Source organism: Cryptosporangium japonicum (assembly GCF_039524755.1).
In the GTDB taxonomy this organism is placed as follows: Bacteria; Actinomycetota; Actinomycetes; order Mycobacteriales; family Cryptosporangiaceae; genus Cryptosporangium; species Cryptosporangium japonicum.
This window is the reverse complement of the sequence record NZ_BAAAGX010000028.1, coordinates 1-50,942: the sequence shown is the minus strand read 5'-3', so window position 1 is coordinate 50,942 and position 50,942 is coordinate 1. Positions and strand designations below refer to the sequence as shown.

Genomic DNA, 50,942 nt, shown 5'->3' with positions numbered 1-50,942 from the left:
TCGGCGCGGGTCAGGCCCACGCCGGTGTGGTGCGAGCAGAACCGCGCGATCCGCTCCGGCCAGCCCAGGGAACGCAGCAGCTGGTGCCCCTCGACGCCGTGCCGGAGGTAGGGCGCGCCGCCGAGGCGGTACACGCCGACGTCGTGGACGAGCGCGCCGACACGCACCAGCCCGGCGTCGACCGACGGGGGCCGGAGCTCCTCGGCGATCGCGGCGACGATCCGGCAGTGGGTGTGGACCAGCGCGAACTCGGCCTCCGTCGGCGCGTGGTCGCGGTGCAGCGCCTCGATCTCGTCGTCGGTCGGGAGCTCGTTCATTCCGGCCGGTCGGCCCCGCCCGGCCGCGGCTCGACGTAGTCCCGGCCGCGGACGAGGCGCACCGGGGTGTACACCAGTACCTCCTCGTCGCGCTGGTTGCGCACGCTGACCTCGGTGCGCACGACACCGCGGCCCGGTTTGCTCGACGGGCGCGCCTCGAGCGTGGTGACCACCGCGTACAGCGTGTCACCGACGAACGTGGGCCCCTTGACCGTGAGCTCCATGCCGAGGAACGCCAGCCCGGTGCCGGTGATCGAGCCCGAGATCATCACCAGGCCCTCGGCGATGCTGTAGACGAGCCCGCCGGGCACGAGCCGGCCGGTGTAGCCGGCGCTCCGCGCGTGCTCGGCGTCGTAGAACAGCGGCTCGACGAAGCCCGACCAGGTCACGAACTGCACCAGGTCGGCCTCGGTGACCGTGCGCCGGTTCGTCCGGAACACCAGGTCGACCTGTTCCTCCCAGGTGAGGCCGGGGTGGAGGAGGCGCGGTTCGGTCATCGGCACGGCCTGCTTCCTGCCGGGGCGTGGACCGTCAACCTACTGGGTCCCGCCCTCCACCGCCGCGATCGCGGCCAGGACCGCGGGTACGTCGACGACCGCCGGGGTCTTGTGCCGGTGCGGGCTGGCCACGCACCGCTCCGCGAGTTCGCGCCGCTCGTCGTCGGACGCGTCGGGCAGTCCCAGCCCGGCCAGCGTCACCGGTAACCCCACCTCCGCCAGGAACCCGGTGAGCTCCGGCCGCTCACCGCCCTCCAGCGCGAGCTGCACGAGCAGCCCGTACCCGACGTGCTCCCCGTGCAGCGCGTCCCGGGTGCCGCGCACGGCCTGCAGCCCCCGCACGAACGAGTGCGCGATCGACAGCCCGCCGTTCTCGAACGCCAGCCCGGACAGCAGGATCGTCGCCTCGACCATGTCCTCGAACGCGGCGTCGGGTTCGCCGCGCCGGGCGGCGGCCAGCCCCGCGACCGCGGAGATCCGCAGGTTCTCGTAACAGGCGTCGGCGATCGCGGCCGCCACCCGCAGCCCCCGCGTGCCGTGCTGGTTCGTTCCCCCGACGGCCAGGCACGAGCGCGCCTCGAACTTCTTCGCGACCGCGTCGCCGATGCCGGCCGCCAGCAGCCGCACCGGGGCGCGGGCGATCACCGCGGTGTCGACGAGCACGAGCTCGGGGTTGCGTCCGGTCTGGATGACCTCGACCATCCGGTGCTCGTCGTCGTAGACCGCCACCGCCATCGCGGCTGGGCTGTCGTTCGACGCCACGGTCGGCACCGTCACCAGCGGGTCACCGCGCCGCCAGGCCACCGCCCGCGCGAGGTCCACGGCCTTCCCGCCGCCGACGCCGACGATCACGGCCGGACCGGCGGTGACCCGGGCGAGCGTCGCCTCGATCGCCGCGTGCGTCACCTCCAGGTCGACCTCCAGGTACTGGTCGCCGGGGAGCCGGGGGGCCAGGAACGCCGAGACCCCGGCGTCCACGATCAGCACGGCCCGCGGACCGAGGTCGGCCACCAGCGGACCCAGCCGGTCGAGCGCGCCGGGCCCCTGCACGTAGCGGTGCGGCGCACCGAAGATCCGCAGCGTGGATTCACCCATGGGGCTGGACTCTAATCTGCTCACAGGATCTGTTGCTATCACTCAGCGAATCGTGTTCCATTCAGTGAGCGTGAACCCGACTGGGGAGGTTACGTGGAGTTAGACCAGGCGGTGCTCGATCGCGTCCGCGAGCGGGCCCACTTCATCCGCACCGAGACGGTGCGTCTGATCTCGATCGCCAAGACCGGGCACTACTCGTCCACGTTCTCCTGCGCGGAGATCCTCGCGGCGCTCTACTACGACACGCTGCGCCTGGTGCCGGGTGAACCCCGCCACCCCGACCGCGACCGGTTCCTGATGGGCAAGGGGCACGCGGCCGTCGGCGTCTACCCGGTGCTGGCCGACCTCGGGTACCTCGACCGCGAGGTGCTCGACGGGTACACGCGCCTGGGCAACCCGCTCGGTGACCACCCCGACATGACGAAGGTGCCCGGCATCGACTTCAGCTCGGGCTCGCTCGGGCACAACCTGTCGGTCGGGCTGGGCATGGCGCTCGGGGCCCGGCAGACCGGCCGGAACTTCCTCACCTGGGTGCTGCTCGGCGACGGTGAGCAGCACGAGGGCCAGATCTGGGAGGCCGCGGGCGTCGCCGGCCACTACGGGGTCTCCGGGCTGGTCGCGGTCGTCGACCGCAACGGCTACAGCCTCGACGGCAAGGTCGACGACGTCGTCACGGTCGAACCGCTGGCCGACCGCTGGCGCGCGTTCGGCTGGGACGTGCACGAGATCGACGGCCACGACGTCGCCGCGGTCGTGTCGACGTTCCGGCGGCTGCGCGACGACACCGGGCGCACCCGGCCCGCCGTGGTCATCGCGCACACGGTCAAGGGCAAGGGCGTCGGGTTCATGGAGCGCGACTTCGGGTGGCACCTGGGGTGGCTCGCGCCCGAGGACGAGGCGGCGGTCTACGCCGAACTGGAGGAGACCCGATGAGTATCGCCGAGCGGCTGGTGCCCCGCGGCCCCGACGGCACGCCGATGACCAGCGGAAGCTGGCACATCCCCAGCATGCTGACCAGCTCCAACGGTCTGCTGCGCCTGGGCCGCGACCTCGGTGCGCTCGCCGCTGACCAGCCGGTCGTCGTGCTCACCCCCGACCTCGCGTTCTCCAACGGGCTGTGGGCGTTCCGCGAGCAGCACCCCGACCGGTTCCTGCAGATGGGCATCAGCGAGCAGAACATGGTGTCGGTCGCGGCCGGCCTGGCCACCACCGGCGTCCGGCCGTACGTCGCCGCGTTCTCGTCGTTCCTGGCCCTGCTGTGCTGCGAGCAGATCCGCACCGACCTGGCCTACACCGAGCTGCCGGTGCGCCTGATCGGGCACCACGCCGGCATCACGTTCGGCTTCTACGGCACGTCGCACCACGCCACCGAGGACATCGCGATCATGCGCTCGATCGCGAACATGACCGTCGTCGCCCCGGCCGACCCGGTGCAGATGGGCCTGGCGCTGCGGGCCTACGCCGACCATCCGCTGCCGGTCTACTTCCGGATGGGGCGTGGGCGCGAGCCGCAGGTGTACGCCGAGGACGCGGCGTTCGAGCCGGGGAAGGCGATCGTGCACTCCACCGGCTCGGACCTGACGTTGATCAGCGGCGGCACGACGCTGCACGCGACGCTGGCCGCGGCCGAGCTGCTGCGCGCGGCGGGCACCGACGTGGGCGTCGTCGACCTGCACACGGTCAAGCCGATCGACCGCGACGCGATCCTCGCCGCCGCCGGCGGCTCGCGGCTGGTGATGACCGTGGAGGAGCACAACGTGCTCGGCGGGCTCGGTGGCGCGGTGGCCGAGGTGCTCACCGAGGAGGGTGTCGGCGTGCCGCTGCACCGGCACGGCATCCGTGACGAATACTCACTCATCGGCCCGCCGACGCACCTGTACCAGCACTACCGGCTGGACGCGCCGGGGATCGCGTTGGAGGCCCAGGAGTGGATCGCCCGTCGGAGCGCCCGGTGACGCGCCCCGTCGCCGTCGTCACCGGTGGTGCCCGCGGGCTGGGGGAGGCGATCGCGGTCCGGCTCGCCGCCGACGGCTACGACGTGGTGATCGCCGACGTGCTGGCCGACCTGGCCGAGGAGACCGCCGGCCGAATCGAGCGCGCCCGCGGCGTCGCGATCGACGTGCGCGACGACGCGAGCGTGGCCGCCGCCGTCGAGCGGGTGGTCGACGAACTCGGCCGGATCGACGTGCTGGTGAACAACGCCGGCGTGGTGGTCCGCTCGGCGTCGGAGGACATCGACACCGAGGCCTGGATCCGCGAGCTCGACGTCAACATGGGCGGCACGATGCGCTGCTCCCGGGCGGCCTACCCGCACCTGCGGGAGAGCCCGAACCCGTCGATCGTGAACCTGGCCTCGGTCGGCTCGTCGCTGGGGTTGAACCTGCGGCTGGGCTACACCGCGACCAAGACCGGCATCGTCGGCATGACCAGGGAGCTGGCCGCGGAGTGGGGGCGGCGGGGCATCCGGGTCAACGCGGTCGCGCCGGGCTACATGGACACCACGATGACCCGCACCGGGCTCGCCGCCGGGGTGCTCGACGAGCAGCTGCTGCTCCAGCACACGCCGCTCGGCCGCCTGGGCCGGGCGACGGAAGTGGCGGCCGCGGTGTCGTTCCTGGTCTCACCGGACGCGTCGTTCGTCACCGGCGTCGTGCTGCCGGTCGACGGCGGGTTCGTCATCGACGGGACCTTCCACCGATTGGACGACTGAGCCTATCCAGTGGACGGTAGTCCACTGATTGACAGCGAAGGGTGCACCGCCCGACAATCCGGCATGCCCAAGAACACCGCGCCTGCGGAAGGCGTCAGCGTCCTCGGCAAGGTCTCCGCGTTGCTGGAGGTGCTCGCCGCCCGTGAGCGGGCCACCGCCGCGGAGCTGGCCGACCTCCTCGACGAGCCGCGCAGCAGCGTGCACCGCATGCTGCGGCAGCTCCACGAGCTCGGCTGGGTCGAACCGGCCGGCGCCCGCGGGCAGTGGAGCATCGGCCTGCACCTGTTCCGGCTCGGCTCCAGCGCCGTGCAGCGCATGGACGTGCGCCGGGCCGCCTGGCCGCACATGGAGGAGCTCGCCGAGGCCACCGGCGAGACCGTCTTCCTGATCGTGCCGCGCGGCCTGCGCGCGGTGTGCATCGAACGCATCGAGGGGCGCCAGGTGCAGAGCATCGCGCTGGTGCTCGGCGGGTCGATGCCGCTGCACGCCGGCGCCGGCCCGATGTCGGTGCTGGCCTGGTCGGACGAGGAGCTGCACCGGGAGTGGCTGGTGCACGCGGCGGAGAACGGCCTGGAGCCGTTCAACCTGCCCGCGCCGCCCGGGGTGAAGGACGTCGAGGACGAGCTGCGCCGCATCCGGGAGCGCGGCTACTCGATCTCCGACCGCAACATCACGCCGGGCATCGCGGCCATCGGTGCGCCGGTCTTCGACTACCGCCGCCGCCTGATCGGCGCGCTCTCGGTCAGCGGCATCGCCGAGTCGGTGCTCAACCCGGAGCTGACGCTGCCCGAGCGCGTGATGGAGGCGGCCCGGCGCACGTCGTTCGACCTCGGCTACCGGGAGACCGGCTGGCCAGTGCCCAAGCACGGTCGATCCAATGGAATCTCCGCCGTTTGATTGACTCCTAAGTCTCATCCTGCTGTCATATGTCCATCCACTCGGAATAAGACAGTGGGTACACCAGGAGGTCCCGTTGGCAACGACGCTTACTAGACGCCTACTGGCCGGCGCGAGCGCCGTCTTACTCGCCACGTCGCTGGCCGCGTGCAACCGCGCGAACGGCAGCGGCGGTGGGGACGACGAGTTCACCGTCGGTGTGGTCGCACTGGACGCCACGCAGATCACGGCCAACCGTGAGCGCAAGGCCGCCCAGGACGCGATGAAGAAGCTCGGGTGGAAGACCGTCGAGGTCAACAGCAACGGCAACCCGGCCGAGGCCATCACCGCGATCCAGAACCTGGTTCAGCGCAAGGTGGACGCGATCGTCGTCCAGACCTACACGCCCGACCAGCTCACCGCCGGTCTGGCGGCCGCGAAGGCCGCCGACATCCCGGTCTTCTCCAGCTCCGGCGGCGAGGCCGGCGGCACGATGGCCGGCGCGGTCGAACTGGTCAACGCGGCCGCGGTCAACGACCCGCTGATCGAGAAGCTCAAGAGCATGCCGAAGGTCGAGCTGCTCGAGCTGCGGTACACGCCCGGCGCACCCTGCCGCGCCCGCGCCGACGACCTCGACGCGAAGCTGAAGGATCTGCCGCAGGTGAACGTCACCCGCCAGGAGGTCAAGATCCCGGGCGGCCAGCAGTCCGCCCAGCAGGCGACGTCCGGCTGGCTGCAGAAGTACAAGGACACCCCCGGCACCAACCTGGTGATCTGGCCCTGCTTCTCCGAGGCCGCGCTCGGTGCCGTCGCCGCCGAGCAGCAGCTCAAGCGCGGGCCCTACGAGCTCTACACCTGGGACGTCTCCAAGCCAGCCGTCGAGGCGCTGAAGGCCGGGACGATGAGCGCCGTCCTCTGGATCCAGGTCGAGGAAGCGGGCCAGCAGCTGGCGGACCTGATCCAGGAGTACCGCGACGGCAAGGACGGCTGGAAGACCAAGACCGTCCCCGCGCCCTCGGTCCTGCTGACGCCGGACAACATCGACAAGTACCTGTCCGAGACGCCCGACCTCGGCGCCTGAGGGGAGCCGAACCCGTGACGACGACGTCCGGCACTGCCACGTTCACCGCGACCGGCGTGGTGATGGACTACGGGGCCACCCGCGCGCTGGCCGGGGTGGACCTGCGCCTCGAACGCGGCCAGGTGCACGGGCTGCTCGGCGCCAACGGGGCGGGCAAGTCGACGCTGATCAAGATCGTCGCCGGCCTCACCACCCCGACCGGCGGCCGGATCGAGCTGGACGGCGAACCGTACGCGCCGCGCAGCCCCCGGGACGCGATGCGGGCCGGGATCCGCGTCGCCCACCAGGAGCTGGCCGTCGTCCCGGCGCTGTCGGTCCGGCAGAACCTCGCGCTCGGCGAGCGGTTCCGGCCGGGCGCGTCGGAGAAGGCCTACCGGGAGCTGTTCGACGAGTGGGAGATCGACGTCCCGCTCTCGGCGGAGATGCGGTCGCTGGCCCCGGCGCTGCAGACCGCGGTGTCGCTGGCCCGGTCGCTGGCCGGCGACGCCCGGCTGGTGCTCCTGGACGAGCCGACCGCCTCGCTCGGGCCGCACGAGGTGGCCGGGCTGTTCCGGATCGTGCGGCGCCGGGCGGCGGAGGGGGCCGCCGTGGTGTTCGTCAGCCACCGGCTGGGTGAGGTCAGCGAGCTCTGCACCGACGCCACGGTCCTGCGCAACGGTGTCGTGGTGAGCTCGGGCCCCACCGAGGGCCTGGACGAGCACCAGTTGGCCCAGCTCATCGCGCCCAGCGTCCCGAACGACGCGAAACCCGCTGACGACGCCGCCCGGCCACCGGCGGGAACGGGCGGCCCGGTGGCCGGGGGCCGGACCGCCGCCCGGCTCGAGGTGCGCGGGCTGCGGCTGCAGACCGCGGTGGCCGGCGTCGAGCTGCGGATCGCGCCGGGAGAGGTCGTCGGGCTGGCCGGGTTGGTCGGCGCCGGGCGCACCGAGGTCGTCGAGGCGCTGATGGGGCTGCGCCGGATCGTCGGCGGCACGGTCACGCTCGACGGTGCGCCGTACCGTCCGCGCAACGCCGCCGACGCGGTGCGCCGCGGCGTCGCGCTGGTGCCGGAGGAGCGCGCCGCGCACGCTCTGTTCCCGGCCCGCGACATCGTCTTCAACGCCTCGTCCTCGCGGTTCCGGCGCCTGGGCCGCGGCCCGGGCGGCTGGCTCTCCGCGCCGCGCGCGTACGAGCGCGTGGCCGCCGAGGTCACCGGCGACCTGAAGCTCAAAGCCGCCTCGCTCAAGGACCCGATCACGTCCCTGAGCGGCGGCAACCAGCAGAAGGTCGTGCTGGCCCGCGTCCTCACCGACGGCCTGCGCCTGCTCCTGCTCGACGAGCCCACCCGCGGCGTGGACGTCGGCGCCCGCCGGGACTTCCAGGCTCTCGTGCGTCGCGTCGCCGACCGCGGTGTCGGCGTCCTCTACATCTCCTCCGAGCTGGCCGAGCTCGCGTTCTGCGACCGGATCCAGGTCATCGTCGAAGGCCGCACGACGGTGTCGGCCCCGGTGGGCCCGGATTTCGACGAGGACGAGCTCACCCGCCTCTGCTTCCTCCGACACGTTCCGGGAGACAGGTCATGACCACCAACACCCTTCCGGAGACCGTGGACTCCAGCACGCACGCGGTCTCCACGCGGCGCGGAGTCCGGCTGGTCGGCTTCTTCGGCAAGTACGGCACGCTCGTCGTGCTCGGCGCGATGATCGTCGTCTACACCGCGTTGCTGGGAACCGACTTCTTCGCGGTGGACAACCTGCGCAACGTGCTGGTCCAGTCGGCGATCGGCGTGGTGATCGCGCTCGGCCTCACCGTGGTGCTGATGGTCGGCGAGTTCGACCTCAGCGTCGGGTACGTGGCCAGCCTCGCCGGCGTGCTGACGGCCGCGCTCTACTCCGGCAGCGGCGCCAACAAGGTGCTGATGGTGCTGGTGGTGCTGGGCGTCGGTGCCCTGGTCGGGCTGATCAACGGTCTCGTCGTCACCAAACTGGGTGTCAATGCGCTGGTCGGCACGCTCGGCGTCGGTAGCCTCGTGGTCGGCGTCAACTACATCGTCACCGAGGGCACCCCGCAGAGCCTGGACGAGTCCGGGCAGGGGCTGCTGCAGCTCTACCTCGGTTCGCTCGGGCCGGTCCCGTGGGCCGTGGTGCTGCTGGCCGCGGTCGCGGCGGTGCTCTGGTTGCTGCTGAACCGGACGACGTTCGGGCTGGAGGTGCAGGCCGTGGGCGGCAACCGGACCGCGGCCGAGCTGAGCGGGATCCGGGTGCACCGGGTGGTGATCATGGCGTTCGTCATCGGCGGCACGCTGGCGGCCCTGGGCGGGCTGCTGATCACCGCGAACGTCGGCAGCGGCCAGAGCGGCGGCGGCGACGGCTTCCTGCTGACGTCGTTCGCGGCCGCGTTCCTGGGCTCGGCGGCCCTGCGCAACGGCGAGTTCCACGTCGTCGGCACGCTGATCGGTGTCCTCACGGTCGCGATCGGCACCAACGGCATGGCGATCTACGGGGTCACCGCGTCCGCGTCGTACATCTTCCAGGGCGCGCTGCTGATCGGCGCCGTGGGCATGAGCACCGCGGCCCGGCGGATGATCGCCGGGCGGAGGGTGGGGCACTGATGCTCGTCGTCGGCATCGACAAGGGCACCTCGGTCACCAAGACCGCGGTGTTCGACGAGAACGGCACGCAGGTCGTGAGCGCGAGCCGCCGGGTGCGTCAGTTCCACGACGGGCCCGGGTGGCACGAGGAGGACCCCGAGGACACCTGGGCCCGCACCGCCGAGACGGTGGCCGAGTGCATGGCGGCGCTGGGGCCACGCGCCGCGGACGTCGTCGGCGTCGGGGTCACCGGCCACATGGGCGGCGCCTGGTTCGTCGACGCGGCCGGCCGGTCGGTGCGCCGCGCGATCGCCTGGCCGGACACCCGGGCCAACGACGTCGTCGCCCGGCTGGAGAACGGCCCCGACCTCGACGAGTTCCTCCGCATCACCGAGAACGGCGCGCTGCCGGGCATGACCGTGCCCCTGCTCGCGCACCTCGGGCCCGACCTCGTCGACGAGGTCCACGTCGTGCTCAACGCCAAGGACTTCGTCGGGCTGCGGCTGACCGGGCGGATGGCGTCGGAGCCGTCCGACGCGGCGTTCGTGCCCTCCGACATCGACCGGGGCACGTACTCCGCGCGGGTGCTGGAGATCCTCGGTGCGCGCGCGTGGAGCGGCAAGTTCCCGGAGCTGATCCCGAGCGGCGCCGTGCTCGGCGAGGTCACCCCGGACGCGGCCGGGCTCACCGGTCTGCCGGTCGGCACCCCCGTCGTCGCCGGGCTCGGTGACGCGCCCGCCGCGATGGTCGGCTGCGGCGCGGTGACGCCGGGCTCCGCGGTCTCGATCCTGGGCACCAGCTGGCTGAGCGCCAACGTCGTCCCCGACCCGCACGGTGGGGCGCGCGGTATCGGCTGGATGTACCCGATGCCCAACGGGGCGTTCGCGCACTTCGTCGCCCAGCAGGCCGGGTCGAGCACGTTCGACTGGTGGCTGCGCCACCTCGCGCCCGACGTCTCCGGCACCCGCGACTTCGCCGCGCTGGAGGCCGAGGTGCTGGCCGTGCCGGAGGCGGCGACCGCCCTCACGTTCCTGCCGTACTTCTCCGCGGCCGGCACCCAGGCCCCGTTCAAGGCACCGAATCTGCGCGGCACGCTGCTCGGCCTCGAGGACGCGACGAGCCGGGCCGACGTCTTCCGCGCGGTCTACGAGGGCCTCGCCTACTCGATGGCCGACTGCTACTCCGCGTTCGGGCGCACCGCCGAGACGATCCGCCTCACCGGCGGGGGCGCGGCCAGCGCGATCTGGCCCGGCGTGCTCAGCAACATCATGGGCGTCCCGGTCGAGCTGCTCGCCGCCGACGAGGGCGCCGCGCTGGGCGTCGCCGTGCTGGCCGGCGTCGCGGCCGGGGTCTGGCCCACGCTGGAGGCGGCCGAGAAGTCGGTCGTCCGGGTGGTGCGGCGGATCGAACCCGACGCCGAGCTCCACCGGGCCCACCAGCACCAGTTCGCCCGCTTCACGACCGCGCAGCGGATGACGCGCGCGTTCTACGACGACCCCCGGGGGACCGCATGACGTTCATCCGCACCGTGCTCGGCGACGTCGACCCGGCCACGCTGGGGCCGACCCTGATCCACGAGCACCTGCTGACGTCCCCGCCGCCGTACGCCACGCAGGACGACGACGACCTGGAGTTCGGCACGCACGACGGGGCCGCCGCCGAGCTGCGCGCCTACGCGGACGGCGGTGGCGGCGCGATCTGCGAGCTCACCACCGTCGACTACGGCCGCGACGTCGCCGCCTCGGTGCACGCGTCGCAGCAGTCGGGTGTGCACGTCGTCCAGGCGACCGGCCTGCAGAAAGGCATCTACTACCCGGCCGGCACCAACCGCCGGGAGATCGACGACCTGGCCGATCAGTTCGTCGCCGACCTCGAGAAGGGCATCGACGGCACCGCGGCCAGGGCCGGGCTGATCAAGGTCGGCACGTGCTCGCTCGAGCGCATCTGGGACGTCGAGGCGAGGGTGATCCGGGCCGCGGCGCGGGCCGCGATCCGCACCGGGGCGCCCGTGCTCACCCACACCCAGGCCGGCCACCTCGGCCACCAGCAGCTCGACCTGCTGCTCGGCGAGGGGCTGCCCCCGGACCAGGTCTGCCTCGGCCACCTCGACCGCAACATCGGCTGGGACTACCTCCGGGAGCTTTCCGCGCGCGGCGCCTGGATCGGCCTCGACCAGTGGACCAAGGACAAGTACGGGTCCGACGCGGCGCGCGCGGCGATGGTGCACCGGCTGGTCGACGCCGGCCACACCCGGATCACGGTCTCCGGCGACCTCGGCCGGGGCCGCTACCAGCCCGCCTACGGGGGTTCGCCGGGGTTCGCCGGGTGTTCCGCGGCGATCCGGGCCGCGCTCGCCGACGACCGGGTGAGCGACCTGGTGCTGCGGGAGAACCCGGCCCGGCTGCTGGCGTTCCGCGAGGCCGCCCGGTGATCGGCGCGGTGCTGTTCGATCTCGACGGAACCCTGCTCGACTCGCGCGGCGCCGTCCTGGCCGCGTACCGCCTGGCCGCGGCCGAGTACCCGGGTGGGGTGGAGCGGCTGGACCGCGTTCCGGTCGGCGAGCTGCTCGCGATGCGGGTGGCCGAGTGCTGCGAACGCATCGCCGGCCCGGAGCGCGCCGCCGAGTGCGCCGAGACGTACGACCGGTACTACCGCACCCGCACCCGGGACGAGGTACGTCTCTATCCGGGGGTCGTCGCCGTGCTCGCTGACCTTCGTGCGCAGGGCATCCGGCTCGGCGTCGTCACCAACAAAGGCGCGAGCCGGACGCCGGCCGACATCGCTCCACTCGACGGACGCGGCCACGGCGGGGCGCTGTTCGATGTGGTGATCACCGCGGCCGACTCGGTCGAGCGCAAGCCGTCGCCGCGGCCGATCGAGATCGCGCTCGAGCGCACCGGCTGGAAACCGGCCGAGGCGGTGTACGTCGGCGACGGTCCGCACGACGCCGAGGCCGCGTTCGGCGCCGGGTGCGCGTTCGTCGGCGCCGGCTGGGGTTACTACGGAACCGCCGCGCTGCGCGCCGCGGGCGCTACCGTGATCTGCGACGAGGTCAGTGCGTTGCCGGCCGCGATCGGTGGAGCGTGAACGATGCCGGTGACCAGCTGGGAAGCGTTGAGCCCGACGCGGTTTCTGGACCGGTCGGCGGCGGTGTTCGCGGGCCGCACCGCGGTGGTCGACGGGAACGTCGAGCTGACCTACGCGCAGCTGCGGCAGCGGGTCGACGCGCTGACCGGGGTGCTCGCCGCGCGCGGGATCGGGCCCGGTGACCGGGTCGCGGCGCTCTGCGCGAACTCGTCCGTGATGATCGAGCTGCACCACGCGGTGCCGTTACGGTCCGCGGTGCTGGTCGCGTTGAACACCCGGCTCGCGGCCGACGAGCTGGCGTACATCCTCGCGCATTCGGGGGCGTCGCTGCTGGTCGCGACGCGTGAGTTCGCCGCGGTGGCCGACTCGCTGGGCGCGCGGCTGGGCGTCGCGGTGATCCACGAGGACGACCTGTCGTACACGGCCGACCCGGCCCGCCTGGAGACCGACGACGAGCGGTCGCTGCTCGCGATCAACTACACCAGCGGCACGACCGGGCGTCCCAAGGGCGTGATGTACCACCACCGCGGCGCCTACCTGCAGTCGCTCGCGATGGCGTTCCACACCGGACTCGGACCCCGGTCGACGTACCTGTGGACGCTGCCGATGTTCCACTGCAACGGCTGGTGCTTCCCGTGGGCGGTGACCGCGGCCGGGGCCACCCACCTGGCGCTGCGCAAACCCGACCCGGCCGCGATCTGGTCGGCGCTCTCCCGGGCCACCCACTTCAGCGCGGCGCCGACCGTGCTCACGATGATCGCGGAGCACGCGTCGGCCGCGCCGCTGGCCCGCCCGGTGGCGGCGACCACCGGAGGTGCCCCGCCCTCACCGGCGCTGCTGGCCCGGGCGCGCCGGCTCAACATCGACGTGACCCACCTCTACGGGCTGACCGAGACGTTCGGCCCGGTGGTGATCAACGTCTGGCAGCCGGAGTGGGACGCGCTGGACGAGGACGCGCGCGCCCGGCGGGTCGCCCGGCAGGGCGTGCCGAACGTGATCGCGTCGCCGGTGCGCGTGGTCGACGCGTCGGGGCAGGACCTGCCCGCGGACGGCCGGACGATCGGGGAGCTGGTCGTCCGGGGCAACGACGTGATGCTCGGCTACTACCGCGACGAGGAGGCGACCGAACGGGCCTCCTACGACGGCTGGTTCCGTACCGGTGACCTCGCGGTGATGCACCCCGACGGGTACGTCGAGATCCGCGACCGGCTCAAGGACGTCATCATCTCCGGCGGAGAGAACATCGCGTCGGTCGAGGTCGAGCGGGTGCTGGACGAGCACCCGGCGGTGGTGGAGAGCGCGGTCGTCGGTGCGCCGCACGAGAAGTGGGGCGAGGTGCCGGTCGCGTTCGTCACCACCCGGTCCCCGGTCACCGAGGACGAGCTGCGACGTTTCGCACGGGAGCGGCTCGCGGGGTTCAAGGTGCCCAAGCGGATAGTGTTCAGCGACCTACCGCGCACGTCGACCGGCAAGATCCGGAAGAACGTCCTGCGCGTCACCGCCCAGGAGGATTCGTGAGCTCGGTGCTCGACCGCTTCTCGCTCGCCGGCAAGGTAGCTGTCGTCACCGGGGCGAGTTCCGGGCTCGGGGCGGGGTTCGCGGTGGCGCTGGCCTCGGCCGGCGCCGACGTCGTGCTGGCCGCTCGCCGCGCCGACCGGCTCGACGCGGTGGCCGACGCCGTGCGCGCGCTCGGACGGCAGGTCGTCACCGTGACGGCCGACGTCACCGACCCGGACGCGTGCACCGAGGTGGCCCGGGTGGCGGTGGAGCAGCTCGGCCACCTCGACGTGCTGGTGAACAACGCCGGGCTCGGCACCGCGGTGCCCGCGCTCCGGGAGACGCCCGACCAGTTCCGCTCGGTCGTCGACGTGAACCTGCACGGCGCCTACTGGATGGCGCAGGCCGCCGCGCGGGTGATGCCCCGCGGCTCGAGCATCGTCAACATCGCCAGCGTGCTCGCGCTGATCGCGTCGTACACCCCGCAGGCCGCCTACGCCGCGAGCAAGGCAGGGCTGATCGGCCTCACCCGGGACCTCTCCCAGCAGTGGGCGGGGCGCAAGGGCATCCGGGTCAACGCGATCGCGCCGGGGTACTTCGCCAGCGAGATGACCGCCGAGGTGCCCGCGGACAAGCTCGAGGCGTTCATCAACGCGCACAGCCCGCTGGGCCGGATGGGCGAGCAGCACGAACTCGACGCCGCGGTGGTGTTCCTGGCCAGCGACGCGTCCTCGTACGTCACCGGCACGACGCTCGCGGTGGACGGCGGCATGTCAGGGCACTGACGCGCCCGGCAGGCGGGGCTCGACCGGCGTCGCGACGACGAACGAGCTGATCGTCCGGCCGTGCACCAGGAACCGGTCGAGGACGTCTTCGAGCGCCTCGATGGCCGGTACGTGCACCTTCATCAGGAAGCAGTCGTCGCCGGAGATGCGGTGGCACTCGCTGACCTCGGGGGTGCGTGCGGCCAGGTCGGCGACCTTGGGCAGCTGCCCAGGGCCGGGGCGCACGCGCACCCAGGCGGTGACCGGCAACCCGAGCGCGGCCGGGTCGATGTCGACGCGGTAGCCCCGGATGACGCCCGCCTCCTCGAGCCGGCCGAGCCGTTCCCGGACCGCCGGGGCCGACATGTTCACCTGGCGGGCGAGCTCGGCGGCGCTCGCCCGCGGATCGTCGTTCAGCGCGCGGAGCAGCGCGCGGTTGACGTCGTCCAGTAGCGACTTTCCGTCGGGAAGGCCGTTCGGCAATCGGGGTGCGCGAGAGGACATGATCCCAGCCCTTGTGCCGTCGATCGTGCATGGTGTCCGGAGGCGGTCGTTCCGACGATAGTCGCATGTCGAATCGGGTTCCTCCCCATGCGTATTTCGTCGTCAGCGCGGTGTTCCACTACCTCGGTCCGGCGTTCGCCGTGCTGCTGTTCGCCCGCGTCGACGCGCTCGGCGTCGCCTGGCTGCGGATCGCGTCGGCCGCGGTGGTCTTCGCGGTGTGGCGCCGGCCGTGGCGGGTGTGGGCGCGGCTCGAGCGGCCGGTCCGGTGGGTGTTGGCCGGGTGGGCGGCGGTGCTCGCGGTGATGAACAGCGCGTTCTACCTCGCGCTGGAGCGGTTGCCGCTGGGCACGGTGGCCGCGATCGAGTTCCTGCCGGTGATCGTGCTGGCCGCGTGGGCGTCCCGCACCCGGCGCAACGCGGTGGCGCTGGTGTGCGCCGTCGCCGGGGTGTACCTGCTGGTCGACGTCCGGCTGGGAGGCGAGCCGCTGGGCTTCGTGTTCGCGGCCGCGAACGCCGGGCTGTTCGCGGCGTACATCGTGCTCGGGCACCGGGTGGCGCGGGATCCCGCGGTGTCGGGGCTCGACGGGCTGGCGCTGTCGATGATGATCGCCGCGGTGGTGGCGGTGCCGTTCGGGATCGCCGACGCGGCGCCGGCGTTCACCGACGCGGTCGCGCTGGCGGCCGCGGTGGGGGTCGGGGTGACGTCGTCGGTGATCCCGTACGTGAGCGACCAGCTCGCGATGGCGCGGCTGCCGCGGGCGACGTACGCGCTGATGGTGTCGCTGCTGCCGGCCACCGCGACGGTGATCGGGGTCGTGGTGCTCACGCAGGTTCCGTCGGCGGCCGAGGTGGCCGGCGTGATCCTGGTGATCGTCGGGGTGGCCGTGCACCGGGAACGCGAGGCGTCATCCGAGCCCGCGCCGCCGCCCGGGGAGCGGGTCACACCGGAGCACGGGTGATCTTGGCCAGGCGCTCGGGCGTGGGCCAGCGCACGTCGTAGGCCCAGCCGAGGAGCTCGAAGATGCGGATCACCCGCGCCGAGACGTCGATCTGCCCGGGGTAGACGCCGTGCCGGGCGTTCGTCGGGTCGGCGTGGTGCAGGTTGTGCCAGCTCTCACCCATGCTCAGCAACGCCAGCGGCCAGAAGTTCGCCGACTTGTCACGCACCGTGAACGGGCGCTCGCCGATCAGGTGGCAGACCGAGTTCACCGACCAGGTGACGTGGTGCAGCAGCGTGATCCGCACCAGGCCGGCCCAGAAGAACGCGGACAGCGCGCCGGTCCACGACCACGTGATCAGGCCGCCCAGCAGCGCGGGCGCGACCAGCGTGACGACCGTCAGCGGGCCGAACAGCCGGTGCACGATCCGGATGTCCGCGTCGGCGAGCAGGTCGGGTGCGAACCGCTCCTGGTTGGTGAGCGACCGGTCGAGCACCCAGCCGAGGTGGGCGTGCCAGAACCCGCGCACCAGCGCCAGCGGCGACGTGCCGTACCGCCAGGGGGAGTGCGGGTCGCCCTCCCGGTCGGAGAACGCGTGGTGCCGCCGGTGGTCGGCGACCCAGTGCCGCACCGGCCCCTGCACGGCCAGGCTGCCGAGGACGCCGAGCGCGATCCGCAGCGGCCGTTTCGCCTTGAACGCGCCGTGGGTGAAGTACCGGTGGTACCCGACCGTGGTGCCCAGGCACGTGGCCACGTAGAACACGACGGTGAGGGCCACGTCGACCCAGCTCAGCCCCCAGCCCCAGGCCACCGGCACGGCGGCGACCAGGGCGACGAACGGCACGAGCACGAACAGGTAGACCGTGACGTGGGCCGGTATCGGACGGCGTCCACCGACGATGCTCTTGGGCACCCGTGAAACGTAAGCGCGCCGCGGCGAACAGCCGTGCTCCGCCGCGTGAAGCCGCGTGTCACACCGTGAGAACGATCTTGGCGCGGGTGTGTTCGGTCTCCATCCGGCGGACCGCGTCGGCGGCGGCGGCGAGCGGGTACGTGCGCTCCACCAGGGGGCGCAGGACGCCGGCGTCGGCCAGGTCACGGAGCACCGCGAGGCGGGCGGCGGTGGGCTCGGCCGCCAGCACGACGACCCGCTCGCCGACGAACCGCGCGAGCGCCTTCGCGCGGAGCACCAGCCCCATCGGCCCGAACAGGCTGCCGCCCTCCGACGTGCCGCCGCCGGAGAGCACCAGCGTGCCGCCGGGGGCCAGCAGCCGCCGGAGCTCGCCGAACGACCGGTTGCCGACCAGGTCGAACACCACGTCGTAGCGCCCGGTGAGCGGTTCGCGCGTGTAGTCGACGACCGTGTGCGCGCCCATCGACCGCACGGTCTCGACGTTGCGGGTGCTGCACACCGCGGTGACCCGGGCGCCGTCGGCGGCGGCCAGCTGCACCGCGAACAGCCCGACGCCGCCGGACGCGCCGTTGATCAGCACCGACTGCCCCGCCGCGACACCGGCCACCTCGCGCAGCCCCATCACGGCGGTGTTCGCGGCCAGCGGTAACGCGGCGGCCTCGGCCATCGTCAGCGTGGACGGTGCGCGTTCGACGCGCTCCCGCGGGGCGACGACGTACTCGGCGAACGCGCCGGGCGCCTCCCCGAACACCGCGTCGCCCGGCGCCAGGTCGGTGACGCCCGGCCCGACCGCGTCGACGGTTCCGGCGAAGTCGGTACCGCGGATGCGCAGCTTCGGGCCACGCAGGCCGAGTTCGGGCGCGCCCAGCCGGGCCAGGTACGGATCGCCGCGCAGCAGGTGCCAGTCGCGGGCGTTCACCGACGCCGCCCTGGTCCGGACGAGCACGTCGCGGTCGGCGAGGGACGGCGGTTCGACGTCGGTGAACCGCAGCACCTCGGGGCCGCCGTAGGTGGTGTGGAGCACGGCTTTCACGGCGTTCTCCCTTACGTTGTAAGGCTGTCTTACAACGTAAGGCTCCCGTACGCGGTAAGGCGCGTCAAGGGGGAGAGTGGTCAGGCCGTGCGGAGGCGCTCGAGGCCGTCCAGCACCAGATCGAGCCCGAACTCGAACTCGAACTGGTCGTCGCACCAGCCCAGCGTCGAGCCGGGGTCGTCGTGGGCGACCTCGGCGAGCATGCCGACCAGGTTCGGCACCGCCGCGGCCAGCTCCGGCGGAACGTCGGCGTTGCCGCCGGCGTCCCCCGGGTCGAACAGTTCCTGGGCGAAGCCCAGCGCGCGGCTGCCCAGTGCGTGCAGCGCGTGGTGCGCCAGGTCGTAGGAGAACCCGCCGTCGTGCATCAGGCCCACGAGGCGGTCGTGGTAGCGCACCACCTCGAAGCTGACCGCGGTGCGCCCGGCGAAGACCGCTGGTGCCCAGGGGTGGCGCAGGAAGATCGAGCGCGCGGTGAGGATGCGTTCCCGCGCGGCGGCTTTCCAGGTGGGCGCGGTGATGTGCTCGACCGCCGCGTTGATCTCGCCCGCAATCACGTCGACCACGCCGTCGAGCACGTCGTCCTTGTTCTTGACGTGGTGGTAGAGCGACATCGCCTCGGCGTCGAGCGCGCGGGCCAGGCGGCGCATCGTGAGCGCCTCGACCCCGTCGGCGTCGGCGATCGCGATCGCCGCGCGGAGCACGCGGTCCCGGCTCAGCGGGGTCCGCGGCGCGCTCACCTCGGTGATCGTACAGCGTAAGTGGGGTGTGACGAGTACCCATGTTTTCCCGTCGTTGCTAGCGTTTTCCTCCATGACCCACGCGGCGATGCCCTCCGCGCTGCTCGCCGTGATCGACGCGGTGGCCGGCGCCGACGGGGACGACGAGCGCGTCCGCGAGGCCTTGGAGCGCCTCGGGTTGGAGCCCGGTGCCGCGGCCGCCGTGCGCGACCGGCTGCTCGGCGCCCGCCGCGAGCTCGGCCGGCTCCGGCGGCGCGAGCACGAGCTCACCGCGTTGTTCGCCAGCGCCCGCGAGCTGGCCGAGGTGCACGACACCGGCACGCTCCTGGACCGGCTCGTCGACCGCGCGCACACGATGATGGGCTGCGACGTCACGTACCTCTCCGAGTTCGACTCGCGCACCCGCACGCTGCGGGTACGCACCACGAAGGGCTCGGTCAGCCCGCTGTTCCAGCAGCTGGAGGTGCCACCGGGCGCGGGGCTGGCCGGTGCGGTGGTGGAGAGCCGGGCGGCGCACTGGGCCGCCGACTACACCCGCTACGCCGCCGACCGGCACGACGCCGGCGTCGACGACGCGGTCGCGGCCGAGGGGCTGGTGTCGATCCTCGGCGTGCCGATGCTCTCCGGCGACGACGTGCTCGGGGTCCTGTTCGTGGCCAACCGGCAGGAGATGGCGTTCAACCAGGAGGCGATCGCGCTGCTCTCCGCGCTCGCCGACCACGCCTCGGTGGTGCTGCAGACCGCACAGCGCATGCGTGAGCTCCAACGCTCCGACGACGAGGCGCGCAGCGCGCTGGAGCGGCTCACCGCCCACCTCGGCGAACGCGACCGCGCCAACACCGTCCACCAGGACCTGCTCCGTGCCGTGCTGGCCGGCGGCGGGTTCGGGCCGGTGGCGCGGACGCTCGGCGCGGCGCTCGGGCGGCGGGTGGTGGTGATCGACGAGCGGGACCGGCCGATCGCGGACTCCGATCCGTCCGGCGACGTCCGGCTGGGGCCGGTGACCCGGGGCGCGCTCGAGGCCGCACGCACCTCGGGGCGCTGCGTGCTCGTCGACGACGACGGGCTGTCCGCGGTGGCCTCGATGACCGCCGGGCCGCGCTACTTCGGCGCGGCGCTGCTCGGCGTCGGCACGTTCGAGCTGACCCCGGTGGACCGGCGCACGGTGGAGCGGGCCATGCAGGTGGGCGCGCTGCTCGCGCTGCAGCGCGAGGCGGTGGCCGAGGCGGAGAGCCGGATCCGGGCCGAGCTGGTCGCCGACCTGGTCGACGGCGACCCCGAGCGGCGCGCCGACGGCGAGCGGCGGGCGCGGCGGCTCGGCGTCGGCGTGGCCGACCTCGACACCGTGTTGCTGTTCACGGTGACCGGCGCCGGCCGCGGTGCGCTCGTGCGTGCGGCCCAGCAGCTGCTGCCGGGCGCGCTGGTGGGGGAGCGGCGGGGAGCGGTGATCGCGCTGGTGCCGTCGGCCACCGACGCCGACGGCGTGCGGGCACGGCTGGCCGTCGCGCTGGGGGAGCCGGTGGGGTGCGTGCGCCCGCCCGGCGTCGACTCGGTGGCGGGGCTGGCGGCCGCGGTCGCCACCGCCACCCGCACCGCCCGGCTGCTGTCCGCGCTGGGCGTCACCGGCACGACCGAGCACACCGACGACTACCTGCCCTACGCCGCGGTGCTGGACACCGACCCCCGGTCACTGCGGACGTTCCTGGACGACACGATCGGCGCCGTGCGCGCCTACGACGCCGAGCGCGGCACCGAGCTGCTGACGACGCTGCGTGCGTTCGTACGCAGCAACGCGAGCCCGACCAGGACCGCACGCGCGCTGAACTTCCACCCGAACACGATCCTGCAGCGGCTCGACCGCCTCGACCGGGTGCTCGGACCCACCTGGCGCGACGACGAGCGGCTGTTCCGGATCTCGCTCGCGGTTCGGCTGGACGAGCTCGCGGCACGGGTCGATCCGCACATCAATCCGGGCGATCAGTGGGCCGAGCACCCATAGGTGATCGGTCCGGCCGCTCCTAGCCTGGGCCGGAGCCCAGCGAGGAGGACACATCGTGGTGACCAGCCGACTGACCGGACTGCACAACTCGGACGTCAGTGGGCGGCGCGCTCGCGTCGCCGAGAGCACCGGCCTCCCGCCCGACCAGCTGGCCGTGCTCGACCCCGGCGCGGGGCTCTCGCTCGAGCAGGCCGACCACATGATCGAGAACGTCCTCGGTGTGCTGGGGGTGCCGCTCGGCGTCGGCACGAACTTCGTCGTCGACGGCGTCGACCGGCTGGTGCCGATGGCCACCGAGGAGCCGTCGGTGGTGGCCGCGGCGAGCAACGCCGCGCGGATGGCCCGGGAACACGGCGGGTTCACCACGTCGAACTCCGGGTCGGTGATGATCGCCCAGATCCAGCTCGTCGACGTGCCCGACCCGGGCGCGGCCGCGTTCCGGCTGCGTGAGGCCGCCGCGGAGATCCTGGCGCTGGCCGACGAGCAGGACCCGGTGCTGGTGTCGTTCGGCGGCGGGGCCCGGGACCTGCGTGTCCGCGAGCTGCCGACCCGCACCGGCGTCCAGGTGATCGTCCACCTGCACGTCGACGTGCGCGACGCGATGGGCGCCAACGCGGTGAACACGATGGCCGAGGCGCTCGCGCCGCGGCTGGCCGAGATCGCCGGGGGGCGCGCGATCCTGCGCATCCTGAGCAACAAGGCCGACCAGCGCCTGGTGCGGGCCCGGGCGACGTTCGACCGGGACCTGCTCGGCGGGGCCGAGGTGGTGCGCGACATCGTGCACGCGTCGGCGTTCGCGGAGGCCGATCCGTACCGGGCGGCGACCCACAACAAGGGCATCCTGAACGGCATCACGGCCGTGGTGCTCGCGACCGGCAACGACACCCGCGCGGTCGAGGCCGGGTGCCACTCGCACGCGGCGCGCGACGGGGCCTACCGGGCGCTGTCCCGGTTCGAGCAGACGCCGTCGGGCCACCTGGCCGGGACGCTCGAGGTGCCGCTCGCGGTCGGGCTGGTCGGCGGCGCGACGCGGGCCCACCCGGTGGCCAGGGCCGCGGTGCGGATCCTCGGCATCGACACCGCGATCGAGCTCGGCGCGGTGATCGCTTCGGTGGGGCTCGCGCAGAACCTCGCGGCCTGTCGTGCGCTGGCCGCCGAGGGCATCCAGCGTGGACACATGACGCTGCACGCACGCACGATCGCCGCGAGCGCCGGCGCCGCGCCGCACGAGGTGGCGCACGTCGCGAGCCGCATCGTCGCCGAGCGCCGGATCCGCGCGGAGTACGCGGCCGAGGTCCTGGCCGAACTCCGCGCCTCGACGACCCCGGCCGTGCCATGAGTTCCGGCGGCCCGGGAAAGCCCGGCGCGCTCTGGAAACCCGTGCCGCGGCCGGTGCGCGATCCCGACCTGCCGACCGCGGTGCGGGTGTACGAGGTGGGCCCGCGTGACGGGTTGCAGGCCGAGACCGACGTGGTGCCGGCCGCGACCAAAGCGGAGCTGTGCCGCCGGCTGCTGGCCGCCGGGGCCGGACGCGCCGGTCTCGAGGTCACCAGCTTCGTGCCGCCGAGCTGGATACCGCAGCTCGCCGACGCCGCCGAGGTCTCGGCCGCCGTCCTGCCCGCCGCCGGGCGCACGGTGGCACTCGTCCCGAACGCACGTGGTCTCTCCGACGCGCTGGACGCCGGCTACGACGACGTCGCGGTCGTCGTCAGCGCCACCGACTCGTTCGCCGCCGCGAACCTCAACTCGACCGCGCGCGGCTCGCTGGTGACCGCGGCGACGGTCACCGCCGAGGCCCGCAGCGCGGGCCGCAGCGTCCGCGGCTACCTCTCGATGTCGTTCGGCGACCCGTGGGAGGGCGACGTGGACGCGTCGAGGGTCGCGACCATGGCCGCCGAGCTCCACGCCGCCGGCTGCGCCACGGTCGCGCTCGGCGACACCGTCGGCCTCGGCACGCCCGGCCAGGTCGCGGACGTCGTCCGGCGCACGGTCGACGCCGGGGTGCCGGTGACCGCGCTGGCGCTGCACCTGCACGACACCTACGGCCAGGGCCTCGCGAACGTCCTCGCGGCGCTCCGCGTCGGCGTCACCGAGTTCGACGCCGCGGTCGGCGGCCTCGGCCGCTGCCCCTACGCCGCCGGCGCGACCGGCAACCTCGCCACCGAGGACCTGGTCTGGATGCTGCACGGCCTGGGCATCGACACCGGCCTCGACCTGACCGCGCTGGTGCGCACGTCGGTCTGGCTGGCCGCCGAGCGCGGGCGATCCGGTCCGTCCCGCGTCCTCGCGGCGCTGAGTTCCCAGGAGGCCCAGTCATGACCGGTGCGCTGGACGGCGTGGTCGTCCTCGACCTCTCCCGGGTGCTGGCCGGGCCCTACGCGGCCCAGATCATGGCCGACCTGGGCGCCACCGTGATCAAGATCGAGAACCCGCGGGATCCCGACGTCGCGCGCGGCTTCCCGCCGTACCTGCGTGCCGGCGACGCCGAGGTCAGCGGCTACTACGCCCAGTACAACCGGGGCAAGCTCGGGCTGGCGCTCGACCTGGCGTCCGAACCGGGCCGGGAGGTGCTGACCGACCTGATCCGCCGGGCCGACGTGCTGGTGGAGAACTTCCGCCCGGGCACCATGGACAAGCTCGGCCTCGCCTACGAGACCCTCGCCGCGGTCAACCCGCGGCTGGTCTACACCGCGATCTCCGGCTACGGCCGCACCGGCGCACGCAGCCGCCGCCCGGCGTTCGACAACACCGCGCAGGCCGCCGGTGGGCTGTGGTCGATGAACGGCTACCCGGACCAGCCGCCGGTGCGCGTCGGCGTCACGATCGGCGACCTGTCCGCGACGATGTTCGGCGTCATCGGCACGCTCGCCGCCCTCCGGCACGCCGAGCGCACCGGACAGGGCCAGCTCGTCGACGTCGCCCAGGTCGACAGCATCCTCGCGATGACCGAGACCGCGGTCGTCGACTACACCGTGGACGGCAAGGTCGCGCGCCCGGCCGGGAACAAGCACTCCTGGGTGCGGCCCTACGAGCTGTTCCCCTGCGCCGACGGCCAGGTGTTCTTCGGCGGCTACACCGACAAGCTGTGGCGGGTCTCCTGCGAGCTGTTCGGCAGCCCGGAGGTGGCCGACGACCCCGAGATCGACACCATGCGCAAGCGGTTCGACGAGGAGGTCTACGAGCGTCGCGTGAAGCCGCTCATCCTCGGCTGGTTCGCCGGCCGCACCCGCGCCGAGTTGGAGGAGCTCGCCGGTGACGTCGTTCCGCTCACCGCCGTGAAGAACATCGGCGAGGTGGTCGACGACCCGGAGACCGCGGCCCGCGGGATGGTCGTCGACGTGGCCTACGGCGCGCTCGGGACGCTGCGCATGTTCGGCCAGCCGGTGAAGCTCAGCGTCACCCCGGCCACCCCGGCGCGGCGCGCCAACGAGCTCAACGAACACGCCGACGCCGTGCTCACCGCCGTGGCCGGGTACTCCGACGAGCGGATCGCGGCACTGCGCGAGGCGGGTGTGGTGTGATCGTCCGCACCGCGGTGCTCGACCTCGCGCCCGCCGCCCGGTTCGCGGGCACGTTCGCGCCGGGCGTCCCGGTGGAGCCGGGTGCCGTGCTCCCACCGGCCTGGGAAGGGCTGTACTTTCCCTTCGACGCGTCGCTCGCCGCGCTGCGTGCCGACGGCAGCCCGGCCGACGACGGGCTGACCCCGCCGGACGCGCCGCCGCGCCGGATGTACGCGGGTGAGGACACCGAGTTCCACCACCCGCTGCGCTGGGGCGACACGGTGGAGCAGCGCTCGTCGCTGACCTCGGTCACGCGCAAGGAGGGGCGCTCGGGCTCGCTGCTGTTCGCCGACATCACCCGCGAGTACCTGGTGGACGGAGCGGTGGCCGTGCGCAGCGTCTGGCACGACGTGTTCCTGTCCGGGGGAGCCCCGCCCGTTCCGGCCACCGGGGAGACGCCGGACGGCGACTGGGCCGCCGCGCTGAGCGTCGACATCCGGCAGTTGTTCCGGTTCTCCGCGATCACGTTCAACACCCACCGCGTGCACTACGACCGCGACTGGGCGCTCGAGGTGGAGCGGCTGCCCGGCCTGCTGGTGCACGGGCCGCTGGTGCGGATCCTGCTGCTCGACGCGCTCCGCGCGGCCCGCCCGGGGCTGGCGGTCACGCACTGGTCGATCCGGTCGCACGCCCCGGTCCTGGTCGACGCCGCCCTGTGCGTCGTCGGCCGCGGCCGGGACGTGGAGCTGTACGAGGGCGGCCATCTACTGGCCCGGGGGCATTACCGATCCAGTTGACAAAAGTGAACTGAAACACCGCGCAGCCCGGTCCTCTGAGGACCGGGCAGTGGCGGTTGGTGCTGGAACCGCGGGGTACCACAGATCACACGTCGACTCTTCCGACTCGCACACGCGGGGTTTTTTCTATGGAAGTGTCAGCGCTACCACCCAGTAGTTACCACCAGCCAGTGTCAGCGTCGCTCGTACCGCCGGGAGGAAGCAGCCGTGCCGACTGCTGCCTTTCCGGACGCGGAGACGGCCGAGGCACCCCCGAACGGTGGCCGCACGCGCCGCCCGCTGCGCCGCCCGATCGTTACGGCACTGCTCGCCTACCTGCTGACGCTCGTCGCGGCCGGTTTCGTGATCGACGCCGGTGACGCGCAGCGACCCGCGGTACCGTCGCCGTCCGGGTCGGCCCCCGCGGCGGCGTCCCCTCCGCGCGAGCCGGCCCCGCCGATGAGCGACGTGATCCCCGACCGGCCGGCCGTCCAGCGCGTCGACCGGCTCGACGCGCTGCACCAGCAGGACCGGGTCGTCAGCCGCGACAACGGGCAGAGCACCCGGTACGGCGACCGGTCGGTCTGGGTGTTCGCCGACACCACGCTGAAGGGGCCGCCGGCGTTCCTCTCCAACACCGTGGCGTCCACCGCGGACCTGACCGGGCGCGACGGGATCACGGTCACCGCGACCGACCTGGCCGGCACCGCGGGTGAGCTCCACGACGAGTTCCTGCCCTGGGCCGACGCCGAGCGCGCGTTCGAGCGGGCGCACGCGAAGAACTGCGTGGGGCGGTACTGCGGTGTGACGTTCGCGCTCTGGCCGGGCCCGGTGATCGCCGACCCGGCCCGGCACCGCGTGCTCGTGCTCTACCACAAGCTCTGCCGCGGCGGGGCGCCGAAAGCGCCGTGCTCGCAGAAGTTCGGCCAGGACCTCGGCAGCGGCGTGGCCGCCGTCGACATGCGCACGTACCGGGCCACCCGGCTGACCGTCGGCGACGCCGCGCCGCTGGGCAGCATCGAGGGCCGTGACCCGACGCTGTTCTTCGGCCCGGACGCCCGGTACGCCTGGGCCGCGGTGGTGGCCGGCGACGACGTCTACGTCTACGGCGACTGCCACACCGACGACGTCCGGTGCCGGGTGGCGAAGGTACCGCTGGCGAAGATCGGCGACCGCTCCGCGTGGCGGTTCTACGGCGGTGGCGGCTGGTGGTCGGCCGATCCGGCCGACGCGGTGGCCACGATCCGGGCCGGTGGGGCCGGCAACACCGTGCTGTGGAACCCGGCCCTGCGGGCCTGGGTCAACATCTACATGGAGTTCGGCTCGGTCGAGGTGCGCGCCCAGGTGGGCGGTTCGCCGTACGGGCCGTGGTCGGAACCGTTCACGCTGTCCGACACCGACCCCGGCGAGCACGGCACGAACTACGCGGCCTACGCCCACCCGGAGTACGCCGAACGCGACGGGCTGGTGCAGTACGTGACGTACTACTCGCAGTCCAACGGCGCGCTGAACCTGCTGCGGGTCACTTTCCGGGGGTGAGCGCCGGGGGCGAGGACAGCAGCAGGCTGACCGCGCCGCCCTCGCCGGCGACCAGGCGGTGGGTGTGGCCGGGACGGGCGGCGAGCTGCTCACCGGTCGTCAGCTCGGTCTCGTCGAGGCCGTCGGCCGTCGCGACCGTCTCGTTGAGACTGCCGCCGAGCACCGTGACGGTGCGGAAGCCGATCGAGTGGGCGTGCAGGTCGGTGGCCTCGCCGGGGGTCCAGCGCACCAGCCAGGCGTCGTAGAGGAAGTTGCCGCGCAGCGCCACCGGCTGTCCGCCGGACTCCGCCAGCATCGCCTCCGCGCCACCGGCGGCGGCGATCTCGGCGGTGATGATCCCGGCCCGCTCGCGCAGCGCGGAGGGCGTCAGCGAGGAGGGGGCGAGGAGGTAGGGCTCCAGGTGGTCGAGCCCGGAGGTCTGGGGGCGGGTGGTGCTCGTCGTCGCGGCCATACCGGAATTGAAGCGTCCGGGGCGCGGGCGCTCTGTGCCCGCGCCACCGTCCGCAGTGTCAGTTCGCCAACGTAGCGACGCGGGCCGCGATCTCGTCGGGCGACGGGCGGGCGGCCAGCTCGTCCTGGATGCGCACGCTCACCCGGCGCAGCTCGTCGTCGGTGATGAGCCGTTGCAGGTGCTCGGCGGTGGGGCCGCTGCGCGGGGCGCAGAGCCCGGCGCCGATCTCCGCGACGAGCTCGGCGTTGTGCCGCCGGTCGCCCGGCCCCGGCACCACCAGCTGCGGGACCCCGGCCGCGAGCGCCGCCTGCACGGTGCCGGCGCCGCCGTGGTGGACCAGGCCGGTGCAGGTCGGCAGCACCGCGTCGAGCGACACCCACCCGATCGTCCGGACGTTGTCCGGGAGCTCCGGGGGCAGGCCCGGCTCCGGGCGGACCAGCACGAACTCCGCCTCGATCGAGCCGGCCACCGCGACCAGCGCCTTCATCAGGTTCCCGTTGCCCGGCCCGGCGACCGTGCTGCGGCTGACCAGGATCCGCGGCAGCGTCGGCGTCTCGGTGAGCCAGGACGGCAGTGGCGCCGGTGCCGGCGGGACGTAGCGCATCGGCCAGCCGGGGCGCGGCCCGACCACGCTCGGCGGCAGGACCTGGATCACGGCCGCCGGGTCGGGTAACCGGTCGATCGCGAGCCGGCGCAGCACCGGGCCGGCCGCGGCGGCGGCGAGCTCCGCCCCGTCGAACAGGTTCGTCTCGTGCCGGATCGCCGGGACGCCGTGCCCGGCCGCCGCGATCGGCCCGGCCACGGCCAGCGGCTCGGCGACGACGACGTCCGGATCGAACTGCTCGGTGACCGCCCGCACCGCGTCGGCGAGCTTCGCGTTGATCGCCCCGAACAACGCGGCGACCCCCTTCGTGCCGCCGCTGCCGGCGAGTTCGGCGCGTGCGGTCAGCGGGTGTCTGAGCGCGACGCCGCGGGCGATCGCGGCGAAGTCGAAATCGGGGGCGATGTCCTCCACCGGCAGGTCCATCTTTCTCACCGCGGACGCGGCGTCGGCGGCGGTGGCGAAGAGGATCTCGTGGTCGGCGCCGGCGAGTGCACGGGCCAACGGAAGGAGCGGGAGGACGTGACCGGACAGTGGTGCAGAGACCACCAGAACGCGCATGCGCCGACGTTAGGGGGACACAGCGTCCACGGTCACTAATTCTGTCGTACCGAATTGATAGACCCGGGAGCATGGGGACCATGGAGAGAGCGATCGAGACCGTCGGTCTGGTCAAGACGTTCGGGGAGACGCGGGCGGTCGACGGTGTCGACCTGAGCGTGCCCGCCGGCACGGTCTACGGCGTACTGGGCCCGAACGGCGCGGGCAAGACCACCGCCGTGCGCATCCTGGCCACGCTGTTGCGCCCCGACGGCGGCGAGGCGCGCATCTTCGGTCACGACGTCGTGCGCGAGGCCGACGTCGTCCGCGCCAAAGTGAGCCTCACCGGCCAGTACGCGTCGGTCGACGAGGACCTCACCGGGGTGGAGAACCTGGTCCTGCTCGGCCGGCTGGTCGGGCACCGGAAACGCGCGGCCCGCTCACGGGCCGACGAACTGCTCACCGCGTTCGGGCTCACCGAGGCCGCCGACCGCCAGGTGAAGAAGTACAGCGGCGGCATGCGGCGCCGGCTCGACATCGCGGCCAGCATCCTCAACACCCCGGAACTGCTCTTCCTCGACGAGCCCACCACCGGCCTCGATCCACGCAGCCGCAACCAGGTGTGGGACATCGTGCGCGCGGTCGTCGCCTACGGCACCACCGTGCTGCTCACCACCCAGTACCTCGACGAGGCCGATCGGCTGGCCGGGCGCATCGCGGTGATCGACCACGGCAAGGTCATCGCCGAGGGCACGCCGGGTGCGCTGAAGTCCTCGATCGGCGCCGGCACCGTGCACGTCCGCCTGCGCGAGGCGCACCAGCGCGGTGAGGCCGCGGAGATCCTCGGAGCGGCGCTGGCCGCCACCGTGCTGCCCGACGCCGACCCGCTGGCGCTCACCGTCCGCATCGGCGGCGGGTCCGAGCGCGGTGCCGCCGAGCACGCGTCCCGTGCGCTGGCCGAGCTCGCCGCCGCCGGCATCGTCGTCGACGACTTCTCACTCGGCCAGCCCAGCCTCGACGAGGTGTTCCTGGCCCTCACCGCGAAGGGAGCGGGGTCATGACCGCGACGACGACCGACGAGTCCACCGCGTACGTCCCGACGGCCGAGACGCTGCGTGCCGTCCTCTCACCGGCCGGGCGCCCGACGCCACCGGGGCCCCTCGCGGCGTCGGTCGTGTTCGGCTGGCGGGCGATGCTGCGCATCAAGCACGTCCCCGAGCAGCTGTTCGACGTGACGGCGTTCCCGCTCATCATGACGCTGATGTTCACGTACCTGTTCGGCGGCGCGCTGGCCGATTCACCGCGCGCCTACCTGCAGTTCTTCCTGCCCGGCATCCTGGTCTCCAGCGTCGTGATGATCACGATGTACACCGGGGTGGGCCTCAACACCGACATCGAGAAGGGTGTGTTCGACCGGTTCCGCACGTTGCCGGTCTGGCGGCCCGCGGCCCTGGTCGGGATGATCTTCGGTGATCTGCTGCGCTACGTCATCGCGTCGCTGGTCATCCTGGCCGTGGGGCTGGCCCTCGGGTTCCGCCCGAGCGGCGGTGTCCTCGGTGTCGTGGCCGCCATCGCGTTGCTGGTCGTGTTCTCGTTCGCGTTCTCCTGGATCTGGACCTACTTCGGGCTCGTGCTGCGTAGCGAGAAGTCGGTGATGGGCGTGAGCATGATGGTGCTGATGCCCCTGACGTTCCTGAGCAACGTCTACGTCGACCCGTCGACGATGCCGGGGTGGCTGCAGGCGTTCGTCAACGTCAACCCGATCTCCCACCTGGTCACCGCGATCCGCGGCCTGATGGCCGGTGAGCTCGACGGCCCGGCGATCGTGTGGACGTTCGTCGCCGGCGCGCTGTTCGTCGTGGTCTTCGGTTCACTCACGATGCATCGCTACAACCGGCGGTGAGCCCGATGCGCACTCTGGTGGTGACCGAGAACATCACCCTGGACGGCGTGATCGACGCGACCGGCGGCTGGTTCGACCCGGTCGGCGCGGGCCCCGACGTCGACGCCTCCGACCTGATCGAAGCGGTGGCCGAGCACATGCGCGCTGCCGACGCGTTCCTCGTCGGGAGGGTCACGTTCGAGCAGATGCGGGGCTACTGGCCGGCGCGGTCCGAGGACACCACCGGGGTCAGCGCGTACCTCGATCAGGTGCGCAAGTACGTCGTCTCGCGGAGCCTCACCGAGGCCGGCTGGGAACCGACGACGATCCTGCGCGGGCCGTTGCGCGACGACATCGCCGCGCTCAAAGCCGAGCCGGGTCGCGACATCGTCGTGACCGGAAGCATCGACCTCGTCCGCCAGCTCGTCGCGGAGGACCTGGTCGACGAGTACCGGCTGTTCGTCCACCCCAGCGTCGTGGGCCGGGGTGCCCGGCTGTTCCCCGACGGTGTCGAACGCCCGCGCATGCGGCTGCTCGAGTCACGCGCGTTCCGGTCCGGAGTGGTGCTCCTCCGCTACTCCGCGGCCCGTCGACCGGGCTGACCGGACTTCGCTCCGGCCGGACGAGGTCGCCCGGGCGGCGGTCGCCGCCACGATCGCGGCGAGCTCGCCGGGGGCGTCGACCGGGACGATGTGTCCGCTGTCCGGGAGCAGGTGCTCCTCGAAGTCGTCCGCGATCAGCCGGAGCTGGCGCGCCGGTGCGTCTCCGACCGTCGAGGCGCCGACGGCGGTCACCGGCATGGTCAGCCGGCCGTGCTCGGCCCAGGAACGGTTCCAGCGCGCGTTCGCGGGCATCGCGCGGTAGTGCTCGAAGGCCGCGCGCAGATTGTCCCGTCCGGTGTAGCGGCGGACGATGTGCCGGGTGAGGTCCTCGGGCACCCCGGCGCGGGACCCGTTGCCGAGGAAGAACCGGAGGTAGCGGTCCTCGTCGCCGCTCAGCACGTCCTCGGCGAGGCCGCCCGGCGCCTGGTGGAACCCGAACCACCACGGTCCGCCGGAGCCCAGGAACGCCTCCGCGCCGGCGAGCCCGCCCAGAACCGCCTCGACGATGGTGAGGCTGAGCACCCGGTCCGGGTGGGCGGCGGCGAGCGCGAACGCGGGCGCGGCGCCGAAGTCGAGGCCGACGACGTGCGCCGCCGGCTGGGAGAACGCGTCGAGGAGGCGGACCTGGTCCCGCGCGAGGCCCACGGCGTCGTAGCCGCCCGCCGTCCGCTCGGTGTCGCCCGTTCCCCGCAGGTCGGGCGTCAGCACCTCGTGGCCCGCCGCGACCAGCGCGGGCTCCACCTCCCGCCAGATCTCCTTGGTGTGCGGGAAGCCGTGGAGCAACAGGACGGGCCGGCCGGCACCGGCTCGGCGCACGCTCACCCGGAGGTCGTCGAGGTGAACCGTCTCGATCATCGGGACTCCTAGTTACCATTGGTTACCTGGCAACGATAGGAGAGCGTCGGTGACCGAGAAAGACGGCACTTCGGGCACCCCTGGGCACCCCGGCGTAACCACGGCACGGCACGGTGACCTCTTCGATGCCGACTGCCCGACGCGGCTCCTGCTCGACCGGGTGGGTTCGAAATGGACCGTCATGATCGTGTTGCTGCTCGCCGACGGGGAGGAGCTGCGGTTCGGTGCGCTGCGCCGTCGCATGCCGGGTGTGTCGCAGAAGATGCTCACCCACACCCTTCGCCAGCTCGAGGACGACGGCCTCGCTCGTCGCCGCGTAGAACCCACCAGCCCGCCCGCCGTGCACTACTCGTTGACGGTGCTCGGCGACACGCTCGTCGGTCCGTTGCGCGAGCTGAAACGATGGGCCGAGGCGAACATGGGCGCGATCGACGCGCTGCGGACGTCGCGTTCAGGGTCCGTTCCGGAGTAGTGCTTCTCCGTCATTCCGCGAATCATCAATCCCACCGACCACACGAGTAACACCGGCCTTTAGTTTGCGATTAAGGCCGACGCAAATTCGCTGTCGCGGGGCGAAGTCGCAGTTTCCGATCTGCCTACTCTTCCGACGTGCCCGTGACCTCCACCGCCCGCCTGCTGGCCATCGTCCTGATCGGACTCGCGCTGCTGCTCAGCGTGGTTCCCGGACCGGCGTCGGCGGCACCGGGGCCGGCCGCGGAGGACGACGAGGGCGGCACCGAGAAGCTCCGCCGCGATCTCGACAAAGCCACGGCCGGGTACAACAATGCGCGGGCGAAAGCGCAGGCGTCACAGAAGCGTCGGGCCGCGCTGATCAATCAGATCGCCGGCGCCGAAAAGCGCATCACGGTGCTGGAGGAACAGGTCCAGGAACTGAGCGCGGCGGCCTACCGGCGCGGCCTGCCCGACCCGGCCACCGCGATGGCGAACTCCCGCTCCCTGCCCGACCTGATCGGCAACGTCGGCCTGGTCGACAGCCTGACCCGCCAGCGCACCAAGACGCTCGACGACCTGGTGGACACCCGGGCCGACCTGGTCGCGGCCCGGCGCGGGGTGGACGCGGAACTCGCGAAGCAGCGCACGGAAGAGAAGACGATGCGCCGGCGCCGGGACGACGCCGAGCGCGCCCTGGCCGCGGCGAAGGTCGGCGGCCAGAAGTCCGGCGGCTTCACCAGCGACGGGGAGAACCGGGATGTGCCGGCGGCCACCGGCAACGGCTCCCCGGCCGCACCGGAGAAGAAGACCACCCGGAAGAAGACGCGGAAAGCGACCGCGGCCCCGCGCCGGGGAGACGGGTCGTACGGCTCCGAGGGCTGCTCGCAGGACGACCCCACGTCCGGCGGCTGCCTGACCCCGCGCACCCTGCACGCGCTCCAGCAGACGAAAGCGGCCGGCTTCACCCGCTACGTGCACTGCTTCCGGCAGGCGTCGTTCGGCGAGCACCCCAAGGGCCGCGCGTGCGACTTCGCCGCCGCGCCGGGCGGGTTCGGCGGGGCCGCGACCGGCGGTGACCGGGCCTACGGCAACCGCCTGGCCGCGTGGTTCGTCGACAACGCCGACCGGCTCGGCGTCCTCTACGTGATCTGGTACCGGCAGATCTGGCTGCCTGGTTCCGGGTGGCGGGCCTACCAGAGAGGGGGAGACCCGTCCTCGGCGCACACCAATCACGTCCACCTCTCAGTCCAGTAGCGCCAGCGCCCGGGACGCCAGCTCGCCGACCGCCGAGCCGGCACGGGCGTACCCGTCACCGACCGTCCCACCGGCCAGGTAGCGCGCGTGCACGCCCTCCAGGATCACGGCCAGCTTGAACGCGGCGAACGCGCGGTAGAGCGGCAGCAGCTCCAGGCTCCGGCCGGTGCGGGTGGCGTAGGCGGCGGCGAACTCGTCGGCGGTGGGGAAACCCGGGTGCCCGGTGACGCCGCCCGCCGACGACACCGTGCCGTCGTCGCCCCAGTAGAGCAGCGTGAGCGCGAGGTCGGCCAGCGGGTCGCCGAGCGTGGAAAGTTCCCAGTCGACGACGGCGGCCACCCGGGTGCCGCGCACGATCATGTTGTCCAGCCGGTAGTCACCGTGGACCAGCGTCGTCTCGCCGTCGGCCGGCAGCTCCGCGTTCAGGCGGGTCACCACCTCGTCGAGCACCGGCAGGTCCCGGGTTCGGGAGGCCGCCCACTGCCGGCCCCATCGGCGCACCTGGCGCTGCAGGTAGCCGCTCGGTGGCCCGAAGTCGGCCAGCCCGGTCGCGGCCAGATCCACCTCGTGGATGCGGGCCAGCGCCTCCACGACCGCCGTCCCGACCGCGGCCCGCTCGTCGACGCTGAGCGACGCCGTCTGCTCCGCCGACCGGTACACCGCGCCGGCGACGTCCTCGACCAGGTAGAACTCGGCTCCCAGGACGTCGGGCTCGGCGTGGTGGGCGACCGTGCGCGCGACCGGAACCGCGCTGCCCTGCAGTGCGGAGAGCGCCCGGTACTCGCGGGCCATGTCGTGGGCGCTCGGGAGCACCGGGCCGCGGGGTGGTCGCCGCAGGATCAGCGACCCGGTGTCGAGCGTGATGCGGTACGTGAGGTTGGAGAGCCCCCCGGCGATCAGCTCGGCGTCCTGCACCGAACCGTGCTCGGGGATGTTCCGAGACGCCCACGCGGTGAACCGGGCCAGGTCGAGCCCCGGCAGAGCTGAGTCAGAAGCCACGCTGCTTCCCTCCGATCGCTGCTCTCCAGTGTCGCAGCGACCCGGTCGGTCCACAGTGGTCTAGAGTGATCAATCCGGCGGATACCGGGTAGGCGAAGAATTGATTTCCTTCATGTGACCTGGGTCTCGCATAGTGGTTTTCCCGACCCGTAACGACGCGGAGAATGCCATGCCAGCTGTAGCGAACGTCCTGGTCGTCGGCGGTGGCGCGGCCGGTGCCGCGGTCGCGGTCCTGCTCGCCGAGCGTGGCGTGACGGTGGAGATCGCCGAGGCCAAGCCGGAGATCGGCGCGCTCGGCTCCGGCATCACGCTGCAGGGCAACGCGCTGCGGGTGCTCCGCCGGCTCGGGGTGTGGGAGCAGATCAGCGCCAAGGGCTACGCGTTCGACGACCTCGGCATCCGGGCACCGGACCCGCACGGCACGGTCCTCGCGGAGTTCCCCGACGCCCGCACCGGCGGCCCCGACCTGCCCGCCACGCTCGGCATGTACCGGCCCGACTTCGCGGCGATCCTGCTCGGCCGCGCCGCCGAGGTGGGCGTCAAAGTGCGCTTCGGCACCGCGTTCGCCGCGCTGACCCAGGACGACACCGGGGTCGACGTGCGGTTCGCCGACGGCTCGAGCGGCCGCTACGACCTGGTGGTCGGCGCCGACGGCATCCGCTCGGCCGTCCGCCGCGCGGTCGGCGTCGAGCTGGAGACCCGCGCCACCGGCATGGGCATCTGGCGGGTGTTCGCGCCCCGCCCGGCCAGCGTCACCCGCACCGACCTGATCTACGGCGGCCCGAGCTACATCGCCGGGTACTGCCCCACCGGCGAGGACACGCTCTACGCGTACATCGTCGAGAAGGCGCAGGACCGCGGCGGCCTGTCGCCGGAGGAGAAGCTCGCGACGATGGTGGAGCTGTCCCGGGCCTACCACGGGCCCTGGGACGACATCCGCCCCGGCCTGACCGACCCGAGCCGGGTCAACTACACCCGGTTCGAGGAGCACGTGCTCGACGCGCCGTGGAACCGCGGCCGGGTCGTGCTCATCGGCGACGCCGCCCACACCTGCCCGCCCACCCTGGCCCAGGGCGCGGCGATGGCGCTGGAGGACGCGGCGGTGCTCGCCGAGCTGCTGATCAGCGCCGAACAGCTCGACCAGAGCGTCTTCGACGTGTTCGCGGTACGCCGGTACGAGCGGGCGAAGACCGTCGTCGAGTCGTCGGTGCAGCTGGGCCAGTGGCTCATCGACGGCGTCCGCGGTGACGTCCCCGGGCTGATGGGCCGGGTCTCGGCGCTGGTCAGCCAGCCGGCCTAGGCACCGACGCGAACAGCGTCGGGCGGAACCAGGACGGCACCGCCCGGCGGAACTGCGAGGGGCCGTCGAGGACGACGTCGCCGGCGCGGACGGCGTCGGCCCAGGACAGGTCGCCCCGCCACACCAGCACCATCCGGCGCAGATCGGCGGTCACCCGCACCGCCACGTCGTGGCCGGGGTCGACGTCGCAGACGTCGACGTCGGGCGGCGCGATGACCAGCCACCAGTTCCGCTTCCCCGCCGGCGCCCCGGGGAAGCGGAACTCCACGACGGTCCGTCCCGGCGGCACCCGGTCCTGGTGGCCGCCACCGGCATCGGCCCCGGCCGGCGGGTCCTCGACGTCGCCGCCGGAACCGGCAACGTGGCGATCCCGGCCGCGCTCACCGGTGCCGCGGTCGTCGCCGCCGACCTCACCCCGGCGCTGCTGGCGGCCGGGCAGAAGCTCGCCGCCGACCGGGGCGCCTCCCTCACCTGGCGCGAGGCCGACGCCGAGGACCTGCCGTTCGAGGCCGACGAGTTCGACGTCGTGGTGTCGTGCGTCGGCGCGATGTTCGCACCGCACCACCGGGCGACCGCCGACGAGATCGTCCGGGTGTGCCGTCCCGGCGGCACGATCGGGCTGATCAGCTGGACACCCGGCGGGTTCGTCGGGCAGCTGTTCGCCACGATGAAGCCGTTCGTGGCCCCGCCGCCGCCCGGCGTGCAGCCCCCGCCGCTCTGGGGCTCGGAGGACCACGTCGCGGACCTCTTCGGCGACCGCGTCGGCGGCGTGGTGGCCGAGAAACGCACCGTCCGGATCTCCGCGTTCGCCTCGGGAGCCCAGTTCCGCGACTACTTCAAGGCCAACTACGGGCCGACGATCGTGGCCTACCGGGGCCTCGACCGCGCCGCGGAACTCGACGCCGAGCTCGCCGCCCTGGGCGACCGTGCGCTCGTCGACGGCGTCATGGAGTGGGAGTACCTGCTCTGGACCGCCACGGTCGTCTGACGTCAGGCCCGCACCGAGACGCGCGTGCCCGGTTCGGGACGGTCGAGCATCTCGGCCGCGTTCCCGCCCCGCAGCAGCACCTCGTACCAGCGCACCTCGGTGCCGTCCTTCCGGGTCCAGCCCGAGCTGCCCGGCGCGAACGCCAGCGTGCGCGCCGGGACGTCGAACGTCCCGTCGCTGATCATCGCCTCGGCTCCGACGCCACCCACCCGCAGCGTCACGACCGACCCGATCGGCGCCGGCGGCTCCGTCCAGCTGGTCTTGAGGTTGCCGTACCCGTCGACGTAGAGCAGCGCGCGCTCCGGCGGGGCGGGGATCGCGGCCGGGTCGACGAGGCCGGCCTGCTCGGCGTCGCCCCGGAGGATCCGCGGCAGAAGTGGCGGGAACGCGTCGCGGGACCGGAACTGGGAGCCGGTCGGCGGGATCACGATCTCGGCCAGCTCGTCGGCCTCGTCGCGCAGGAACGAGAAGACGTGCCCGGCGTCGACACCGACGACCCGCGTGCCGTCGGCCAGGCGGGCGGCCAGGAGACGCTCGCCCTCGTTCTCCGGGCGGGGCGCGTCCGAGTCGGCCCGCGGGGCGACGTTGCAGTAGATCAAGCGCTCGGCCGGGCCGGGGGTCAACGCCAGCTGGGCGACGCAGAAACCGGCGCCGAGCGTGTCGAACGGCGGAACCGGCGTGTAGACCACGTCCGCGTCCGGCAGGTGACGTGCGAGCTGCTGCCGGACCTCGGCGAAGGCCAGGTCCCCGGGTCCGTAGTCGGCGATGAGGTGCACGAGCATGCGCCGGACATACCCGGGACGGACGCGGCGGCAACCTGCTTTGGGCGGTTTGCCGCATTAGTTTGGTGGTAGAGGAACGCCCATGACCGCTCCGACGAAGATCGCCGAGGCCTCCGCACTCGACACCGCGCGGGCCCTGGTGAGCCCGCTCGCCGCCACGATCGCGATCGGGGTCATCCAGCGGCGGCCCTGGGCGGTGGCGCTGGCCGCACGGTTGGACGCCGACCGGCGCGGGATCCGGCAGCTGCAACGGCTGCGTACGCGCTACGGAACCGGACTGTTGCGGCTCAAGGTGCCCTTCCGGCGGATGACGCTGGTGTTGTCACCGGACGACGTGCGAACGGTGCTGTCGGACGTCGTGGCGTTCACCCCGGCGAACGCCGAGAAAGCGGCCGCGTTGTCGCGGTTCGAACCCGGCGGAGTGCTGATCTCGCCGCCCGACGAGCGTCCGCCCCGGCGGGCGTTCAACGAGGACGTCCTCGACACGCCCCGCCCGGTCCACCACCACGCCGACGCGATGCGGTCGGCGATCGTGTCCGAGGGGCGCGACCTGGTGGCCACCGGGTCGCTGGACTGGGACCGGTTCGCCACCGGCTGGTGGCGGATGGTGCGCCGGATCGTGCTCGGCGACTCGGCCCGGGACGACTTCGAGACGACCGACCTGCTGGCGCGGCTGCGCCGGGACGGGAACTGGGGACCGTTCCACCCCGCCCGGCCCGCGGGAACCGCGGAGTTCCGACGCCGGATCCGGGCGTACGTGGACCGGGCCGAGCCGGGCAGCCTGGCCGCGCTCGCCGCCGCCGACCCGGACCAGCTCCCGCAGTGGCTGTTCGCGTTCGACGCCGCGGGCATCGCGACGTACCGGGTGCTGGCGTTGCTCGCGACCCATCCGGCGCAGGCGCGGCGGGCCCGGGCCGACTCCGGCGAGCTGCCGTTCCTGCGTGCCTGCGTGCACGAGTCGGTGCGGCTGTGGCCGACGACGCCGGCGATCCTGCGCGACTACGTCGCCCCGCCGGTCGGCGCCGAACCGCGCGTCGACCACGGTCTGAGCGACGGTGAGCTCGTCCTGATCTATGCGCCGTTCTTCCATCGGGACGGTCAGCGGCTGCCGTACGCCCACCGGTTCACCCCCGACATCTGGCTCGACGGACGGGCCCGGGAGAGCTGGTCGCTGGTGCCGTTCAGCGCCGGGCCCGCCGAGTGCCCCGGGCGCAACCTGGTGCTGTTCACCGCGAGCACGATGCTGGCGACGCTCGGGGCGTCGCACCGCTTCGAGCTGCGGACGCGGCTCGGGCTCGACTCGCGCGGACGCCTGCCCGGGAGCGTCAACCACGTGGCGATGAGGTTCCGGGTAGTGGCCCACTCGGATCAGGGGTAATTGGCTCTTCGAGGTGGGCCGGTCGGGCGCCAGGCTGAACCGGTGAACCTGCTGCCCGCTCCCGGTCCCGCCCGTCGGCTCGCGCTCGCCCAACTGGCGAACTCCGTCGGCGACGGGGCGTTCTTCGTGACGTTCGCGTTGTTCTTCACCCGGATCGTCGGGTTACCGGCCGCGCAGTTCGGGGTCGGGGTGTCGATCGGCTGGGTCGCCGGGCTGCTCGCGGGTGTGCCGCTCGGGCATCTCGCCGACCGGCGCGGCCCGCGCGGCACCGCGGTTCTGCTGGCGGCGGCGACCTCGCTGTCGGTGGTGGCGCTGCTCGGCGTGCGGTCGGTGCCGCTCTTCGTCGTCGCGATGTGCGCGTACGCGAGCAGCCAGGCCGGGCTGCACGCGGCCCGGCAGGCGTTGCTCGCGCACCTGGTCGCGCCGGAGCTGCGTACCGAGACCCGCGCCTACCTGCAGTCGACGACGAACGCCGGGCTGGCGTTGGGGGCGGCGCTGGGCGGGTTGGCGCTGTGGCGCGACACCGCGCCGGCGTACGTGTCGGTCCTGGCGGTCGACGCGGCCGCGTTCGCGCTGGCCGCGTTCATCCTCCGCAGTCTCCCGGCCACGAGGCTCTCCGTGCCCGCCCGCCCGGCCGCGTCGACGGGGTCGGCGTGGGCGGTGCTGCGTGACCGGCCGTACGCGGTGATCACGCTGCTCCAGGCGGTGCTGCTGCTGAACATGCCGCTGCTGAGCTGGGTGCTGCCGCTCTGGATCGCCGAGCGCACCGAGGCGCCGCGCGGCATGGTGGCCGCGGTGCTGGTGCTCAACACGCTGAGCGTCGCGCTGCTGCAGGTACGGGTGGCCCGGGTGGTGCGCGACGTGCGCACCGGCGCCCGAGCGGTCCGCCGCGGCGGCGCGCTGCTGTTCGTCGCCTGCCTGGTGTTCGCGCTGTCCGGCGGGGGAGCGTCACCCGCGCTGGCCACGCTGTGCCTGGTGACCGCGGCGGTGGTCCAGGTGGCCGGCGAGATGCTGCACTCGGCCGGTTCGTGGCAGCTGAGCTTCGACCTCGCCCCACCCGACCGCCACGGCCAGTACCAGGGCTTCTTCTCCAGCGGCGTGGCGCTCGCCCGGATGATCGGCCCGGCGCTGCTCACCACGCTCGTCGTCACCTGGGGGACACCCGGATGGTTCGTCCTCGGCGGGATCTTCGCGCTGGCCGCCGCGCTGATGGTGCCCGCGGCGCGGTGGGCGCAACGCAGTACGGTCGGCGCAGGATGGAGATCCACGTCAGCGGCCGAACCGGTCTAGCGGCCCAGATCTACCGGCAGGTGCGCGCGGCCGTGCTCGAGGGCCGCCTGCGCCCCGGCGAGCAGCTTCCGGCCACCCGCGAGCTGGCCGCGCAGCTCGGCATCTCGCGTACCACGGTCGGCGTCGCCTACGACCGGCTGACCGCCGAGGGATTCCTGGTCGGCCGGGTCGGCGCCGGAACCTACGTCAGCGACGCCCCGCTGCCCGCCCCTCCCTCGGCGCGCGGCGCCCGCCCCGGCCGCACGGTCCGCCCCCGCCCCGGCTGGCCCACCCAGGATTCGGCGGCCCCGGATTCGGCGGCCCCGGATTCGGCGGCCCAGGATTCGGCGGCCCAGGATTCGGCGGCCCCGGATTCGGCGGCCCCGGATTCGGCGGACCGAGCCTCGGCGGACGATCTACCGGTGGGTGGCTTTCCGGCCGGTAGCGGCGGTGCGGGGTGGGATTTCCGGGTCGGGCTGCCCGACCCGGGGCTGTTCCCGCTGGCCACCTGGCGGCGGCTGATGAGCGGCGCCCTCCGCGCGGCCGTCTTCCGCGACGACGCGTACGGCGACCCGGCCGGCGTCCCCGCCCTGCGCGCCGCGATCGCGCACCACGTCGGGGTGGCCAGGGCCGTGCGCGCGGACACCGGCGACGTCCTCGTCACCGCCGGCGCCCAGCAGGCCTTCGACCTGATCGGACGGGTCCTGCTCGCCCCGGGGGACCGCGTCGCCGTCGAAGCACCCGGCTACCCCGCCGTCCGCGCCCTCTACGCGGCCCGGGGCGCCCGGATCGTCGACGTCCCCGTCGACGCCGAGGGCCTGGTCGTGGACGCGCTGCCCCGTGACGTCCGCCTGGTGTACGTGACGCCGGCCCACCAGTACCCGCTCGGTGTCCCGCTCTCACTGCCCCGCCGCGCCGCCCTCCTGCGCTGGGCCGACCGGCACGACGCCGTCGTCGTCGAGGACGACTACGACAGCGAGTTCCGGTACGCCGACCGTCCCCTCGAACCGCTCCAGAGTCTCGACCCCGACGGCCGGGTCGTCTACGTCGGCTCGTTCGCGAAGACGCTGTCCCCGGCCCTGCGCCTCGGGTTCCTGGTCGCACCGCGCTCGCTGCGCCCCGCGCTGGTCGCCGCCCGGCGTCTCACCGACCGGCACGGCGACCCGGTCACCCAGCACGCGCTGGCCCGCTTCCTCGACGAGGGCCGGCTGGCGCGGCACGTCCGCCGGGCCACCCGGGTCTACGCCGAACGGCACCACGCCCTCACCGCCCGGCTCGACCGCGACTTCGCCGACGTGCTCACCCGCATCCCGTCGGCCGCCGGGCTGCACCTGTGCGCGCGCGCCGCGCCCGGCGTCGACGTGGAGGCACTCGCGCGCGGGGCCGCGCGCCGCGGTGTGCACGTCGAGACGGTGCGCGAGCACGGCGGGATGGTCTTCGGTTTCGGCCTCGTCGGGGCCGAGAAAATACCGTCCGGCCTCGACGCGTTGCGCGACGCGGTAGACCGGAGCCATCGGTGATCCGCTGACCGGCTGCGCGACGCGCCCGACATCGGCCCGGCGCGCGCGTGGGTGGCGGTCGGCCGGCGGCGTACCGCGGCTGCACCCCGGGCGTGGTGACGACGCCGATCGTCGTCGTGCCGTTCTCGGTGGGCGTGGCGGGCCCTGGGGCGTGCCGGGGAGCCGCGGCCGCGCGGCCCGCGGTACACCGGCCGACCTCCAGGACGCGCTGTACACGCGGCGCACGCTGGTGCGCATGCTCGGTATGCGGCGCACGGTGTTCGTCGTACCCAGCCCGCTGCTGCCGGACGTCGAGGCGTCGACGAGGGAGCGCGTGGTCGCCACCCAGCGCCGCGCGCTGCTCGAGGACCTGGTCGCAGCCGGTGTCCCCGGCGCCGAGGCCTGGCTCGCCGACGTCGAGGCCGGGTTCCGCACCCCTACCGAACGGGAGCTGTGCGGCTGAGCAGCCGGGCCACGTCGAGCGCGCGGCCGGGCGGCCCGGGGGCGTCCCGGCCTTCGGTGTCCCACACCTCCGACAGCATCGCCACCGCGAAGCCCCACGCGGTGACCCGTTCCACCGGCTGGCCGAGGCCGTCGGCGAGCTGCTCGATCCGGGCCGGCACCAGCGCGAGCAACGACGGGTCGCGCCGGTCGGGGTCGGGGTTCCAGAGCATCGCCGCGGCCTCGTACGCGGGGTCGCCGACCAGGCCGTGCGGGTCGATCGCGAGCCAGGGTTCGCGCTCGGCGCGGAGCACGTTGTCGTGGTGGAGGTCGCCGTGCACCACGGCCGTGCGCGTGCGGTCGGAGCAGAGCTCACCGAACAGCCGGTCGGCCCGCTCCACCAGCTCGCGCGGCAGCGGCCCGCGGCCGGAGAACGTCCGGAGGTACCCGGCGAACGCCTCGCGCTGCGTCGTCACGTCGGGCAGCGGGGCCGCCGCGGTGCGATGGAGGCGGTTCGCGACCGTCACCAGCGCGGCGGTGGCGTCGGCGTCCCGAGCCGCGAGCGGGCGGCTCCGGTCGTCGCCGGTGAGGAGGTCGCGGGCGAGCGTGCCGGGTTCGGCCCGTTCGAGCAGCAGGACACCGCGGTCGGCGTCCTCGGCGAGGAGGCGGACGGCGCCGTGCCCGTCGAAGGCACGCAGTGCGGCGGCTTCGTCCCGGAGGTGCCCCGGGCCGGGTGGGCCGAGCTTGAGCACCGCCCGGCGCCCGGCGGCGTCCGTCACCGGCGCGACCCAGTGGTAGGAGAGGACGTACGGCTCGCCGACGCGCAGCGCCCAGTCGTGAGCGACGTCGTCCACGAGGCCGGGCAGCGCCGCCACCCACCGACGCCCCTCGTCGCCCCAGGTCGCGGTGGCGCTGCCGACCAACGCCGGGGGCACCGCGATCATCGGCGGATCGCCGCGGGGTCGCCGCCGATCGGCAGGTCGGCCGCGATCCACGCCTCGAACCCGCCGGCGAGGTCGGTCGCGCGCCAGAGCCCCAGCTCACGCAGGCGCGCGGCGGCGAGGCTCGACTCCTCCCCGTCGCGCGAGACCAGCACGATCTCGACGTCGAAGCTCGTCACCTCGGGCAGATGGCCGCCGCTGTTCGGCACCGCCCGCCACTCCAGCACCGATCGCTCGAGCACTATCGCGCCCGGTAACCAGCCCTGCGCCCGCCGCTCGACGATCGTCCTGACGTCGATGAGCACGGCGCCGCGGACGAACGCGGCCACGGTCTCGGCCGGGGTCAGCCGCCAGACGAACTCGTCCGGCCGCGCGGGTTCCGGCTCCTCGCGTCGCCGATGCTGACCTCCCGTGTTGTCGCGCACGCACCGATTGTGTCGCGCGCGTGCCCCGGGTGCGTCAGGAAGGTCCCGGAGAAGTGGAATGCGTCAACCCGACGGCGGTCCCAGGCTGGCGCGGTGCCCGATCTGTCGGGGCTCGCCGCTCGCGCCGCCGACGCCCTGCGCCCGCGCTTCGGCGAGGTGACGCTCACGCCCGACGCCCCGCTCGCCGCCGGTGCCCGGTCCACCGTCTTCCGCGCCCACCTCGGGCCGTCCCGGCGGGCCGGGGAGCGTCATCCTGAAAGCGCCCACCGAGGCCGAGCCGTGGCGTGAACGGGCCGCGCTCGACTCCTCGGCCGGGCTCCGCGCCGACGCCGCCGTCGACCTCGCCACCCACCTGCCGCACCTGGGCGTCCACCCGTCGCCGGCGGCGCCGGCGGCGCTGCGCACGGTCCCGGACGTGCTCCCGGCCGCCGCCCGCGCGATGGACCCGGGCGACGCCGGCCCCGACAACACCATCGAGACCGCCGACGGGCTGGTCCTACTCGACTTCGAGTTCGCCGACACCGCCACGTCGCCTGGCTCGCCGCCTACCTCCGCGTGCCTCGGCCCAGCTGCTGGTGCGGCTGGCGCCTGCCCCCGGCCGTCGCGTCGGCAGGTGGTGCGGTACCGGCTCGAGCGGCTCGCCGAGCTCCCGCTCCCGGCGGCCTACGAACCGCTGCGCGCGCTCGGGGCCGAAGCACACGCGGCGTCGGTTCGCGCTTGAGGGCCGTGCTCGCTGCCGCTCGCACCGGCCCACCGTTGAGCCGGCGCCGCCGCCCGGCGGAACCCTCCCGCCGGGCGGCGATCGACCGGTGTTAGCGGACGCCGACCAGGTCGACGACGAAGATCAGCGTCTCGCCGGGCTTGATCACGCCGGCGGCACCGCGGTCGCCGTAGGCCAGGTGCGGCGGGATCGTCAGCTTGCGCCGCCCGCCGATCTTCATGCCGTTGACCCCCTGGTCCCAGCCGGAGATGACCTGGCCGGCGCCCACGGTGAAATCGAGCGGGGCACCGCGGTTGTACGAGGCGTCGAACTCCTTACCGGTGGAGTGCGACACCCCGACGTAGTGCACCGAGGCCACCTGGCCGGCGCCCACGGTGGCGCCGTCACCGACGGTCAGGTCCTCGACGACCAGGTCGGCCGGGGGAGCACCCTCGATGGGGCCGACGTCGGGCTTCTGCATCAGTTGCCTCCTAGAGAGCGGATAGGGCGTTCTCGATCGAACCATGGGCGGTCGGCGAGCCGTGCCCCGGCTCGCCCGATCGGGTCCGTTCCGTGCCCGGAGCAGCCGGAATGAGCCGGGAGCGCACCCACTGTCCTAAGCAGACCTAACGACTGCCTTAAGCCGCGGGCCAACCGGCCCAGGTGATCCACCGTCCGGGTGATGCTGATCCCGCCGGCCGGACCACCCCCCCGGGTCCGGCCGGCCCCCGCCGTTGTCCGGGTGGCCGGACCACCACAGCGCCCCCAGAGCGGGGTCCGGCAGTTGTCCGGGTGGCCGGACCACCACAGCGCCCCCAGAGCAGGGTCCGGCCGGCCCCCGAGACTCAGACCAATGCCGCTCCGAGCCGCTTCATGCCTTCCTGGATCGCCTCCGGGGAGTTCGTCGTGAACGACAACCGGAGCGTCGCGCGATCGGGTTCCCCGGCGTAGAACGGCGCACCCGGCACGAACGCCACGTCGTGCGCGAGCGCGGTCGTCAGCAGCGACGCCGCGTCGAACCCGTCCGGAAGCCGCACCCAGACGAACATCCCCCCGTCCGGATCCGTCCACGTGCTCCCGGCCGGCAGCACCGACGGCAGCGCGGCGACCATCGTGTCCCGCCGCTCCCGGTAGGCGGCACGCAACCGCGCCACGTGCGCGTCGACGTCGGCCACGGCCAGGTACGCCACCGCGGCGGCCTGGTCGATCGTCGACGTGTGCAGGTCCGCGGCCTGCTTCGCCACGACCAGCGCCGGACGCACGTCCGCCGGGCTGCGCACCCACCCGAGCCGCAGCCCCGGCGCGCCGATCTTCGAGAAGCTCCCCAGGTAGAACACCTGCTCCGACCCCGCGGCGATCGGCGCCACCGGCTCACCCCGGTACCGCAGCTCGCCGTACGGATCGTCCTCCACGACACGCATCCCCCCGGCCGCGGCGATCCGCGCGACCTCCGCCCGGCGTGCGGCCGGCAGCGTCCGCCCGGTCGGGTTCGCGAACGTCGGCACCGTGTAGAACAGCACCGGCCGGTGCCGCGCGACGACGTCGGCCAGCGCGTCCGGGTCGACGCCGTCCTCGTCGCCGGGCACCGCGACGATCCGGGCGCCGGCCAGCTGGAAGCTCTGCAGTGCGGCGAGGTACGTCGGCGACTCCACCGCGACGACCGCGCCCGGGTCGAGCAACGCGGTCGTGACGAGCGTCAGCGCCTGCTGGGACCCGGTGGTGATCACCAGGTCGCCGGGGTCGGTCGGCAGGCCCCGGCCGGTGAGCCGGGCCGCCACGAGCGCCCGCAGCTCGGCGTTGCCCTCGGTGGGCGCGTACTGCAACGCGAGGCGCGCACCCGGCCCGGCGAGCACCCGCGTGTACGCGTCCCGGACCCCGTCGAGGTCGAAGAGCTCCGGCGCGGGCAACCCACCGGCGAACGACAGCACGTCGGGACGTTCGAGCAGCGCGAGCAGATCACGCACGGGTGAACTCGCGACACCCTGCAACCGGGCGGCGAGCGGGGGCAACGACGGCACGACGACCTCCAGGGCGCGAACGGAGCGCGGAGCGGAGACGGTGGTGCCGTGCCGCCCTGGCGCGGGTGCGGCCCTGGTCGGGTCCGGCCTCGAGGCTAACCCGGGGTTCCTACAGAGCGGAATTCGATTCCTACTTGGTGGGAACCTGGTCCGCGTGCCCGTTCGCGACCAGCGCGTTGCGCAGCCGCTCGGCGGCGTCGTCCATGTCCTGGGAGTCCGGACGCGGATCGGCGTTGCCGAAGTCGAGGTCGTCGAGGTCCCAGGCCGGGTACGTGTGCAGGTGCAGGTGCGGCACCTCGAAGCCGGCGATGATCAGCGCGGCCCGGGGCGCCTCCCACGCGTCCTTCTGCGCCTGCCCGATCGTCTGCGCCACGGTCGTGAGGTGCGTGATCAGCTCCACCGGCGCGTCGGTCCACTGGTCGATCTCGACCCGCGGCACCACCAGCGCGTGGCCCGGCCGAATCGGCGCGATGCTCAGGAACGCGACCGCGTGCTCGTCCTTCCAGACGAACCGCCCCGGCAACTCCCCGTCGATGATCCGCGTGAATATGCTCGCCACCGGCCCAGCATGCCAGAGCCCCGCCGTCACCCGCGCACGTGCCGCGCTGGCCCCGTCGACCCGCGCACCACCAGTTCGGGCTCGAACAGGAACTCCGACTTCGGGCCGGGCCCACCCGCGATCTCGTCCAGCAGCATCCGCACCGCCGCGACGCCCATCGCCGGCACCGGCTGGCGCACGGTCGTGAGCGGCGGATCGGTGAACGCCACCAGCGGCGAGTCGTCGAACCCGATCACCGACACGTCGCCGGGTACCGACAGCCCGCGGTCCCGGATCGCCCGGATCGCGCCGAGCGCCATCAGGTCACTGCCGCAGATCACCGCCGTGCACCCGGCCGCGACCAGCGACGCCGCGGCGGCCCGGCCCCCTTCGACGGTGAAGAACGTGTGCTCCACCCGGCCGGCGTCGCCGACGATCCCGGTGAACGCCTCCAACTTGCGCAGCACCGGCACGAACCGCCGCGGGCCCACCGCCAGCCCGATCCGTTCGTGCCCGAGACTGACCAGATGGGACACCGACTGCCGGATCGCCGCCCGGTCGTCGGTGGACAGGAACGGGGCCGCGACCCCGGGCCGGTACCCGTTGATCAGCACGATCGGTAACTGCCGCGCGGCCAGCCGGTTGTAGCGCTCGACGTCGGCGGTGCTGTCGGCGTGCAACCCCGACACGAAGACGATGCCGGCGGCGCCCCGGTCGGTGAGGACGTCGGTGAACGCGTCCTCGGTCATCCCGCCGGGCGCCTGGGTGCAGAGCACGGCGGTGAAGCCGGCCATCGACAGCCCCTGCTCGATGACCTGGGCGAACGCCGGGAAGATCGGGTTGTCGAGCTCGGGGATGATCAGCCCGATCAGGCCCGCGCTGCGCTGCTGCAGGCGCGGCGGCCGCTCGTAACCCAGGATGTCGAGCGCGGCGAGCACGGCCTGGCGCGTCGCGGGGGAGACGCCCGCCTTGTCGTTGAGGACCCGGCTGACGGTCGCCTCGCTCACGCCGGCCTGCACGGCGACGTCGGCGAGCCGCGGGGTCATGCCCGCACTCTAGTGCCCCGGAGCGACCAGAAATCCGATGGCGGCCGGCGGCTCGGACACCGCCGGCACGCACCACGCGGACACCTCCTGCCCGGGGCGTCGGTGCCCGCGAGTCAGATCCGGGCCGGCCGGTGCGCATCACCACAACCGCCGGCGTGCAGAGCGCACCGTCCTGATAGGCCAGCCGCGCGTCCTGGTCGTCGATGCACACGCCGCCCGGCGGACCACCGCACGCGCACGGACAGTGCGGCGGAACGGCGAAGGCCCGGTTCCCCTCCGGAAGAGCTGGAGGGGAACCGGGCCTTCGCTAACGAGCGATCAGTACGGCGCCGAGGGCGGCAGCGGACCCGGACCCGGCGGCGGCCCGGGCGGCCCGCTGGTGGGCGGCGGGGTGTAGCCCGGCCCGTTGCCGGGCGGCGGGTAACCGGAGCCCGGCTCTCCCGGCGCCGGCGAGTACCCGGGACCGCTGGTGGGCGGCGGCGAGTAGCCCGGCCCGCTGGTGGGCGGCGACGAGTACCCGTGGCCCGGGTCGTTGCTCGGCGGCGGGGTGTACCCGGCCCCGCTGGTGGGCGGCGGGCCGTAACCCGCGCCCGGCCCGCTGGTGGGCGGCGGGGTGTAGCCCGGGCCGCTCGTCGGCTGGCCGTAGTTGCCGGGGCCGTAACCACCGGGGCCACCGGGCCCGCCGGGGCCACCCGGGCCCGGGCCGAAGCCACCGGGCCCGCCGGGGCCACCCTGACCGCCACCGCGACGGCGCATGAACAGCACCACACCGATCACGATGATCGCGATGAACAGGAGGCAGCAGACCAGACCGCAGATGCCGCCGAACCCGCCCCGGCTGCGGCGACCGCGGGCGGTTTCCACGGCGAGATCGGCGAGGGCGGGGTTCTCGGCGGCCCAGGCTTGGGCCGGTATCAGCACGGCGAAGACGGTGGCGACCGTGGCCGCACCGAGCATCGCGAACAGGCGTCGTGGCGAGCTCATGAGGTCCAGTGTCCCGGGTCACGCAATGTTTTCTCAGGTGCCCCGCCCAATTGCCCCCCGGCGCCACCCGCTTCGGGGGCCAGCGCGTCCAGCACGGTGAGTGCGTGACGCAGCCCCGCGGCGGCGTCGGACCCGATCGCGCCGACGGCCGGATCGAAGTTCAGGTCGACGAAGACCTCCGTGATGCCCTGCTCCTCCAGCGCCGGGAAGTCGGCCTTCACCTGCTCCAACGTGCCGGTCAGCGGACCGGTGCGCTCGCCGACGACCACGACGCCACGGCACACGAAGCGCAACGCGTCGGGATCGCGCCCGGCCTTCTCCGCAGCCGTGCGCACCGCGTCGACGGCCGGGCGCAACTTCGTGAGATCGAACGTGCTGCGGCTGATCCACCCGTCGGCGAGCCGACCGGCACGCTCCAGGGCGCGCGGAGCGTCACCGCCGATCAGCACCGGCGGGCGCGGCCGCTGCACCGGCTTCGGGAGCACCGAGGACGGCTCGACGTGGTAGAACTCGCCCTCGAACGCCACCGGGTCGGGACCCCACACCGCATCCAGACAGCGCAGGTACTCCTCGAACCGCGCGCCGCGCCGCTCGAACGCGACGCCGGCCGCGGTGAACTCACCCGGGATCCAGCCGAGGCCGAGACCGGCCAGCAGGCGCCCCCGGGACAGGACGTCGAGCGTCGCGAGTTGCTGACCGAGCACGGCCGGCGCGGTGAACGGCGCGTTGACGATCGCCGTGCCGAGGCCGATGCGCTCGGTGGTGCCGGCGGCGAAGGCCAGCGCTACGACCGGATCGAGCACGCTGTGGTACGTCGGCGCGAGGCGTTTGCCCTCGGGCACCAGCAGCCGCTGGAACGACCAGAGCGTGCGGTAACCGAGCTCCTCGGCGTGCCGGGCCACCGTGACCACGTTCTCCGGCGTCGCCCACCCTCCCGCTACCGGGAGGCCGAATCCGATGTCCATGCGCCCGAGCATGCACCAGCCCTCCGACAACTTTCGCGCAACCCACCTGCCCCCGGACGCTCACCGACGGTTCCCTCACTGCCGTGGCACCCCCGCCGATGTGATCGGTGACGCCGACGGCAACCGCGGTCAGCGCCGAAAACAGGGGGACAATTAGTGCGAACCACCGTTGGTAAGAAGATCGTGTTCGGCATCGTCGCCGCCTCCGTCTTTACCACGATGGCTGTCGGTGCGGGCTCCGCGGCTTCGGCCGCTCCGCTCCCGGCTGGGGGTTACGACCGCTACGCCTCGCAGTACCAGTACGACGACGAGTACTACGGCCCGTGGGGCGGGCCGCGCTACACGCGCCCGGCCAAGCCGGTCACCACCGCCCCGGTCACGCGCCCCACGACGCCCACCGCGCCGGCCACGACCGCGCCCAGCACCACCGCGCCGGCCACCTCGGCCCCGGTCGGCAGCACCGCGAACACCACGACCGCGGTGTCCGCCCCGGTGCAGGCCGTGCTGACCCAGATCAACAAGGTCCGGGCCGCCAACGGCGCGAAGGCGCTGACGCTCAACAACCAGCTGACCGCCGCCGCGCACCAGCACAACCTGACGATGGCCGGTGGCTGCGGCCTGTCGCACCAGTGCGCCAACGAGGGCAACGCCGGCACGCGGATCAGCGCGCAGGGCCTGAAGTGGAGTGCCTGGGCCGAGAACATCGGCTACGGCAGCACCACCGCCTCCACCGACGCCGCGCACACGGCCACCGCGACCCGCATCACCCAGTCGATGATCGACGAGGTGGCGCCGAACGACGGTCACCGCCGCAACATCCTCAACCCGTCCATGGGCCGCATCGGGATCGACCTGTACCGGGACGCCAAGGGGACGCTCTGGATGACCCAGGACTTCTCGAACTGACGTTCGTTCGGCATGACCGGCCGTTCACCGGGTATTCAGCGGACAGAGCTGGCTACCCGAGGAAGGTCCCCATGCTGAAGGAACTCGCACAGGGCGCGATTCTCAAGAAGATCGCGGCCCGGACGCCGCTGGGCGCTGCCGTCGTCATCGGCGGCGGCTGGTATCTCCGGCACCGTCGGGCCAAGAAGGCCCAGCAGGTAGGTGCGGTGCGCTGACGCCGACGAGAGGGCCGGGCACGGAATTCCGTGCCCGGCCTTTTCTGCGTTTCCGGTGTTCACGGAAAGTGATCGTGAAATCACCCCTTGCAACCGGAGTGCAACTGAGCGGCACCCGCTCTCGCACCCGAACGGTCACAAGCTCTGTGGTGTCGGGCCGGAACGGCCCCGCTGCGGGAGCGGGAGCGAACGGCTCCGACCGGTGAACACACAGGGGGAACGCATGAGCACGACTACTGTGGCCGCCCCGGCGCGCCTGACCGATCGAGAGCTGGACACGCTCGTCCGCGAGCACCTGCCGCTGGTCGGCCACCTGGTCCGGGAGATGCTCGGCCGCGTCCCCGCCCACGTCAACCGCGACGACCTCACCTCGGCCGGCCTGGCCGCACTGGCGGCGGCGGCCAAGTCGTTCGACCCGTCGCGGGGGACGCCGTTCGGCTCGTTCGCCACCGTCCGCATCCGCGGCGCCCTCCTCGAC

The 50,942-nt window shown here is 73.4% G+C and carries 53 protein-coding genes and 2 pseudogenes; 34 read left to right on the top strand and 21 right to left on the bottom strand.

The features are described 5' to 3' along the window. The 3 genes and pseudogenes from ABD437_RS31770 to ABD437_RS31760 form a co-directional block, all read right to left on the bottom strand. Window positions 1-317, bottom strand: a pseudogene (locus ABD437_RS31770) (HDIG domain-containing metalloprotein); the annotation flags it as partial. Then, entirely contained in the window at window positions 314-814 is a 501-nt protein-coding gene (locus tag ABD437_RS31765) for a MaoC family dehydratase (RefSeq protein ID WP_344652636.1), read from the bottom strand. The gene ABD437_RS31765 and the pseudogene ABD437_RS31770, both read right to left, overlap by 4 nt. 39 nt (window positions 815-853) lie before the next feature. Next, a complete protein-coding gene (locus ABD437_RS31760; RefSeq protein WP_344652635.1) occupies window positions 854-1,909 on the bottom strand; it encodes a glycerol dehydrogenase in 1,056 nt (351 codons plus the stop codon). Between the two features lie 93 nt (window positions 1,910-2,002). On the opposite strand from ABD437_RS31760, the gene ABD437_RS31755 reads away from it, so the two are divergent. The 12 genes from ABD437_RS31755 (at window position 2,003) to ABD437_RS31700 (ending at window position 14,514) form a co-directional block, all read left to right on the top strand. After that, window positions 2,003-2,842: a transketolase gene (locus ABD437_RS31755; protein WP_344652634.1), complete on the top strand. Its 840-nt coding sequence runs from the start codon at window positions 2,003-2,005 to the stop codon at window positions 2,840-2,842. Further along, window positions 2,839-3,864 (top strand): transketolase family protein, encoded by a 1,026-nt coding sequence (locus ABD437_RS31750; protein ID WP_425558294.1) that lies wholly within the window; start codon window positions 2,839-2,841, stop codon window positions 3,862-3,864. Before ABD437_RS31755 ends, ABD437_RS31750 begins: the two co-directional genes overlap by 4 nt. Further along, window positions 3,861-4,619: an SDR family NAD(P)-dependent oxidoreductase gene (locus tag ABD437_RS31745; RefSeq protein ID WP_344652633.1), complete on the top strand. Its 759-nt coding sequence runs from the start codon at window positions 3,861-3,863 to the stop codon at window positions 4,617-4,619. The genes ABD437_RS31750 and ABD437_RS31745 overlap by 4 nt, the downstream gene beginning before the upstream one ends. Window positions 4,620-4,682: 63 nt before the next feature. Next, a complete protein-coding gene (locus ABD437_RS31740) occupies window positions 4,683-5,516 on the top strand; it encodes an IclR family transcriptional regulator (protein WP_344652632.1) in 834 nt (277 codons plus the stop codon). Window positions 5,517-5,592: 76 nt separating this feature from the next. Continuing rightward, a complete protein-coding gene (locus tag ABD437_RS31735) occupies window positions 5,593-6,576 on the top strand; it encodes a sugar ABC transporter substrate-binding protein (RefSeq protein WP_344652631.1) in 984 nt (327 codons plus the stop codon). 14 nt (window positions 6,577-6,590) lie between these two features. Further along, window positions 6,591-8,138, top strand: a complete 1,548-nt coding sequence (locus ABD437_RS31730) for a sugar ABC transporter ATP-binding protein (protein WP_344652630.1) — start codon at window positions 6,591-6,593, stop codon at window positions 8,136-8,138. Continuing rightward, the gene (locus ABD437_RS31725) at window positions 8,135-9,166 is read left to right on the top strand and encodes an ABC transporter permease (protein ID WP_344652629.1); all 1,032 of its coding nucleotides are present in this window, start codon (window positions 8,135-8,137) and stop codon (window positions 9,164-9,166) included. Before ABD437_RS31730 ends, ABD437_RS31725 begins: the two co-directional genes overlap by 4 nt. After that, a complete protein-coding gene (locus ABD437_RS31720; RefSeq protein WP_344652628.1) occupies window positions 9,166-10,659 on the top strand; it encodes an FGGY-family carbohydrate kinase in 1,494 nt (497 codons plus the stop codon). Before ABD437_RS31725 ends, ABD437_RS31720 begins: the two co-directional genes overlap by 1 nt. Then, the gene (locus ABD437_RS31715; protein WP_344652627.1) at window positions 10,656-11,576 is read left to right on the top strand and encodes a phosphotriesterase family protein; all 921 of its coding nucleotides are present in this window, start codon (window positions 10,656-10,658) and stop codon (window positions 11,574-11,576) included. The genes ABD437_RS31720 and ABD437_RS31715 overlap by 4 nt, the downstream gene beginning before the upstream one ends. After that, the gene (locus tag ABD437_RS31710; RefSeq protein ID WP_344652626.1) at window positions 11,573-12,232 is read left to right on the top strand and encodes an HAD family hydrolase; all 660 of its coding nucleotides are present in this window, start codon (window positions 11,573-11,575) and stop codon (window positions 12,230-12,232) included. The genes ABD437_RS31715 and ABD437_RS31710 overlap by 4 nt, the downstream gene beginning before the upstream one ends. A 3-nt stretch (window positions 12,233-12,235) precedes the next feature. Next, on the top strand, window positions 12,236-13,750 hold the full coding sequence (locus tag ABD437_RS31705; protein ID WP_344652625.1) for an AMP-binding protein: 1,515 nt from the start codon (window positions 12,236-12,238) through the stop codon (window positions 13,748-13,750). Beyond that, window positions 13,747-14,514, top strand: coding sequence for an SDR family NAD(P)-dependent oxidoreductase (locus tag ABD437_RS31700; protein ID WP_344652624.1), 768 nt, complete (start codon window positions 13,747-13,749; stop codon window positions 14,512-14,514). The genes ABD437_RS31705 and ABD437_RS31700 overlap by 4 nt, the downstream gene beginning before the upstream one ends. On the opposite strand, the gene ABD437_RS31695 is transcribed toward ABD437_RS31700, so the two are convergent. Next, window positions 14,503-14,997, bottom strand: coding sequence for an Lrp/AsnC family transcriptional regulator (locus tag ABD437_RS31695; protein WP_344652623.1), 495 nt, complete (start codon window positions 14,995-14,997; stop codon window positions 14,503-14,505). The genes ABD437_RS31700 and ABD437_RS31695 overlap by 12 nt on opposite strands. Before the next feature lie 29 nt (window positions 14,998-15,026). On the opposite strand from ABD437_RS31695, the gene ABD437_RS31690 reads away from it, so the two are divergent. Then, window positions 15,027-15,956, top strand: a complete 930-nt coding sequence (locus ABD437_RS31690; protein ID WP_425558293.1) for an EamA family transporter — start codon at window positions 15,027-15,029, stop codon at window positions 15,954-15,956. Here the strand turns inward: ABD437_RS31690 and ABD437_RS31685 are convergent. The 3 genes from ABD437_RS31685 to ABD437_RS31675 form a co-directional block, all read right to left on the bottom strand. Continuing rightward, window positions 15,937-16,848 carry an acyl-CoA desaturase gene (locus ABD437_RS31685; RefSeq protein ID WP_344652621.1) on the bottom strand — a complete coding sequence of 304 codons (912 nt, stop codon included), beginning with the start codon at window positions 16,846-16,848 and terminating at the stop codon, window positions 15,937-15,939. The two genes, ABD437_RS31690 and ABD437_RS31685, sit on opposite strands and share 20 nt — an antisense overlap. A 58-nt stretch (window positions 16,849-16,906) precedes the next feature. Further along, window positions 16,907-17,881 carry an NAD(P)-dependent alcohol dehydrogenase gene (locus tag ABD437_RS31680; RefSeq protein WP_344652620.1) on the bottom strand — a complete coding sequence of 325 codons (975 nt, stop codon included), beginning with the start codon at window positions 17,879-17,881 and terminating at the stop codon, window positions 16,907-16,909. Window positions 17,882-17,961: 80 nt separating this feature from the next. Beyond that, the gene (locus ABD437_RS31675; protein WP_425558292.1) at window positions 17,962-18,618 is read right to left on the bottom strand and encodes a TetR/AcrR family transcriptional regulator; all 657 of its coding nucleotides are present in this window, start codon (window positions 18,616-18,618) and stop codon (window positions 17,962-17,964) included. Window positions 18,619-18,691: 73 nt separating this feature from the next. Between ABD437_RS31675 and ABD437_RS31670 the strand changes: the two genes are divergently transcribed. From ABD437_RS31670 to ABD437_RS31645, 6 genes are all read left to right on the top strand, one after another. Continuing rightward, window positions 18,692-20,617 (top strand): helix-turn-helix domain-containing protein, encoded by a 1,926-nt coding sequence (locus ABD437_RS31670; protein ID WP_344652619.1) that lies wholly within the window; start codon window positions 18,692-18,694, stop codon window positions 20,615-20,617. A gap of 52 nt (window positions 20,618-20,669) precedes the next feature. Further along, the gene (locus ABD437_RS31665) at window positions 20,670-21,956 is read left to right on the top strand and encodes a hydroxymethylglutaryl-CoA reductase, degradative (RefSeq protein ID WP_344652913.1); all 1,287 of its coding nucleotides are present in this window, start codon (window positions 20,670-20,672) and stop codon (window positions 21,954-21,956) included. Further along, window positions 21,953-22,936, top strand: coding sequence for a hydroxymethylglutaryl-CoA lyase (locus tag ABD437_RS31660; protein ID WP_344652618.1), 984 nt, complete (start codon window positions 21,953-21,955; stop codon window positions 22,934-22,936). The genes ABD437_RS31665 and ABD437_RS31660 overlap by 4 nt, the downstream gene beginning before the upstream one ends. Next, window positions 22,933-24,138 carry a CaiB/BaiF CoA transferase family protein gene (locus ABD437_RS31655; protein ID WP_344652617.1) on the top strand — a complete coding sequence of 402 codons (1,206 nt, stop codon included), beginning with the start codon at window positions 22,933-22,935 and terminating at the stop codon, window positions 24,136-24,138. Before ABD437_RS31660 ends, ABD437_RS31655 begins: the two co-directional genes overlap by 4 nt. After that, complete coding sequence (locus tag ABD437_RS31650) at window positions 24,135-24,914, top strand: FAS1-like dehydratase domain-containing protein (RefSeq protein ID WP_344652616.1); 780 nt, start codon at window positions 24,135-24,137, stop codon at window positions 24,912-24,914. The genes ABD437_RS31655 and ABD437_RS31650 overlap by 4 nt, the downstream gene beginning before the upstream one ends. Window positions 24,915-25,121: 207 nt before the next feature. Further along, window positions 25,122-26,432, top strand: a complete 1,311-nt coding sequence (locus ABD437_RS31645) for a DUF4185 domain-containing protein (RefSeq protein WP_344652615.1) — start codon at window positions 25,122-25,124, stop codon at window positions 26,430-26,432. On the opposite strand, the gene ABD437_RS31640 is transcribed toward ABD437_RS31645, so the two are convergent. Together ABD437_RS31640 and ABD437_RS31635 are read right to left on the bottom strand one after the other, a co-directional pair. Continuing rightward, entirely contained in the window at window positions 26,416-26,883 is a 468-nt protein-coding gene (locus ABD437_RS31640) for a cupin domain-containing protein (RefSeq protein ID WP_344652614.1), read from the bottom strand. The two genes, ABD437_RS31645 and ABD437_RS31640, sit on opposite strands and share 17 nt — an antisense overlap. 58 nt (window positions 26,884-26,941) lie before the next feature. After that, window positions 26,942-28,045, bottom strand: a complete 1,104-nt coding sequence (locus ABD437_RS31635; protein WP_344652613.1) for a glycosyltransferase — start codon at window positions 28,043-28,045, stop codon at window positions 26,942-26,944. 80 nt (window positions 28,046-28,125) lie between these two features. On the opposite strand from ABD437_RS31635, the gene ABD437_RS31630 reads away from it, so the two are divergent. From ABD437_RS31630 to ABD437_RS31620, 3 genes are read left to right on the top strand one after another with little or no spacing between them, the layout of a single operon-like run. Further along, the gene (locus tag ABD437_RS31630; protein ID WP_425558291.1) at window positions 28,126-29,085 is read left to right on the top strand and encodes an ATP-binding cassette domain-containing protein; all 960 of its coding nucleotides are present in this window, start codon (window positions 28,126-28,128) and stop codon (window positions 29,083-29,085) included. Then, window positions 29,082-29,927 carry an ABC transporter permease gene (locus tag ABD437_RS31625; RefSeq protein ID WP_344652611.1) on the top strand — a complete coding sequence of 282 codons (846 nt, stop codon included), beginning with the start codon at window positions 29,082-29,084 and terminating at the stop codon, window positions 29,925-29,927. Before ABD437_RS31630 ends, ABD437_RS31625 begins: the two co-directional genes overlap by 4 nt. A gap of 5 nt (window positions 29,928-29,932) precedes the next feature. Beyond that, on the top strand, window positions 29,933-30,508 hold the full coding sequence (locus ABD437_RS31620) for a dihydrofolate reductase family protein (protein ID WP_344652610.1): 576 nt from the start codon (window positions 29,933-29,935) through the stop codon (window positions 30,506-30,508). On the opposite strand, the gene ABD437_RS31615 is transcribed toward ABD437_RS31620, so the two are convergent. Further along, on the bottom strand, window positions 30,446-31,363 hold the full coding sequence (locus ABD437_RS31615) for an alpha/beta fold hydrolase (protein ID WP_344652609.1): 918 nt from the start codon (window positions 31,361-31,363) through the stop codon (window positions 30,446-30,448). The two genes, ABD437_RS31620 and ABD437_RS31615, sit on opposite strands and share 63 nt — an antisense overlap. A 49-nt stretch (window positions 31,364-31,412) precedes the next feature. Here ABD437_RS31615 and ABD437_RS31610 point away from each other — a divergent pair, with 49 nt between their 5' ends. Together ABD437_RS31610 and ABD437_RS31605 are read left to right on the top strand one after the other, a co-directional pair. Next, window positions 31,413-31,835 (top strand): winged helix-turn-helix transcriptional regulator, encoded by a 423-nt coding sequence (locus ABD437_RS31610; protein WP_425558290.1) that lies wholly within the window; start codon window positions 31,413-31,415, stop codon window positions 31,833-31,835. A gap of 137 nt (window positions 31,836-31,972) precedes the next feature. Beyond that, window positions 31,973-33,070, top strand: coding sequence for a coiled-coil domain-containing protein (locus ABD437_RS31605; protein ID WP_344652608.1), 1,098 nt, complete (start codon window positions 31,973-31,975; stop codon window positions 33,068-33,070). Here the strand turns inward: ABD437_RS31605 and ABD437_RS31600 are convergent. Then, on the bottom strand, window positions 33,059-34,069 hold the full coding sequence (locus ABD437_RS31600) for a phosphotransferase family protein (protein WP_344652607.1): 1,011 nt from the start codon (window positions 34,067-34,069) through the stop codon (window positions 33,059-33,061). The two genes, ABD437_RS31605 and ABD437_RS31600, sit on opposite strands and share 12 nt — an antisense overlap. A 169-nt stretch (window positions 34,070-34,238) precedes the next feature. Here ABD437_RS31600 and ABD437_RS31595 point away from each other — a divergent pair, with 169 nt between their 5' ends. Further along, window positions 34,239-35,369, top strand: a complete 1,131-nt coding sequence (locus ABD437_RS31595; protein WP_344652606.1) for an FAD-dependent monooxygenase — start codon at window positions 34,239-34,241, stop codon at window positions 35,367-35,369. Here the strand turns inward: ABD437_RS31595 and ABD437_RS31590 are convergent. Then, window positions 35,353-35,658 (bottom strand): hypothetical protein, encoded by a 306-nt coding sequence (locus ABD437_RS31590; protein ID WP_344652926.1) that lies wholly within the window; start codon window positions 35,656-35,658, stop codon window positions 35,353-35,355. The genes ABD437_RS31595 and ABD437_RS31590 overlap by 17 nt on opposite strands. Between ABD437_RS31590 and ABD437_RS31585 the strand changes: the two are divergent. Continuing rightward, a pseudogene (locus ABD437_RS31585) lies at window positions 35,659-36,357 on the top strand (class I SAM-dependent methyltransferase); the annotation flags it as partial. It lies immediately after the preceding gene. A 2-nt stretch (window positions 36,358-36,359) separates the two neighbouring features. Here the strand turns inward: ABD437_RS31585 and ABD437_RS31580 are convergent. Then, window positions 36,360-37,139, bottom strand: a complete 780-nt coding sequence (locus ABD437_RS31580) for a hypothetical protein (protein ID WP_344652605.1) — start codon at window positions 37,137-37,139, stop codon at window positions 36,360-36,362. A gap of 82 nt (window positions 37,140-37,221) precedes the next feature. On the opposite strand from ABD437_RS31580, the gene ABD437_RS31575 reads away from it, so the two are divergent. The 4 genes from ABD437_RS31575 (at window position 37,222) to ABD437_RS31560 (ending at window position 41,748) form a co-directional block, all read left to right on the top strand. Then, complete coding sequence (locus tag ABD437_RS31575; RefSeq protein ID WP_344652604.1) at window positions 37,222-38,517, top strand: cytochrome P450; 1,296 nt, start codon at window positions 37,222-37,224, stop codon at window positions 38,515-38,517. 42 nt (window positions 38,518-38,559) lie between these two features. After that, window positions 38,560-39,807: an MFS transporter gene (locus tag ABD437_RS31570; RefSeq protein ID WP_344652603.1), complete on the top strand. Its 1,248-nt coding sequence runs from the start codon at window positions 38,560-38,562 to the stop codon at window positions 39,805-39,807. Next, window positions 39,774-41,306: a MocR-like pyridoxine biosynthesis transcription factor PdxR gene (pdxR, locus tag ABD437_RS31565; protein WP_344652602.1), complete on the top strand. Its 1,533-nt coding sequence runs from the start codon at window positions 39,774-39,776 to the stop codon at window positions 41,304-41,306. The genes ABD437_RS31570 and pdxR overlap by 34 nt, the downstream gene beginning before the upstream one ends. Window positions 41,307-41,457: 151 nt before the next feature. Continuing rightward, entirely contained in the window at window positions 41,458-41,748 is a 291-nt protein-coding gene (locus ABD437_RS31560; RefSeq protein ID WP_344652601.1) for a DNA glycosylase AlkZ-like family protein, read from the top strand. Here ABD437_RS31560 and ABD437_RS31555 read toward each other — a convergent pair. Beyond that, window positions 41,723-42,670 carry an aminoglycoside phosphotransferase family protein gene (locus tag ABD437_RS31555; protein ID WP_344652600.1) on the bottom strand — a complete coding sequence of 316 codons (948 nt, stop codon included), beginning with the start codon at window positions 42,668-42,670 and terminating at the stop codon, window positions 41,723-41,725. The two genes, ABD437_RS31560 and ABD437_RS31555, sit on opposite strands and share 26 nt — an antisense overlap. Continuing rightward, entirely contained in the window at window positions 42,667-43,092 is a 426-nt protein-coding gene (locus tag ABD437_RS31550; protein ID WP_344652599.1) for a rhodanese-like domain-containing protein, read from the bottom strand. The genes ABD437_RS31555 and ABD437_RS31550 overlap by 4 nt, the downstream gene beginning before the upstream one ends. Window positions 43,093-43,282: 190 nt before the next feature. Between ABD437_RS31550 and ABD437_RS31545 the strand changes: the two genes are divergently transcribed. Next, window positions 43,283-43,813 carry a hypothetical protein gene (locus ABD437_RS31545; RefSeq protein ID WP_344652598.1) on the top strand — a complete coding sequence of 177 codons (531 nt, stop codon included), beginning with the start codon at window positions 43,283-43,285 and terminating at the stop codon, window positions 43,811-43,813. Window positions 43,814-43,904: 91 nt separating this feature from the next. On the opposite strand, the gene ABD437_RS31540 is transcribed toward ABD437_RS31545, so the two are convergent. The 6 genes from ABD437_RS31540 to ABD437_RS31515 all read right to left on the bottom strand — a co-directional run bounded on the left by ABD437_RS31540 (window position 43,905) and on the right by ABD437_RS31515 (window position 49,343). Next, complete coding sequence (locus ABD437_RS31540) at window positions 43,905-44,273, bottom strand: FKBP-type peptidyl-prolyl cis-trans isomerase (protein WP_344652597.1); 369 nt, start codon at window positions 44,271-44,273, stop codon at window positions 43,905-43,907. 364 nt (window positions 44,274-44,637) lie between these two features. Beyond that, window positions 44,638-45,810, bottom strand: a complete 1,173-nt coding sequence (locus ABD437_RS31535) for an aminotransferase-like domain-containing protein (protein WP_344652596.1) — start codon at window positions 45,808-45,810, stop codon at window positions 44,638-44,640. A 130-nt stretch (window positions 45,811-45,940) separates the two neighbouring features. Continuing rightward, window positions 45,941-46,369 (bottom strand): HIT family protein, encoded by a 429-nt coding sequence (locus tag ABD437_RS31530; RefSeq protein ID WP_344652595.1) that lies wholly within the window; start codon window positions 46,367-46,369, stop codon window positions 45,941-45,943. Between the two features lie 26 nt (window positions 46,370-46,395). Beyond that, window positions 46,396-47,394: a LacI family DNA-binding transcriptional regulator gene (locus tag ABD437_RS31525; protein WP_344652594.1), complete on the bottom strand. Its 999-nt coding sequence runs from the start codon at window positions 47,392-47,394 to the stop codon at window positions 46,396-46,398. A gap of 318 nt (window positions 47,395-47,712) precedes the next feature. After that, window positions 47,713-48,378 (bottom strand): hypothetical protein, encoded by a 666-nt coding sequence (locus ABD437_RS31520; RefSeq protein ID WP_344652593.1) that lies wholly within the window; start codon window positions 48,376-48,378, stop codon window positions 47,713-47,715. After that, on the bottom strand, window positions 48,375-49,343 hold the full coding sequence (locus ABD437_RS31515) for a TIGR03619 family F420-dependent LLM class oxidoreductase (protein ID WP_344652592.1): 969 nt from the start codon (window positions 49,341-49,343) through the stop codon (window positions 48,375-48,377). The genes ABD437_RS31520 and ABD437_RS31515 overlap by 4 nt, the downstream gene beginning before the upstream one ends. 156 nt (window positions 49,344-49,499) lie before the next feature. On the opposite strand from ABD437_RS31515, the gene ABD437_RS31510 reads away from it, so the two are divergent. From ABD437_RS31510 to ABD437_RS31500, 3 genes are all read left to right on the top strand, one after another. Continuing rightward, on the top strand, window positions 49,500-50,249 hold the full coding sequence (locus tag ABD437_RS31510; protein WP_344652591.1) for a CAP domain-containing protein: 750 nt from the start codon (window positions 49,500-49,502) through the stop codon (window positions 50,247-50,249). 71 nt (window positions 50,250-50,320) lie between these two features. Continuing rightward, window positions 50,321-50,464 carry a DUF6203 family protein gene (locus tag ABD437_RS31505; RefSeq protein WP_157018127.1) on the top strand — a complete coding sequence of 48 codons (144 nt, stop codon included), beginning with the start codon at window positions 50,321-50,323 and terminating at the stop codon, window positions 50,462-50,464. Between the two features lie 223 nt (window positions 50,465-50,687). Continuing rightward, a partial coding sequence (locus ABD437_RS31500; protein WP_344652590.1) for a sigma-70 family RNA polymerase sigma factor occupies window positions 50,688-50,942 on the top strand: 255 nt, incomplete at its 3' end.

Coding starts and splice junctions, on each gene's coding strand:
- ABD437_RS31765 (WP_344652636.1), bottom strand. CDS start 814: ATGACCGAACCGCGCCTCCTCCACCCCGGCCTCACCTGGGAGGAACAG.
- ABD437_RS31760 (WP_344652635.1), bottom strand. CDS start 1,909: ATGGGTGAATCCACGCTGCGGATCTTCGGTGCGCCGCACCGCTACGTG.
- ABD437_RS31750 (WP_425558294.1), top strand. CDS start 2,839: ATGAGTATCGCCGAGCGGCTGGTGCCCCGCGGCCCCGACGGCACGCCG.
- ABD437_RS31740 (WP_344652632.1), top strand. CDS start 4,683: ATGCCCAAGAACACCGCGCCTGCGGAAGGCGTCAGCGTCCTCGGCAAG.
- ABD437_RS31725 (WP_344652629.1), top strand. CDS start 8,135: ATGACCACCAACACCCTTCCGGAGACCGTGGACTCCAGCACGCACGCG.
- ABD437_RS31720 (WP_344652628.1), top strand. CDS start 9,166: ATGCTCGTCGTCGGCATCGACAAGGGCACCTCGGTCACCAAGACCGCG.
- ABD437_RS31715 (WP_344652627.1), top strand. CDS start 10,656: ATGACGTTCATCCGCACCGTGCTCGGCGACGTCGACCCGGCCACGCTG.
- ABD437_RS31705 (WP_344652625.1), top strand. CDS start 12,236: ATGCCGGTGACCAGCTGGGAAGCGTTGAGCCCGACGCGGTTTCTGGAC.
- ABD437_RS31695 (WP_344652623.1), bottom strand. CDS start 14,997: ATGTCCTCTCGCGCACCCCGATTGCCGAACGGCCTTCCCGACGGAAAG.
- ABD437_RS31690 (WP_425558293.1), top strand. CDS start 15,027: ATGGTGTCCGGAGGCGGTCGTTCCGACGATAGTCGCATGTCGAATCGG.
- ABD437_RS31670 (WP_344652619.1), top strand. CDS start 18,692: ATGACCCACGCGGCGATGCCCTCCGCGCTGCTCGCCGTGATCGACGCG.
- ABD437_RS31660 (WP_344652618.1), top strand. CDS start 21,953: ATGAGTTCCGGCGGCCCGGGAAAGCCCGGCGCGCTCTGGAAACCCGTG.
- ABD437_RS31655 (WP_344652617.1), top strand. CDS start 22,933: ATGACCGGTGCGCTGGACGGCGTGGTCGTCCTCGACCTCTCCCGGGTG.
- ABD437_RS31640 (WP_344652614.1), bottom strand. CDS start 26,883: ATGGCCGCGACGACGAGCACCACCCGCCCCCAGACCTCCGGGCTCGAC.
- ABD437_RS31635 (WP_344652613.1), bottom strand. CDS start 28,045: ATGCGCGTTCTGGTGGTCTCTGCACCACTGTCCGGTCACGTCCTCCCG.
- ABD437_RS31630 (WP_425558291.1), top strand. CDS start 28,126: ATGGAGAGAGCGATCGAGACCGTCGGTCTGGTCAAGACGTTCGGGGAG.
- ABD437_RS31625 (WP_344652611.1), top strand. CDS start 29,082: ATGACCGCGACGACGACCGACGAGTCCACCGCGTACGTCCCGACGGCC.
- ABD437_RS31620 (WP_344652610.1), top strand. CDS start 29,933: ATGCGCACTCTGGTGGTGACCGAGAACATCACCCTGGACGGCGTGATC.
- ABD437_RS31615 (WP_344652609.1), bottom strand. CDS start 31,363: ATGATCGAGACGGTTCACCTCGACGACCTCCGGGTGAGCGTGCGCCGA.
- ABD437_RS31595 (WP_344652606.1), top strand. CDS start 34,239: ATGCCAGCTGTAGCGAACGTCCTGGTCGTCGGCGGTGGCGCGGCCGGT.
- ABD437_RS31580 (WP_344652605.1), bottom strand. CDS start 37,139: ATGCTCGTGCACCTCATCGCCGACTACGGACCCGGGGACCTGGCCTTC.
- ABD437_RS31575 (WP_344652604.1), top strand. CDS start 37,222: ATGACCGCTCCGACGAAGATCGCCGAGGCCTCCGCACTCGACACCGCG.
- pdxR (WP_344652602.1), top strand. CDS start 39,774: ATGGAGATCCACGTCAGCGGCCGAACCGGTCTAGCGGCCCAGATCTAC.
- ABD437_RS31555 (WP_344652600.1), bottom strand. CDS start 42,670: ATGATCGCGGTGCCCCCGGCGTTGGTCGGCAGCGCCACCGCGACCTGG.
- ABD437_RS31540 (WP_344652597.1), bottom strand. CDS start 44,273: ATGCAGAAGCCCGACGTCGGCCCCATCGAGGGTGCTCCCCCGGCCGAC.
- ABD437_RS31525 (WP_344652594.1), bottom strand. CDS start 47,394: ATGACCCCGCGGCTCGCCGACGTCGCCGTGCAGGCCGGCGTGAGCGAG.
- ABD437_RS31520 (WP_344652593.1), bottom strand. CDS start 48,378: ATGAGCTCGCCACGACGCCTGTTCGCGATGCTCGGTGCGGCCACGGTC.
- ABD437_RS31515 (WP_344652592.1), bottom strand. CDS start 49,343: ATGGACATCGGATTCGGCCTCCCGGTAGCGGGAGGGTGGGCGACGCCG.
- ABD437_RS31505 (WP_157018127.1), top strand. CDS start 50,321: ATGCTGAAGGAACTCGCACAGGGCGCGATTCTCAAGAAGATCGCGGCC.